The sequence below is a fragment of the Burkholderia sp. Ac-20344 genome (assembly GCF_017104975.1).
Lineage (GTDB): Bacteria > Pseudomonadota > Gammaproteobacteria > Burkholderiales > Burkholderiaceae > Burkholderia.
In genome coordinates this window covers 1-49,985 of the sequence record NZ_JAAGPP010000059.1, presented here as the reverse complement: position 1 = coordinate 49,985, position 49,985 = coordinate 1, and the positions used below count along the sequence as shown (strand labels likewise).

46 protein-coding genes and 1 pseudogene are annotated in these 49,985 nt (G+C 66.0%); 22 read left to right on the top strand and 25 right to left on the bottom strand.

Annotation, left to right across the window (positions count from 1 at the left end):
- The 11 genes from G3N64_RS19375 to G3N64_RS19325 all read right to left on the bottom strand — a co-directional run.
- On the bottom strand, nt 1-1,089 hold a 1,089-nt coding region (locus tag G3N64_RS19375; protein ID WP_205785379.1), incomplete at its 3' end, for an MFS transporter.
- A 194-nt stretch (nt 1,090-1,283) separates the two neighbouring features.
- Nucleotides 1,284-2,108 carry a phosphodiesterase gene (locus tag G3N64_RS19370; protein WP_205785378.1) on the bottom strand — a complete coding sequence of 275 codons (825 nt, stop codon included), beginning with the start codon at nt 2,106-2,108 and terminating at the stop codon, nt 1,284-1,286.
- A gap of 87 nt (nt 2,109-2,195) precedes the next feature.
- The gene (locus G3N64_RS19365) at nt 2,196-3,227 is read right to left on the bottom strand and encodes an ABC transporter ATP-binding protein (protein WP_205785377.1); all 1,032 of its coding nucleotides are present in this window, start codon (nt 3,225-3,227) and stop codon (nt 2,196-2,198) included.
- Between the two features lie 13 nt (nt 3,228-3,240).
- Nucleotides 3,241-4,137, bottom strand: coding sequence for an ABC transporter permease subunit (locus G3N64_RS19360; RefSeq protein WP_205785376.1), 897 nt, complete (start codon nt 4,135-4,137; stop codon nt 3,241-3,243).
- Nucleotides 4,138-4,147: 10 nt separating this feature from the next.
- Entirely contained in the window at nt 4,148-4,972 is an 825-nt protein-coding gene (locus G3N64_RS19355; protein ID WP_205785375.1) for an ABC transporter permease, read from the bottom strand.
- A gap of 17 nt (nt 4,973-4,989) precedes the next feature.
- Nucleotides 4,990-6,018, bottom strand: a complete 1,029-nt coding sequence (locus G3N64_RS19350) for an ABC transporter substrate-binding protein (protein ID WP_205785374.1) — start codon at nt 6,016-6,018, stop codon at nt 4,990-4,992.
- Between the two features lie 68 nt (nt 6,019-6,086).
- Nucleotides 6,087-7,112: a substrate-binding domain-containing protein gene (locus G3N64_RS19345; RefSeq protein ID WP_205785373.1), complete on the bottom strand. Its 1,026-nt coding sequence runs from the start codon at nt 7,110-7,112 to the stop codon at nt 6,087-6,089.
- 668 nt (nt 7,113-7,780) lie between these two features.
- Nucleotides 7,781-8,314 (bottom strand): hypothetical protein, encoded by a 534-nt coding sequence (locus G3N64_RS39800; RefSeq protein ID WP_241021101.1) that lies wholly within the window; start codon nt 8,312-8,314, stop codon nt 7,781-7,783.
- 132 nt (nt 8,315-8,446) lie between these two features.
- Entirely contained in the window at nt 8,447-8,848 is a 402-nt protein-coding gene (locus G3N64_RS19335; RefSeq protein WP_205785372.1) for a hypothetical protein, read from the bottom strand.
- Between the two features lie 173 nt (nt 8,849-9,021).
- On the bottom strand, nt 9,022-10,260 hold the full coding sequence (locus G3N64_RS19330) for a dicarboxylate/amino acid:cation symporter (RefSeq protein ID WP_205785371.1): 1,239 nt from the start codon (nt 10,258-10,260) through the stop codon (nt 9,022-9,024).
- The gene (locus G3N64_RS19325; protein ID WP_205785370.1) at nt 10,244-10,906 is read right to left on the bottom strand and encodes a GntR family transcriptional regulator; all 663 of its coding nucleotides are present in this window, start codon (nt 10,904-10,906) and stop codon (nt 10,244-10,246) included. The genes G3N64_RS19330 and G3N64_RS19325 overlap by 17 nt, the downstream gene beginning before the upstream one ends.
- A 150-nt stretch (nt 10,907-11,056) precedes the next feature.
- On the opposite strand from G3N64_RS19325, the gene G3N64_RS19320 reads away from it, so the two are divergent.
- Entirely contained in the window at nt 11,057-11,530 is a 474-nt protein-coding gene (locus tag G3N64_RS19320; RefSeq protein WP_205785381.1) for a GNAT family N-acetyltransferase, read from the top strand.
- Nucleotides 11,514-11,732 (top strand): annotated as a pseudogene (locus tag G3N64_RS19315) (transposase); the annotation flags it as partial. The gene G3N64_RS19320 and the pseudogene G3N64_RS19315, both read left to right, overlap by 17 nt.
- A gap of 105 nt (nt 11,733-11,837) precedes the next feature.
- Here G3N64_RS19315 and G3N64_RS19310 read toward each other — a convergent pair.
- Nucleotides 11,838-13,007 carry a porin gene (locus G3N64_RS19310; protein ID WP_205785369.1) on the bottom strand — a complete coding sequence of 390 codons (1,170 nt, stop codon included), beginning with the start codon at nt 13,005-13,007 and terminating at the stop codon, nt 11,838-11,840.
- 686 nt (nt 13,008-13,693) lie between these two features.
- Nucleotides 13,694-13,999 (bottom strand): DUF4148 domain-containing protein, encoded by a 306-nt coding sequence (locus G3N64_RS19305; protein ID WP_205785368.1) that lies wholly within the window; start codon nt 13,997-13,999, stop codon nt 13,694-13,696.
- A 280-nt stretch (nt 14,000-14,279) separates the two neighbouring features.
- On the opposite strand from G3N64_RS19305, the gene G3N64_RS19300 reads away from it, so the two are divergent.
- From G3N64_RS19300 to G3N64_RS19285, 4 genes are all read left to right on the top strand, one after another.
- A complete protein-coding gene (locus G3N64_RS19300; RefSeq protein WP_205785367.1) occupies nt 14,280-14,489 on the top strand; it encodes a hypothetical protein in 210 nt (69 codons plus the stop codon).
- Nucleotides 14,490-14,830: 341 nt separating this feature from the next.
- Nucleotides 14,831-15,508 carry a response regulator transcription factor gene (locus G3N64_RS19295; RefSeq protein WP_241021099.1) on the top strand — a complete coding sequence of 226 codons (678 nt, stop codon included), beginning with the start codon at nt 14,831-14,833 and terminating at the stop codon, nt 15,506-15,508.
- Between the two features lie 79 nt (nt 15,509-15,587).
- On the top strand, nt 15,588-16,919 hold the full coding sequence (locus G3N64_RS19290) for a HAMP domain-containing sensor histidine kinase (protein WP_205785365.1): 1,332 nt from the start codon (nt 15,588-15,590) through the stop codon (nt 16,917-16,919).
- A gap of 58 nt (nt 16,920-16,977) precedes the next feature.
- Nucleotides 16,978-17,652 carry a response regulator transcription factor gene (locus G3N64_RS19285; protein WP_205785364.1) on the top strand — a complete coding sequence of 225 codons (675 nt, stop codon included), beginning with the start codon at nt 16,978-16,980 and terminating at the stop codon, nt 17,650-17,652.
- Nucleotides 17,653-17,727: 75 nt separating this feature from the next.
- Here the strand turns inward: G3N64_RS19285 and G3N64_RS19280 are convergent, their stop codons facing one another.
- Nucleotides 17,728-17,868, bottom strand: coding sequence for a hypothetical protein (locus G3N64_RS19280; protein WP_205785382.1), 141 nt, complete (start codon nt 17,866-17,868; stop codon nt 17,728-17,730).
- A 108-nt stretch (nt 17,869-17,976) separates the two neighbouring features.
- Nucleotides 17,977-18,249, bottom strand: coding sequence for a DUF4148 domain-containing protein (locus tag G3N64_RS19275; RefSeq protein WP_205785363.1), 273 nt, complete (start codon nt 18,247-18,249; stop codon nt 17,977-17,979).
- A gap of 325 nt (nt 18,250-18,574) precedes the next feature.
- Between G3N64_RS19275 and G3N64_RS19270 the strand changes: the two genes are divergently transcribed.
- Nucleotides 18,575-19,750 (top strand): porin, encoded by a 1,176-nt coding sequence (locus G3N64_RS19270; RefSeq protein ID WP_205785362.1) that lies wholly within the window; start codon nt 18,575-18,577, stop codon nt 19,748-19,750.
- 87 nt (nt 19,751-19,837) lie between these two features.
- On the opposite strand, the gene G3N64_RS19265 is transcribed toward G3N64_RS19270, so the two are convergent.
- The 5 genes from G3N64_RS19265 to G3N64_RS19245 form a co-directional block, all read right to left on the bottom strand.
- Entirely contained in the window at nt 19,838-21,304 is a 1,467-nt protein-coding gene (locus tag G3N64_RS19265; protein WP_205785361.1) for an efflux transporter outer membrane subunit, read from the bottom strand.
- Entirely contained in the window at nt 21,297-22,502 is a 1,206-nt protein-coding gene (locus G3N64_RS19260; protein WP_205785360.1) for an efflux RND transporter periplasmic adaptor subunit, read from the bottom strand. Before G3N64_RS19260 ends, G3N64_RS19265 begins: the two co-directional genes overlap by 8 nt.
- Nucleotides 22,492-25,746, bottom strand: coding sequence for an efflux RND transporter permease subunit (locus tag G3N64_RS19255; protein WP_205785359.1), 3,255 nt, complete (start codon nt 25,744-25,746; stop codon nt 22,492-22,494). Before G3N64_RS19255 ends, G3N64_RS19260 begins: the two co-directional genes overlap by 11 nt.
- Before the next feature lie 158 nt (nt 25,747-25,904).
- Nucleotides 25,905-26,579 (bottom strand): response regulator transcription factor, encoded by a 675-nt coding sequence (locus G3N64_RS19250; protein WP_205785358.1) that lies wholly within the window; start codon nt 26,577-26,579, stop codon nt 25,905-25,907.
- A gap of 22 nt (nt 26,580-26,601) precedes the next feature.
- Entirely contained in the window at nt 26,602-27,525 is a 924-nt protein-coding gene (locus tag G3N64_RS19245; RefSeq protein WP_205785357.1) for a LysR family transcriptional regulator, read from the bottom strand.
- Between the two features lie 308 nt (nt 27,526-27,833).
- On the opposite strand from G3N64_RS19245, the gene G3N64_RS19240 reads away from it, so the two are divergent.
- Nucleotides 27,834-28,208 carry a hypothetical protein gene (locus G3N64_RS19240; RefSeq protein WP_205785356.1) on the top strand — a complete coding sequence of 125 codons (375 nt, stop codon included), beginning with the start codon at nt 27,834-27,836 and terminating at the stop codon, nt 28,206-28,208.
- Here G3N64_RS19240 and G3N64_RS19235 read toward each other — a convergent pair.
- Nucleotides 28,202-28,531 (bottom strand): hypothetical protein, encoded by a 330-nt coding sequence (locus G3N64_RS19235; RefSeq protein WP_205785355.1) that lies wholly within the window; start codon nt 28,529-28,531, stop codon nt 28,202-28,204. The two genes, G3N64_RS19240 and G3N64_RS19235, sit on opposite strands and share 7 nt — an antisense overlap.
- Nucleotides 28,532-28,702: 171 nt before the next feature.
- Here G3N64_RS19235 and G3N64_RS19230 point away from each other — a divergent pair, with 171 nt between their 5' ends.
- From G3N64_RS19230 to lpdA, 5 genes are all read left to right on the top strand, one after another.
- Nucleotides 28,703-29,329: a flavin reductase family protein gene (locus G3N64_RS19230; RefSeq protein ID WP_205785354.1), complete on the top strand. Its 627-nt coding sequence runs from the start codon at nt 28,703-28,705 to the stop codon at nt 29,327-29,329.
- 380 nt (nt 29,330-29,709) lie between these two features.
- Entirely contained in the window at nt 29,710-30,942 is a 1,233-nt protein-coding gene (locus G3N64_RS19225) for a 3-methyl-2-oxobutanoate dehydrogenase (2-methylpropanoyl-transferring) subunit alpha (RefSeq protein WP_205785353.1), read from the top strand.
- A 2-nt stretch (nt 30,943-30,944) separates the two neighbouring features.
- A complete protein-coding gene (locus G3N64_RS19220) occupies nt 30,945-31,985 on the top strand; it encodes an alpha-ketoacid dehydrogenase subunit beta (RefSeq protein ID WP_089483685.1) in 1,041 nt (346 codons plus the stop codon).
- A 1-nt stretch (nt 31,986) separates the two neighbouring features.
- Nucleotides 31,987-33,315, top strand: a complete 1,329-nt coding sequence (locus G3N64_RS19215) for a dihydrolipoamide acetyltransferase family protein (RefSeq protein WP_205785352.1) — start codon at nt 31,987-31,989, stop codon at nt 33,313-33,315.
- Between the two features lie 5 nt (nt 33,316-33,320).
- Entirely contained in the window at nt 33,321-34,712 is a 1,392-nt protein-coding gene (gene lpdA / locus G3N64_RS19210) for a dihydrolipoyl dehydrogenase (RefSeq protein ID WP_205785351.1), read from the top strand.
- A 96-nt stretch (nt 34,713-34,808) separates the two neighbouring features.
- Here the strand turns inward: lpdA and G3N64_RS19205 are convergent, their stop codons facing one another.
- Complete coding sequence (locus G3N64_RS19205; RefSeq protein ID WP_241021094.1) at nt 34,809-35,660, bottom strand: alpha/beta hydrolase; 852 nt, start codon at nt 35,658-35,660, stop codon at nt 34,809-34,811.
- Between the two features lie 61 nt (nt 35,661-35,721).
- Here G3N64_RS19205 and G3N64_RS19200 point away from each other — a divergent pair, with 61 nt between their 5' ends.
- The 5 genes from G3N64_RS19200 to G3N64_RS19180 all read left to right on the top strand — a co-directional run bounded on the left by G3N64_RS19200 (nt 35,722) and on the right by G3N64_RS19180 (nt 41,294).
- Nucleotides 35,722-36,747: an AraC family transcriptional regulator gene (locus G3N64_RS19200; protein ID WP_205785350.1), complete on the top strand. Its 1,026-nt coding sequence runs from the start codon at nt 35,722-35,724 to the stop codon at nt 36,745-36,747.
- A 128-nt stretch (nt 36,748-36,875) separates the two neighbouring features.
- The gene (locus tag G3N64_RS19195; protein ID WP_205785349.1) at nt 36,876-37,505 is read left to right on the top strand and encodes an NAD(P)H-binding protein; all 630 of its coding nucleotides are present in this window, start codon (nt 36,876-36,878) and stop codon (nt 37,503-37,505) included.
- 145 nt (nt 37,506-37,650) lie between these two features.
- Nucleotides 37,651-38,328 (top strand): SOS response-associated peptidase family protein, encoded by a 678-nt coding sequence (locus G3N64_RS19190; protein ID WP_205785348.1) that lies wholly within the window; start codon nt 37,651-37,653, stop codon nt 38,326-38,328.
- Nucleotides 38,329-38,631: 303 nt separating this feature from the next.
- Nucleotides 38,632-40,062, top strand: a complete 1,431-nt coding sequence (locus G3N64_RS19185) for a cytosine permease (RefSeq protein ID WP_205785347.1) — start codon at nt 38,632-38,634, stop codon at nt 40,060-40,062.
- 161 nt (nt 40,063-40,223) lie between these two features.
- The gene (locus G3N64_RS19180) at nt 40,224-41,294 is read left to right on the top strand and encodes a porin (RefSeq protein ID WP_205785346.1); all 1,071 of its coding nucleotides are present in this window, start codon (nt 40,224-40,226) and stop codon (nt 41,292-41,294) included.
- Nucleotides 41,295-41,352: 58 nt separating this feature from the next.
- Here G3N64_RS19180 and G3N64_RS19175 read toward each other — a convergent pair whose 3' ends face one another.
- Nucleotides 41,353-42,309 (bottom strand): LysR family transcriptional regulator, encoded by a 957-nt coding sequence (locus G3N64_RS19175; protein WP_205785345.1) that lies wholly within the window; start codon nt 42,307-42,309, stop codon nt 41,353-41,355.
- A gap of 190 nt (nt 42,310-42,499) precedes the next feature.
- On the opposite strand from G3N64_RS19175, the gene G3N64_RS19170 reads away from it, so the two are divergent.
- From G3N64_RS19170 to G3N64_RS19155, 4 genes are all read left to right on the top strand, one after another.
- Nucleotides 42,500-43,810, top strand: coding sequence for an MFS transporter (locus G3N64_RS19170; protein ID WP_205785344.1), 1,311 nt, complete (start codon nt 42,500-42,502; stop codon nt 43,808-43,810).
- A 31-nt stretch (nt 43,811-43,841) separates the two neighbouring features.
- A complete protein-coding gene (locus tag G3N64_RS19165; RefSeq protein ID WP_205785343.1) occupies nt 43,842-45,113 on the top strand; it encodes a Zn-dependent hydrolase in 1,272 nt (423 codons plus the stop codon).
- A 49-nt stretch (nt 45,114-45,162) separates the two neighbouring features.
- Complete coding sequence (locus tag G3N64_RS19160) at nt 45,163-46,185, top strand: histone deacetylase family protein (protein WP_205785342.1); 1,023 nt, start codon at nt 45,163-45,165, stop codon at nt 46,183-46,185.
- 165 nt (nt 46,186-46,350) lie between these two features.
- Nucleotides 46,351-46,656, top strand: coding sequence for a hypothetical protein (locus G3N64_RS19155; RefSeq protein WP_205785341.1), 306 nt, complete (start codon nt 46,351-46,353; stop codon nt 46,654-46,656).
- A 24-nt stretch (nt 46,657-46,680) separates the two neighbouring features.
- On the opposite strand, the gene G3N64_RS19150 is transcribed toward G3N64_RS19155, so the two are convergent.
- Complete coding sequence (locus G3N64_RS19150) at nt 46,681-47,643, bottom strand: spore coat U domain-containing protein (RefSeq protein WP_205785340.1); 963 nt, start codon at nt 47,641-47,643, stop codon at nt 46,681-46,683.
- Nucleotides 47,640-49,922 (bottom strand): fimbria/pilus outer membrane usher protein, encoded by a 2,283-nt coding sequence (locus G3N64_RS19145; RefSeq protein ID WP_205785380.1) that lies wholly within the window; start codon nt 49,920-49,922, stop codon nt 47,640-47,642. The genes G3N64_RS19150 and G3N64_RS19145 overlap by 4 nt, the downstream gene beginning before the upstream one ends.
- Nucleotides 49,923-49,985: the final 63 nt, after the last annotated feature.

Here is a 49,985-nt window from a genome sequence, read left to right as displayed (position 1 = left end):
CGATGAGCCGAGTGCGCCGCCGATGAAATAGCACACCATGTACACCGTGTTGACGCGGCTGCGCGCCTCGGGCTTCAGCGCATAGATGCGCGACTGGTTCGAGATCTGCGCGGCCTGCACACCGACGTCCAGCACGATCACGCCGATCACGAGCCCGACGAGGCTCGAGCCCGACAGCACGAAGATCACGAACGACAGCGCGAGCAGCGCGATCGCGAGCGAGATGATCGCGCGCGGGCCGCGCGTGTCGGCGAAGCGGCCCGCGTACGGTGCCGCGAGTGCGCCCGCCGCGCCGACGATCCCGAACAGGCCGGCGGCCTGCGGGCCGAGATGGAACGGCGCGCCGGCGAGCAGCAGCGTGAGCACGGGCCAGAACGCGCTGAATGCCGCGAACAGCGCGGCGCCCGTCAGCGACGCTTCGCGTAGCCCGCGCAATTCGACCGCCAGATGCCACATCGAGCCGAGCAGCTTGCCGTACGACAGCGTCGACGTCGGCGAGCTGCGCGGCAGCCGCAGCACGATCACGGCGGCGAGTGCGACGAGCGCCGCGACCGACGCGGCGAATACCGCGCGCCAGCCGAAATACTCGGCGACGAAGCCGGCGGCCGTACGCGCGAGCAGGATACCGAGCAGCAGGCCGCTCATCACGGTGCCGACTGCATGCCCGCGTTCGGCCGGCGGCGCGATCTCGGCGGCGAACGGCACGGCCTGTTGCGCGATCGTCGCGAGCACGCCGATCGCGAGGCTCGCGACGGCGAGCACGGCCAGCGACGGCGCGGCGGCCGCGACGATCAGCGCGATCGACAGGCCGGCGATCTGCATCAGGATCAGCCCGCGGCGGTCGAAGCGGTCGCCGAGCGGCGCGAGCAGGAACATGCCGGCCGCATAGCCGAGCTGCGTCGCGGTCGGCACCGCGCCGATCCACGAAGCGCCGTCGGGAAAGGCCGAGCGGAAGCTGTCGAGCAGCGGCTGGTTGTAGTAGATGTTCGCGACGGACACGCCCGCGATCGTCGCGAGCAGCAACAGCAGGCTGCGCGAATAGTGGGGCGAGGCGGCGTCGGTCGGACGGTCGGTGGAGGCGGTGGACATGGCTGCGCGGACGGAGTGGGGCGGCGCGGCGCGCGGCGCACGCGTCGGGTGCGCAGGCGGCCAAGGCGCCGGTCGAGGTTGCCGATCATACCGGAGCGACGTGAATCCTGCCGGACGGGGGGGCAGATCGGCAAAACCGGCAAAACTGGCTCAACCGGCCGGCTGCCGCCCGCCATCGTGCGTTCCGGATCCCGTCAGTCGACCAGCTCACCCGTCGGTTCATAGAACGGATAAGGCCCCGCGCCTTCCTCGACATACACGTGATGCGACGTCATCCCCGTATCGGGCGCATAGCGATGGATCGCGAACGCCGGCGGTTCGAGCCGGAATGCGGAGGGCGCGTCGGTGCGCAGGTCGAATGCGACCTGATGCGCGGGCGACGGCACCGCGGCTGCGAGCGTGCCGCCGAAGCGCGTGAACATCGTGCGGTGCACGTGGCCGCACAGCACGCGCTCGACGTTCGGGTGGCCGCGCAGCAGCGCGTCGAGTTTCGCGGAAGCGGCGGGCGCGAGGCGCAGCTTGTCCATGTGGCCGATTCCCGACGCGAACGGCGGGTGATGCAGCGCGACGATCACGGGCCGGTCGCGCGCGGCGTCGAGTTGCGCGGCGAGCCACGCGAGCCGTGCGTCGCATAGGTCGCCGTAGCTGGCGCCCGGCACCTGCGAATCGAGTGCGAGCACGCGCACCGTGCCGACGTCGAGCGCGTACTGCACGAATTCGCCGTCCTGCAGCTCGGCGCGATCGGCGAACGCGCGGCGCAGCCCGGCGCGGTCGTCGTGATTGCCGATCATCAGGTAGTACGGAATCTCGAGCGGCGCGAGCAGCCCGCGCAGGTTGCCGTACTCTTCATCGTGGCCGAAGTCGGTCAGGTCGCCGGTGACGAGCACCGCATCGGGGCGCGGCACGAGCGCGTTCAACCTGGCGACGCAGCGTGCGAGCGCGGCCGCGGTGTCGACGCGCCGGTACGCGAGCTGGCCCGGACGCTTGATGTGGAGATCGCTGATTTGAGCAAGCAGCATCGTCGTTCCTCGGAATCGTCTGGTTGTTGTGGCGGCGGTGTCGTGCGCCGCGGTGAGGTGCTGAATAAATGATGCCCGAATGACGGATTACGCGCCGAGCGCGATCAGGCCTTTCGGCGCGATCTCGACGCCGACCGCCGTCCCGCGTGCGAGCGCGATGCGGCCCGGTACGTCGATCACGAGCGCGTCGGGGGCCGCGTGCTCGATCGTGAGCCGCGTGCGCTCGCCGAGGAATGCGCACGCACTGACCGCGCCGCGCAGCGGCGCATGGTCGGGATCGGCGAGTTGCGCATCCTCGGGACGGAAGAACCACTCGTCGGCGGCGTGCGGCGTGGCGATCGCGCCGCCCGTGGTCACCAGCGTGCCGTCGCGCCATTGCCCGGCGAGCCGGTTCAGCGTGCCGATGAACTGCGCGACCGTGCGGTTCGCCGGATGGTAGTAGATGTCGCGCGGCGTGCCGATCTGCTCGATGCGGCCCGCGCCCATCACGACGATCCGGTCGCCGAGCTCCATCGCTTCGGCCTGGTCGTGCGTCACGTAGACCGTCGTCACGCCGAGTTCGCGCAGCAGCGCATTCATTTCGCGCCGCAGCGTGTCGCGCAGCTTCGCGTCGAGCGCGGTCAGCGGCTCGTCGAGCAGCAGCACGCGCGGCCGCACCGCCAGCGCACGGGCCAGCGCGACGCGCTGGCGCTGGCCGCCCGACAGCTGATCGATCGGCTTGTCCGCATGCGCGTCGAGCCGCATCATCGCGAGCAGCTCGTCGACGCGCTCGCGCAGCGCGCGCGGCTCGGTCTTGCGGATCTTCAGCCCGTAGCCGACGTTGCCGCGCACCGTCAGGTTCGGAAACAGCGCGTAGTTCTGGAACACCATGCCGACCTGCCGGCGCTCGATCGGCAGCGCGGTCACGTCGTCATTGCCGAACGCGATCGTGCCGCCGGCGTCCGGCGTGTCGAGGCCAGCGATCAGGCGCAGGGTCGTGGTCTTGCCGCAGCCCGACGGCCCGAGCAGCACGAGCGTTTCGCCCGCGCCGATCGACAGGTCGAGCGGTTCGAGCACGCGTGTGCCGCGGAACGTCTTTGCGCAGCGGGTCAGGGTGATGGGAGTGGAATCGAGTTTCATGTCTGCGAGAAATTCAGCGCAGGCGCTTCTTGAGCGCGCGCGTGCCGGACGGATCGACGCCGAGCCACTGCATCGCGACAAGCAGCGGCAGCGTCATCAGCAGGAACAGGATCGTGTACGCGCTGCCGACTTCGAGGCGCAGCGACGCATAGGTATCGGCGAGCCCGACCGGCAGCGTCTTGGTGTCGGGCGTATGCAGCATCCACGTGAGGTTGAATTCGCCGATCGACAGCGTGAGCACCGCGAGCGCGCCTGCCACGATGCCGGGGCGCAGGTTCGGCAGCACGATCGTGACGAAACGCGTGACGAACGACGCGCCGAGGCTCGCCGCGCCTTCCTCGAGCGTGCGCAGGTCGGCGCCGGCCGCGACGGCCGCAACCGCGCGCACCATGAACGGCAGCGTGAACACGACGTGGCCGGCGACGATGAACCACAGGCTCATCCGGAACGCGGTGAAGCCGCCGTACACGACCAGCAGCGCGAGCGCCGAAGCCAGCCCCGGCAGCGCGACCGGCAGCACGAGCGCTTCCTCGATCGCACGCGCGACGCGGCTCTTGCTGCGCGCGAGCGCATAGCCGGCCGGTACGCCGGTGACGAGCACGATCGCGAGCGTCGCGAATGCCACGTAGAGCGACAGCGCGACCGAGCCGTGATACTGCTGCCACACCTGTTCGAGCCAGCGCAGCGTGAGGCCGCTCGACAGGCCGCGGAAGTAGTTGACGGTCAGCCCCGCGAGCACGGACATCACGACGGGTACGATCAGGAACGCGCACAGCAGCAGCGTGACGCCCCATTGAAGCGCGGCGATCGCGCGCGCACCCGTGACGCGCGGCGCGCGGCGGGCGACGACGTTCGCCTGCGCGGGAGCGGGTGCCGGCGACGGCGCGGAAGAGCCGGAAAGCGATTGCATGCAGGAATCCTCAGGCCGCGGCGGCGGCGGTGTGGCCGGTGAAGCGGCGCGCGAGCGCAAGCACGGCCCAGGTGACGATGCCGAGCACGATCGACAGGCCGGCCGCCGTCGCGATGTTCGCGTTCAGCGTGAACTCGGTATAGATCGTCATCGGCAGCACGTTCAGGTCGGTGGCGAGCGTGAACGCGGTGCCGAACGCGCCCATCGCGGTCGCGAAGCAGATCGCGCCGGCCGCGATCAGGCCCGGCGCGAGCGCGGGCAGCACGATGTCGGCGAAGATGCGCCACGGCGATGCGCCGAGCGAACGCGCGGCTTCCTCGAGCGACGCGTCGAGCTTCGACGCGGCCGCGATCACGGTAACGATCACGCGCGGAATCGAGAAGTACAGGTAGCCGATGAACAGCCCGGCGACCGAATAGGCGAATACCCACTTGTCGCCGGTGAGCTTCGCGGACAGCATCCCGATCAGCCCCTGTCGCCCGGCGAGCATGATCACCATGAAGCCGACGACGACGCCCGGGAACGCGAGCGGGAACGTGAGCAGCGCGAGCAGCACGCGCTTGCCTGCGAATTCGCGGCGCGCGAGCAGGAGGCCCGAGATCGTCGACAGCGCGAGCGTCGCGAGCGTGACGCCCGCGGACAGCGCGACGGTCTCGCCGAGGCTCTTCATATAGCGTGCATTGCCGAGCAGGGCCGCGTAGTGCGAGAAGAACGCGCCGTCGGCGGACACCTGCACGAGCGCCGCCATCGGCAGCAGCCAGAAGGCGGCGAACATCGCGAGCGCCGGCGCGACGAGCGCGACGCGCCAGCGCAGCGGGAAAGTCAGGTCGAGCATCGATGATGTCCGGCCGCTTACTGCATGACCTGCAGGTATTGCTGGCCGAACGCCTGCTGACCGGCCGCCATCTTGCCGAAGTCGACCGATTTCGCGCGCGCGTATTCGCTCGCCGGCAGGAACTTCGACGCGATGTCGGCGCCGAGTGCCAGCGCGCGCACCGGACGCAGGTACGCGTTGGCCCACAGCTTCTGGCCTTCGTCGGACAGCACGAAGTCGAGCACCTTCTTGCCGTTCGCGTCGTGCGGTGCGCCCTTCACGAGACTCATCACGTACGGCACCGCGATCGTGCCTTCCTTCGGAATCACGAACTCGACGTTCGCGTTGTCCTTGTACTTCGCGCGATACGCATCGAAGTCGTAATCGAGCAGGATCGGAATCTCGCCGGACAGCACGCGCGCATACGCGGTCTGCTTCGGCACGATCGGCGCGTTCGACTTCAGCTTCCTGAACCAGTCGAGCGCCGGCTTGAAGTTGTCGAGGCTGCCGCCGAGCGCCTGGTTCACGGCGACCGCGCCCGCATAGCCGACGAACGCGCTCGACGGATCGAGATAGCCGACCATGCCCTTGTATTCGGGCTTCAGCAGATCGGCCCACGAGCGCGGCACCGGCTTGCCGTCGAGCGCATCCTTGTTCACGAAGAAGCCGAGCGTGCCCGAGTGGATCGCGAACCAGTAGCCTTGCGGGTCCTTCAGGTTCGCGGGAATGTCGTTCCAGTGCGCGGGCTTGTACGGCGCGATCACGCCCTTGTCCTTCGCCTGGAACGCCGACGACACGCCGAGATAGACGACGTCGGCAACCGGGCTCTTCTGTTCGGCGATCAACTGCGCGATCGCCTGGCCCGAGTTCTTGTTGTCGAACGGCACGCGGATGCCGGTCTTCTGCTTGATCGCCGCGATCTGCGCGGCCCAGTCGGCCCATTCGGGCGGGCAGTTGTAGCAGATCGCCGTTTCGTCGGCGTGGGCGGCGGGCGCGCCGGCGATGAGCGCGGCGCAGGCGAGCGGCGCGGCAAGCGCACGCAGCAGCGAGGTCAGGCGAAAGGACACGGTAGGTCTCCGGGCGAGGGTGAGGCGCTGGTGTGGTGTGGTGGTGTGCGGGGTCGTGCTGCGCGCGTTCAGGCCTTGCGCAATTGCAGGTCGGTGGCCGGCGGGGCGACCGTCGCGCCGTCGCGCACCGCGTGCGGCAGGATCAGCGACGTGCGTTCGATCGCTGCGCCGCCGATGCATTCGACGAGACGCTGCCATGCGTGGCGGCCGATGTCGCGGTTCGGCGTCGCGACGCTCGCGAGCGGCGGCGCGAGCAGCTCGCCGATCGCGATCCCGTCGAAGCCGAGCACCGACAGGTCGTCCGGGATCGAGAAGCCCGCGCGGCGCAGGCCGCGCATCACGACCATCGCGAGCAGGTCGTTGCTGCAGAAGAGGGCGGTCGGGCGCGTCGCGTGCGCGGTGAGATGCGCGAGCACCGCGTCGGGCAGCTCGGGCGCGTTGAAGTCGACTTCGACCGGCGGCAGCGTGGCGACGCCGCTTTCCTCGAGTGCCTGCGCATAGCCGAGATGGCGCTGGCGCGCACGATCCGATGCAGCGAGCGAGCCGGCCAGCATCAGCACGCGGCGGTGACCGCGCGCGGTCAGCAGGCGCACGCCGTCGTAGGCGGCGCTGCGGTTGTCGACCGATACCGACGGCCGGCGCTGCGTGTCGTTGTGCATCAGTACGTAGTGCGGGCCGTCGTGGTCGAGCATGTCGAGCAGCGGGTGCGTGTCCGCGTCGGCGACGGTGAGGATCAGCCCTTCGACGCGCTGCTCGCGCAGCGTCTCGATCGCGTGACGCTCGCGCGCCGCGTCGTATTCGGTCGTCATCAGGATCAGCTTGAAGCCGGCCGCGGTCGCGAGCTCGTCGATGCCTTGCAGGCAGTCGGCGAACACGGGGTTCTGCAACGTCGGCACGACGACGCCGACGAGCCGCGTGCGTTCGCCGCGCAATTGCCGGCCGAGCGGGCTCGGGCGGAACTGCAGCGTGTCGATCGCGATGCGGATGGTTTGCAGCGTGGCCGGGCTGACGGTATGCGGTGCGTTGATCGCGCGCGAGACGGTGGCGATCGAGAAGCCCGCGAGGGCAGCGACGTCCTTGATGGTCGAGGTCATGAAATAACGCGATGTAAACGTTTTCGGCGGGGAAATTATCGAAAACGTTTGTGACTTCGCGATGACGCAGACGACGCTTGTTTCGCAAAAAGCACGACACAAACGTCTGACGGATAGGGGGGCGGACGACGCGGACTCGATTGTATCGGGGATGTTGCGGCGCGGGACGAAATCGTTGGCGGCGGCGTGCCGGCGCCGATTACGAGGGATGATTCCGAGGCAGCGATGGGGGCGTGTCGCGATGCGGCGCCGCAGAATAAGGGAGCGCATGTGCAAGCAATGGTAGAATCGCGTCCGCCCTCTTGCCGGGGTGATGAAATTGGTAAACATAGCGGACTTAAACGATTGAGTGCCCGCCCGGAAACGGTCGGTGCAGAACCCTTCAAATTCGGCGAAACCCCTGATGCGCGCATCGAGGCAACGCCGAGCCAAGCCTCGCGGGACCCGCGAGGAAGGTGTAGAGACTAGACGGGGGGCGCCTAAGGCGCACGGGCAGCAGGCACGCCCGCGCGCGATGGTGAAGGCATAGTCCAGCGCACGAACGGCATCGCGCCCGCGACGCCGGCTTTGAAAGAAGCAGTGTGACGAAAATCCGCCGCCTTAACTGGCTTGCCGGTTCGAGTCCGGTCCCCGGCACCAAAAAGCATTCCGACGAGAATCGGTAAAGTTCATAAACCCGCGACAGCGTTAGGCTTCGCGGGTTTTTCTTTTCCGACTTCGCACGGTGCTGGGTGGCGACAGCCGGGGCGACATTGGGGGCAATCCCCCATCGTTCCCTGCCGACGACACGAAGTGGTCGCCATGCCGCCGAACGTCTCGCCCGATTCCCGCAAATCCGCCGTGATTTTGCGGTAACCGTAGACGCCGCCGCGCGTCAGCCATTGATGCTCGATCTGACCCGGCAGCCGGTCGTCCTCGTGCTTGCACGCACAGCCCGACTGACGCTGGCAAACGGAATAGCCGCTGCGATGAACGCCGAGCACTCGGCTCGGCTCAATGAATAAAAAACGCTGGCCGGTGAACTGGCCAGCAAAATGGTCCTGGCGATCCGAGGTTGATGTGTGCCAGAACCGCTGGTACTGAACGGTGTACGTGTGCAGACAGACGGGCGTGTCAAACGATCGGTATGACGATCCCGACGCACCGTCGAACTTATGCCGCTCGGTGCGTCGGAGTGGGGGATTCGACACGCTGACGAGCATGAGATCCGTATCCTTGCGCGTGCTTCGAGGCGGGTTTGGCATTGCAGTAGCGATTCAGTGCGGCTTGCACCACCCGTCCCGAAAATCGGGGCTTTTACGGCTCGAGCTCGCACAACAATCTGTGATCGCAGTTTAGGCTGAGCTAGCGGATTCGGCCAGAAGTGCACTCACGCTCGGAAACTCGAAGGCATCGTCGGGCTTCGGTACTTCCCATGCTGCGATCATCGCGTCAGTCGGAAGATAGTCAGGATCGGCCGACGCGACCCCGGCCCACACGCCGCGAGACACCTGTTTGCCGTGGAGATAGAAGTGCAGCTCCTGGCCGGCGCGGTCGCAAGTACACCTGATTCTCTCCACCGATTGGTCCAATCCTCTGATCCGTGCGAGTTGGTTGCGATCCAGCTCGAACATGGCACGCATCACCCCGTCGCAATCGCCAATGCCGATCATGTTGCTGTCATCGGTTAACGTCCACGTCGGATGCGGCGTGCCTAAGCGCAGCATAAAAAAATCTGCGGATTCTGAACCAACCATAATGTTTCTCCTGCAAAAATACGTCGCTCTACTAACTGAGGCTTAATAAAAACTCACGCTCATCCAATCCAGGTCTCCTCGCCGTACCCGGATGCTCGCGTGGACGTACCCCAATGCCTCGCAATGGGCGGGCGCAACATTGAAACACCCTGCGCCCGTAGCTTCCGAAGCACCTACACGCTTGCCTGACGAGTCACGGTTTCTGCGGCGATACTGTCCGAACCGGAAAGTCTCACCGCAACAGCAGCTGCCGCCGTGCTCCCGTAGACATTGAGGGCGGTTCTCCCCATGTCGAAAAAGGCGTCAACGCCCAAAAGCAGCAGCACTGCATCGGCCGGCAACCCGATCGACGTCAGCACGATGGTGATGGCGACGATCGCCCCGGAGGGCACGTTGGCTGCTCCGTCGATGGTGATGATCGTCAAAATCAAAATCGTAATTGCCAGCGGCCAAGACCAGGCAAGGTGATATGCGTCGGCCAGATAGCCGACCGCAAGGGCCGTGTAGAGGACCGCGCCGTCGCGATTGAAAATATATGCCAGAGGCAAAATCGTGGACGCCACGCCATAGGGAACGCCCAATTCAACCAACTTCTTCAGGTGCAACGGGTAGGTAATTTCAGACGAACGCGTCGTGAAACCAAGGATCAGTGGTTCCTTCACCTTCCTGAGCACTGCGAGAGGCGACTGACCGGCGAGGCGAATGACGGTGGTGAGTACAACTGCCAGAACCGCCATGCCGAGATATGCCACGCCCAGAAGCTTGATCAGCGAGTGCACGCCGCTAAAGCCCTTGGCTGACAGCAGTTGCGCGATTGCGGCGAAGATCGCGAGCGGAGACCATGCGATCACCCACTGGGTCATCTTGAACAGTCCCGACAGCAGCGCCTCGAAAACGGCGATCGCAGGCTCGGCACGCTCCGGGGCGGCCGCCAATGCTGCGCCGAAAATGACGCCGAAAACGAGCACCGGCAGAGAATTCCCCGCAGAGAGTGCAGCGACGATGTTTGCGGGGATCAAATCAACGAGAAATTTCGTCCAGTCGATGCTGGACGCGAGCGCTGTGGGCAGCGATCCAGAGTGAATCATGCTCGCATCGTGACCCGGTCGAAATACGAAGTTGAGCAGCAGGCCGAGCGACGCAGCCAGGCCAGTCATCAAAACGAAGAAGGCGATACTGGACAGTGCGACCTTCCCAAGCCGCTCGCGAAGTCGGCCCGCACGAAAGACGCCAACCGTGACCGACAGGAAGATCAACGGCATGACGACCATCTTGATCGCGTGGCCGAACATCGTGCTTAGAAAGCCTAGCTTCGCGGCAAAGCCCGGGGCAAACATGCCGCAAGCGACGCCCAGGACAAGTCCGCCAAGCATTTGCATCGGGAGGGAAGGCCCCTTATTTTTCGTGTTCATGCCGTGCCTTTAGTAGTTTTATCCGTGCCGGCGTACCGTCAACGATGTGATTCCACATATGCTGACGTGCGAGCTCGCCGTTGTTCGCTTCGATTGCGTGAAAGATGTGCAGGTGTTCGATGGTGCCGCGCCGAACGGTTTCAGCGTCGCCACGCGGGAGTTCATTCAGGGCTAAGGTTTGGGCCCGCAACAGACCATACGCCGATGAGATTCGCACGTTTCTTGCGGCTTCAAACAACGCTTGATGAAATACCCAGCCGACACGTTGCTCGAGCATGATGTCCGAGATGTCTCGGTCAATCAGTTCCTGCATTTTCTCTGCCGCGTCGCGCAGGCCTGCCGTTACGCCCGACCTGGCTGCAAGAAACGCTGCCGTACTCTCGAGGGCCAGCCGCATTTCGAAAATCTCGCGGAGATCGCTCGTAGTCGGAGATGCGACATAGGTCCCACTCTTTTCGATCACGATGACCAGCCCTTCGGACTCAAGTAAATGCAATGCGCTGCGCACGGGCATTTGGCCGAAGCCAAGTTCGTCCGACAAGCCTCGGTGGGATACTTTCTGCCCGGGCGCAAGGCGGCCGTCAAAGATCCTCGATCGGATCGCGTCGTAGGCAAGCTCTGCATCTGTCGAGACTTTCGACGTCATCTGTGATCGCAGTTAGCGTATGATTTAAAGAGAAGTAACTGATAGGAAATTACCCTTACTGGTAACGCCCGGCAACTGTTAATTTTGCGAGTCGGTATGCCGAGAGTGAACCGGAAGAAAATCTTCGTCACGAAGAGAGCTGATAATTATATGATTTCACACGACGTGCGCTTTACCATCTGTGCCGTCCGCGCGGAAGAAACCTATCCCCTCAGGGCCGCAATCTTGATGGCAGGAGACGAGGAGGGGAGCGCTCTGCACGGCGACCTCGCCCCAACGACCATGCACTTTGCCGTTCGCGATAATGAAAGTATTGTTGCCGTGGCGTCAGTGTGTAAAGAAGGGCAATCCGGCGTTTCGAACGCTGAAGCCTGGCGCATTCGCGGCATGGCCGTCCATCCATCGGTACGTGGTTTAGGATTCGGACGCCTTCTGGCCAATCTCTCCATTCGCTATGTCCGCGAACAGCGTGGAACGCTGCTCTGGTGCACGGCGCGCGAATCGGCATACCAGTTCTACGAAATGCTCGGCTTTAATCGCGACGCGATACCGATTTCAATGCATGGTCGCGACGACATGAAATTCTATCTGATGCAGCGCCAGATCGAGTGGCGTGAAGATTGATCTCCCTCGCCTTGGCAAGCCGACCGATAACGCGAAGAACGAATCCTTCAACGGACGCTTACGGGAGGAATGCCTCAACGCGCATGGGTTCTTGTCGCTGGAGAATGCCAGACGCAAAATCGAGGTCTGGCGCGAGTGCTATAACGAGTCACGTCCTCACCCCGCATTGCAGTGGATGACACCGGCGGAATTCTCCCGCCGGTGCACCGATTGGACCGATTCGGCCCGCCCCGAAGAGCCGGAATTTTCCAATCACGACCAAGACCGGGACGGAAAGTGGCCCAGCCTCCGGTGCGGGAGTGGGGGGTTAGAAGCGATGCAACATGCCCATGCGATAAACCATCTGATTGGGCCCTGACGACGGGCCGGCCGAGGCGTCCACAATCTGTGCTTCGTCGAAGCTGGTTCCGGTATGCGCGCTGACGACATGCTGCCAGGCGCCTTGCAGATATAGCGACGTGCGCTTGCTCAAGTCATAGTCGAGCATCAGCCCGATCTGGTGCCACTTCGGCATATATTGGGTATCGGACGCGTACAAGTGCGCCATCGTAAAAGTGTATGCCGCTCCCAACCAGAGCGTGTGGGTGAAGTAGTACTGCGCGTTGAGCTCGAAGTTGTCGAATTTCCACGCATTCCACGTCGCGCCATTTTGCAGGGTCGTGTTGTCCATCCAGGCATTGCCGATGGGGTTATAGACATCGACATGTGACCACGCCGCGCCGACCAGGACGTGGGTAAACTGGTACGACGCCGCGACACCGATGTCCTGTTGCGACGACCCGTTGAAGAGGTCGCCACTGTTCACCGCGCCGCCTGACGCGAGCCCGGGGCCATTGAGCTTTAGATAGGACGCAGCCGCAGTCAGGTTGCCATTCTGGTAGTTCAGCGTCGCTCCCCAGACACGATTGTTCGAGAATCCGCCGGGCTGATTGCTGAAACCGAACATCGCTTCGGCGGTGAGCCCCCGATATGTCGGGGTCACATACTTGACGGCATTGTTGACACGGAAGTCCCAGTCCGTATTGTCATTGTCGAATGGGTGGGTATTGATGTCGCCCGCCCAATTGCCGGCTGCCGTGATACCCCCGAAACCGAGAGAATCGACACTGGTATCGTATTGGCGGCCGAGCGTGAGCGTGCCGTACTTTGGCGACGACAGACCCACGAACGCCTGACGGCCAAACATGCTGGAATCCTGGCCTAGCTTGCCGCTGTTCACGTTGAAGCCATTTTCGAGTTGAAAGATGGCCTTGTCTCCACCGCCGAGATCTTCGCTGCCTTTTAAACCCCATCGGCTGCCAAAGGTATCTCCGCTCGACATTTGCCACGCGGTGTGCCCGTTGGTATTGCTCGTGAAGTTGAGTCCTTCGTCAATTAGCCCGTATAGCGTCACGCTCTGTTGTGCGTGTGCCGAAACGGAGATCAGGAGCGCCGGTGCCCATGCGAACCAGGGCAGCTTCATCGTTTGACGTTTCATTTAGTTCCTCTGATGGTGTGTAGTCAGAACTGGATGGATTGACTTCGGCGTTGTCCAGAAAATGAAATCGTAGCGGACGAGGCAGTGTAGGCAGAGGGAAATAAGGTTGCCGCAGCGAGCATGGGAATACAGTCTTTCAGTATTCGAAAGTGTTATGCGTCGACGGGCAACGCGAGGAAAGGCGGGGTGCTTGTGAGCTTCGTGTCCATCAAACACTTTCAATGTGTTGTTTTATGTTTTCCTCCGGTTGACGCGGGAATTTTATTCCCGTGCACCGAAGGTTCGGACAAGAACGTGTGGCGCAACGGCAGCGCTTGCTATCGACGATTGTGTCTGGTTACCTGAAAGGCGGGCCGGGATCTCACCGGCAGAGCCGGAACGGACGCCGTGCGTTGATGTGCTTGGGCAGCGACATCGGGCATTGGGAGGGGCCTGTAGACGCGTTGTATCCAACATCGCGATGCGCGCGTACGTGGCGCTCGAGCACTGCAAGATCGAGGCGATGCCTGAAGCCGCAATGAAATGTCTGGCGTTGATCGCAGAGACGGCCAGGGGTGTGGATTCGTGTTTAAGTCAAGAATCGGTTCAGCGTCAAGCGAGAGTATGCGAATGCGGTCTGACCTTAAAAAGGTGCGCGTAGCCATGAGGCTCGCGCACAAAGTCGGAGATCGGTTGCCGGTACGGGCTCAGTTGCCGTTCGAAGCGACGGTCTTGGCCGCGCCTGCGCAATCCTGCTGATACTTCTGCATCAGGCGCGCCTGCGCCGAATCGATATCGTCGGGATAGCTGCTCTCGTCTCCGGACGACGGGTTGTAGCCGACGGACTCCAGCTCGTTCAGTTCGTTGACGAGCTGTCGGTGGGAAACCTGGCCGTTCGTGTGCACGAACGGATAGTCATGGCATTGCGCCGACGTGAGCTTCGTCTCGGCATGTGCGGAGACGCTCAATACGAGTAGGGCGGCGCAGGCGAGGTAACGGACGGGATGATTCATCTTCGACTCCTGGATAGCGTTGGGAGGGGCCGTGCCGCAGGATGCCTGCGTCGGCCACAAGACGCAGGTTAGGGACCGCGCACTATCGAAACGGCAGCACGATGATGAAACATGTTTTAGGGAGCCCGGGCCGGAGCACGCACCCGATGCCGAATGCATTGAAAGTTAAAGAATCCTTCATACCCGTGTTGTCGGATGGTTAGGGGCAGTGGCGTATCGTCGAATGACGGATCAATCGATATCGCGCACCGCACCGCACGGCGCGCGCTGGAGTAACGCAATGAACTCAGCAGTCCGGATGGTGTCGCTCGTTGCGCTGGTGTGCTTGTCGCTGCCAGCGTTCGCTAAGGTGCAAGGAACGGGGCTGGCGATAGCCGATGTGACGCTCGCCCACGCGAAAGCCGAGCGCAGGGATCGTGCGGCCGATGCCGCACGTGACGTCGCATCGCATCGCGTGGACAGACCGGGTACGCAAACGCACCAGGGCTGATTGAACGGAGCGTCGTCGTTCTCGGTATGGGGGCGATCGCAGCGGCCAGCGTGTTCCCAAGGCGGCAGTGCTGCGGGCGCGTTGCCGGCGCCCGCCGTCATAGCGCGCCGGTCAGACCGATCACGGCCGGGCCTCGCAGTCGCCGTATGTGAAACTTTCTTCATGAAGTCGACGCGCAAGATTTACGCGCGCGCATGTAGTCTTCATTCGAGCGAGTTCGACTGTCGGATGTCGAGGCGCATGGATCCCTGCGATGAAGACGAGAATCGTATATGGCATTATCAGCTATCCAAAGTAACACGCCGGCCTTGGCGAACACGCTGGCCGAGGACGGTGCGGCCATGGCGAACGTACTCACGATCGAAGACGACGAAATCACCGCGAACGAAATAGTGCGTTATTTGCAAGGTCGTGGCTACACGGTCGAATGGGTGGCGAACGGGCGCGACGGCATGGTCCGCGCGCTCGGCAACGAGTTCGACGTGATCACGCTCGACCGGATGCTGCCGGTCGTCGACGGTCTCACGATCCTGACCACGATGCGCAGCGTCGGCGTACGCACGCCCGTGCTGATGCTGAGTGCGCTCGGCGATGTCGACGAGCGGGTTCGCGGCCTGCGCGCGGGCGGCGATGACTACCTGACCAAACCGTTCGATCCCGAGGAAATGGCTGCGCGCCTCGAGGTGCTGCTGCGCCGGAGCCAGGGCGTGCCGGCCGCGGCCGACACGACGTTGGTCGTCGGTTCCCTCAAACTCGACCTGATCTCGCGCAAGGTGTTTCGCGACGGCGAAGAAATCGTGTTGTTGCCGACCGAATACCGTGTTCTCGAATACATGATGCGCAATGCCGGACAGACCATCACGCGCACGATGTTGTTCGAGGCCGTCTGGGGCTATCACTTCGATCCAGGCACGAACCTGATCGAAGTGCACATGGGCCGGTTGCGCAAGAAAATCGATCCGCCCGATGCGAATCAGATGATCCAGACAGTACGGGGTGCAGGGTATCGTCTTGGCTGAGTCGGCTATCGTGGCGTCCTTGGCGGATCACGTCCAGCCGGCACCGCAGCGACGCTGGTACTCCAGTACGTTTCGGCTCGTGTCGGTTTATGCCCTCACGTTCTCCGTGTCGGTCATGCTGCTGCTCGGTTTCATCGCATCGGTGATCACACACGGCATGGAGCGGGAAACCGACACGGTGATCCATTGGCAGATGCTCTACTTCGATTCGATACAGGACGGCCAGCTTCCCGCGGCGATTCGGCACCGGATCGAGCATGAACGGATGCATGCCAACTATTACGGACTCTTTACCGAAGACGGCCGGCATATTGCGGGCGACGTGCTGGCGCTACCCGCCGACATGCGATCGGACCGCAGCGGTGCGACGCTCGATCACACGATGCCGATCGCGGGCGACCAGGTGCCGCCGGTCGTCCGCGCGATGGCCGAGCGACGTGCAAACGGTGACGTGCTGGTGCTCGGACGCGACCTCACGCATATCCTGCGGATCCGCGCGGGGATCATCCAGGCGCTGGTTGGCGGCGGGCTGCTCTGTCTTGGCGCGGGTGTCGTGGGCGGCTTGATCCTCAGCGTGCGGCAAATGCGGCGCCTGAAGGAAGTCCGGCGCGTCACGCAGCGTATTGCGCAGGGTGACCTCGGACAGCGGCTGCCGGTCGGCGGACACGACGAGATTGATCTGCTATCCCATCTCGTCAACCATATGCTCGAGGAGATCGAGCGCCTGATGAACGAGGTAAAGGGGGTCTGCGATGGCATCGCGCATGACCTGCGGACACCACTCGCGCACGTGCACACGCTGCTCGCGCAGGCAGCGCAGCGCGCGGAAGGGCTCGACGATGTCGCGCTGGCGAGTCTCGTCGCGCGTGCGCGCAACGAGACCGACGTGTTGCTCAGTCGGTTTCGGGCGATGCTGCGTATCGCCGAAATCGGCTCGCTGCAGCGGCGCGGCGGATTTGCGGAACTCGCGCTGGAGGACCTGGTTTCGGATGTCGGGCAGTTGTTCGAACCACTTGCGGACAGCCGCGCGATCCACTTCGTGCAGTCCGTCAATCCGGCCGGGCGGATACACGGCGACCGCGCGCTATTGTTCGAGGCGCTCAGCAACCTGCTCGACAATGCGCTCAAGTACACGACGTCGGGCGGTACCGTACGCCTGGAACTTCATGACACGCTGTCCGGTCCGCGTATCGACGTGATCGACAACGGCCCGGGCATCGAAGCAAACGAACGCGAGGCTGTGCTGCAGCATCGCTACCGCAGCCACCGCACCGGGCACCTCGCCGGTGCGGGACTCGGGCTGAGCATCGTGTCGACGGTCGTCAACGTGCACGACTTCACGCTGCGCATCGGTAGTGCCGAGCCCGGGACGCGCGTGACGATCGAATGCTGGCGGAGATCGCTGGGATGACGATCGTCCGCAGGCACATGGCCGTGTATGTCGACTCCCGCCGTGGGGCAGGCTGACGATGCGCGTCCTCCTCGTGGCCTCGCCGCATCCTGAGGCGTCGTGGCTGTACAAGGCGTTACAGGAGAGTGGGTACAGCCTGCAGCGTACCGACGATCTGCGCGATGGCCTGTTCCTCGCGTCGCAGGAAGCGTTCGACGCGATCTTTGTCACCGCGTTCGAACTTGGCGGCGATAGCGAACTGATCGCGATGTTGCCGCGCTTCGTTGCGGACGGTAACGGCGCGGCGCTGGTGGCGCTGATTGGCCAGTCGTCGGCAAGCGAACGCATTCGCGTGCTGCGCGCGGGCGCCGATGTGTGTTTCGGCGCGCCGTATTCGTTCATCGAACTGCACGAGAGGCTGCAGGCATTGCAGCGATTGTCCGGGCCGCGCGAGGTCGAAGCGGTGGAGTCCACCTTCGACACGCTCGCGCGCGAGCTCAAGGACGGCAAGCTGCGGCTGGCGGTCACGCGCCGCGAATACTTGTTGCTCGAGTGCCTGATGCGTCATCCGAACGCGCCGGTGCCGCGCGATCAGTTGATCCGTTATGTATGGCAGGACAAGGAGGACGTCGATCCGTCGAGCGTCAGTCTCGTGGTATCGAGGCTGCGCCGCAAGCTTGCGCGGCATCTGCCCGGCGTGCGGATCGAGACAGTGAGCCGTTACGGTTATCAGGTGACATTGCCGGACGCATGACCGTGCAGGTGCGGCTCGCACCGGGCCGCGGAGACGAAGGGCAGCCTGCCGGCGGCAGCGCTGCCCTTCGTGCGTTTACGAGCCGAAGAACGGCACGCAGAAATCGGTCGGGCCGACGCAATCGCCGGGGCCGTTGGGTCGCGCAGCGGCGCAGCCGGACAGCATGACGCCGGCGGCGAGCGCGACGAGCGCAAGACGGGCGGAACGGGCGAGCAAGGGGCAAAGCTTCATGAATGGCGGGCGATTCGGTGAAAGGGAGGCGTCGCCGCGGACGGCGCGGGCGGCGTGAGCCGGGCACCGCGCCTGGCCGCAGGGCGGCGCGCATCAATGCGAATAGAGCGTCGAGTTCAGGTACTTGAGCTGCCCGTCCTGTTCGGCATGTACGAGCTCGGCATAGACCTCGGCACGCGTCTTCTCGTGCATCGCCTGGCCGTACGGCGCCACCCACTGGCCAGCAGCCTGCGTGCCGGGCACGCCGTCCTTGGTGGCGGCCGGGGACATCTGCATCGGCTGGCCGCTAGCCTGCGCAAGCGCGGGAACGGACAGTGTGCCGATGGCGGCGAGCATGGCGGCGGCGACGATGTTGGCGGTTTTCATTTTCGGAATCCTCATGATGTTTGACGGGAGTCATCCCCGGCGCGGCGTGTCGATGCCGTGCATCGGGTTGAGGACAAGCATAGAGGACGGGGGCTAGCGGATCGGCATACGCAACGTGAAAAGAAATTCATGCGCGGGCGGAGCTTCTGCGTCGACATGAAGCTGGTGCATCGAGAACATGAAGCGGGTTTCATTTTTCAGGCCGTTTTGATAACGGCGCTGTCATGCCCGCTGCCTAAATTGTGCGCCATCGCATCGCGGACGGACCGGCCATCCCACAACGGCCGGCGATGCGAGAAGACCGATCCACTCTAGCGAAACCATCATGAAGAAATATCTGGCAATCCCGGCGGCGATCGCTTGCCTGCTTGCGGGCGCGGCCCACGCGCAAAGCAGCGTCACGCTGTACGGCACGATCGACGCGGGCCTGGACTACATCAGCAACCAGAAATCGTCGGCCGGTGCGGGCCCGGTCTATGGCGTCCAGAGCGGCAACGTCAGCACGTCGCGCTGGGGGCTGCGCGGCAACGAGGATCTCGGCGGCGGCCTGGCTGCCGTGTTCACGCTCGAGAACGGCTTCAACGTCGCGAACGGGAAGCTCGGCAACGGCGGCGACGAGTTCGGCCGCCAGGCGTGGGTTGGCCTGTCGAGTCGGCAATGGGGCACGGTAACGCTCGGCCGCCAGTACGATTTCCTGGTCGACTTCGTCGCGCCGCTGTCGGCGACGGGCTCGGGATTCGGCGGCAACATCGCCGATCACCCGTACGACAACGACAACCTGGCGAACGATACGCGGATGAACAACGCGGTGAAATTCCGCAGCGCGGACTACGGCGGCTTCTCGTTCGGCGGCACCTACGGTTTTAGCAACCAGGGCGGCGGGGCCGGCAACAACAACGCGTACAGCGTCGGCGCGCAATATGTGAATGGCCCGGTCGATCTCGCCGTTGCGTACCTGCAGTCGAACCAGCCTGGCGGCGTGAACAAGCCGCAGAACACCGGTGGTTCGCTGAGCAGTTCGGATGGCGATGCGATGCTGGTCGGCGGCCGCTGGCGCACGTTCGGCGCTGGTGCGCACTATGCGTTCGACCATGCGACGGTTGGTTTCGTCTATACGAGAACGATTCTGAACGATCCGCGCGAACTGTCGCAAGGCGGCGCGTACGGGAACGTAAACGGCCAGTTGCTGACGTTCAGCAACTACGAGTTGAATGCCCGCTATTTCCTGACGCCAGCCTTCTCGCTGGGTGGCTCGTATACGTTCACGCAGGGTCGTTTCGACGATGCGGGCCGCAACATCGCGCCGAAGTGGAACCAGTTCATGCTGCAGGCCGACTATGCGCTGTCGCGTCGCACCGATCTCTATCTCGAAGGCGTGTACCAGCACGTGACGGGTGCGGACGGTGTCGCAGTGCTCGGCAATGCCGGGATCTTCAATCTGGCCGCGTCGGGCAACGATCGCCAGGCCGTGGTCGCGGCCGGCATTCGTCACAAGTTCTGAGTGCGCCGGACCCACGTAAAAAAGCGGCACCCGTCATCGCGACGGGTGCCTTGAAATGCGACACACCTCCCGCGCGTCGCAAGGGATTCAGGTCGTGGAACGGGCCGGCGTCGCGGTGGGCGCTTGCATACCGGGGGTGGCTTCCTCTGTCGACCACCCACCGCCCAACGCGGCGATCAACTCCACCGCCGCCAGCTGCCGGCGCGTGTCCAGCTCCAGCATCGCGACCTTCGTATTGAGCTCGGTAGTCTGCGCGGTCACCACGTCGAGATAGCTGACGACGCCGTCCCGATAGCGCGACATCGACAACTGCAGCGTGCGCTCGGCCGCATCGAGCGCCTCCTGCTCGCGAGCGGCTTCGTCGCCGAGGTGATGCGTGAGCGCGAGGTTGTCCTCGACCTGCTGGCACGCGGCGAGCACGACCGCGCGATATTGCGCGCCGTTCTCGGCCAGTTTTGCGTGCGCCTGGTCGGTGAGCGCCTGGCGGCGGCGGCCGTCGAACAGCGTAAACGCGAGGCTGGGCCCGATCGACCAGATCTCGTTCGGCGCACTGAGCCAGTGGCCGAGGCCCGAGCTCTGGTATCCGCCGATCAGCCCGAGCGTGATGTCGGGGAAGAACGCCGCGCGCGCCACGCCGATCTTCGCGTTGGCGGACGCCATGCGGCGCTCGGCGGCCGCGACGTCGGGGCGCCGCTGCAGCAGCGTGGCGGGAAGGCCGGTGGGGATCGTCGGCAGATAGGCGACGTTCAGGTCAGGCGTCAGCGAGAACGACGACGCCGGCACGCCCGTGAGCGTCGCGATCGAGTGCTCGTAGAGCGCGCGCCGCGCCCGCACGTCCTCGGCCGACGCGCGGGCCGAATCGAGCTGTGTCTGCGCGCGCGAGACGTCGAGATCGGAGGCGATGCCGCCCGCGTGCCGGCTCATCGTCAGCTGCAGCGCGCGCTGGTAGGTGTCGATCGTGTCGGCCAGCAGTTGTTGCTGCTGGTCGAGCCCGCGCAGGTTGAAGTACGCGTTCGCAAGGCTGGCCTGCAGGCTCAGTTGCACCGACGCGAGATCGTCGGCGCTGGCCTGCGCGTCGGCACGCCCGGCCGCGACTTCGTTGCGGACTTTCCCCCACAGATCGAGGTCGTAGTCGAAGCCGGCGTCGAGCGTGTCGTTGCCATAGACGTTCGGCTGGTTCGAGCCGCGCAGCGGCCGCGTGGCCGATTGCCGGTTGCTCGAGACCTGCGCGCCGAGTCCGATGGTCGGGAACAGCCCCGAGCGCGCCTGATCGAACAGCGCAGCCGCTTCGTCATGGCGGGCCACGGCGGCGGCCACGTCGGGGTTGGCCGCGGCCACCTGCGCTTCGAGCCGGTCGAGCACCGGATCGTGGAATGCCTTCCACCAGCCGTCGCGCGCGATGCGGTCGGCCGGCTTCGCGGCCTGCCAGCCGCCCGCTTCCTTGAAGCTGGCCGGCAGCGCAGTCTGCGGCGCGTGATAGGTGGGCGCGAACGAGCACGCGGAGAGGAACGCGGCGCCGGCGAGCAGCGCGCAGAGCCGAAGCCGGTTAGCCATTCGTACGCTCCGTGTCGCGCATGGCCGATGCGACGGTGCGGGCCGGCGCCGCGAGCCTGACCGGGTCGCCCGCGGCCAGCGAGTCGGGCGGGTTGTCGATCACGCGATCGTCCGGCGCGAGGCCGGTCGCGATCTGCACGTGCGTGCCGAGGTCGGTCGCGACCGTCACGGGCTTGAACACCGCGCGATTGTCCTTGCCGACTACGGCGACCTGCAGGCCGGCCTGCCGGAAGATCAGCGAGCTGGCCGGAATCGTCAGCACGTGGCTGCTGCCGGCCGGCAGCGCGAAGTGCACTTCGGTGTATTCGCCCGGAATCAGCTTGCCGTCGCGGTTGTCGACCATCAGCTGCACGAGCAGCGTGCCGGTCGAATCGGCGATCGAGTCGTCGGTGTCGGCGAGCGCCGCGTGGAAGGTCTCGCCCGGATGCTCGGGCACGGTCAGCGTGGCCGTCATGCCGGGGCGGATCGCGCCCGCCTCGTTCTGCGGCACGCTCACGTACACGCGCATCTGGTGCACGTCGGACACGGCGAACAGCTCCGGGCCCGTGCCGCCGCCGGCCGAGATCAACTGGCCGATATCGGTCTTGCGTGCGGTGACGACGCCGTCGAACGGCGCGACGATGCGCTTGAACGTCTCCAGTGCGTCGAGGCGCCGCACGTTGGCCTCGTTGGCCGCGACGATCGCCTGCTTGGCGGCGAGGTCGCTGGTCTTCTCGTCGGTTTCCTGCTGCGACACCGAATCCTGCGCGAGCATCTTGGTCCAGCGCGCGGCCGTGGAAGCGGCCAGCTTCTCGTTGGCGAGCGAGCTCTGCAGGTCGGCTCGCGCCTGCTGCAGTTGCTGGTCGAGCTCGGGCGTGTCGATCAACCCGAGCAGCTGGCCCGATTTCACGTGTGTGCCGATATCGGTGTACCACGCATGCAGGTAGCCCGACACCTGAGCGTGGATCGGCGCACTCTCGAACGCGGACAGGTGGCCGGGCAGTGTCAGCGTGGCGCCGTCGGCGCCGGTCGACGGCGTGTACGCGACCACGGTCGGCACGGCCTGCTCGGCCGACCACGTGGTCATTTCCTGTTTCGCGTGCGCGCGGCCGACGATGCCGGTCGTCACGATGCCGACCGCGATCAGCGCGGCGATCGTGGCGACGAGCTTGAGGTTGGGCAGCCGTTTCGGCGATTTGATATCGATCTCAGTGGACATGGGAAGCTCCGGACGCGGAAGGGGAGGAAGCGCGGGAAGCGTCGTGCTTCAGCGCGTCGCGCCGATGCACGAGGCTGAACACGACGGGAACGAAGAACAACGTCGCGATCGTCGCGCACGCGAGGCCGCCGATCACGGCGCGACCGAGCGGCGCGTTCTGTTCGCCGCCATCGCCGAGGCCGAGCGCCATCGGCGCCATGCCGATGATCATCGCGAGCGCCGTCATCAGCACCGGGCGGAAGCGCGTGAAGCCGGCTTCGAGCGCGGACGCGAGCGCGTTGCCGGTTTCGGCCAGGCGTTCGCGCGCGAAACTGACGACGAGGATCGAGTTCGCGGTGGCCACACCCATGCACAGGATCGCGCCGGTCAGTGCCGGCACCGACAGCGGCGTGTGCGTGGTGAACAGCATCCAGACGATGCCGGCCAGTGCCGCCGGCAGCGCCGAGATGATCACGAACGCGTCGGCCCACGAATGGAAGTTCACGACGATCAGCAGATAGATCAGCACGATCGCGCCGACGAGGCCGAGCAGCAGGCCGGCGAACGCGCCGTTCATGGTCTGCACCTGGCCGCGCAGCGTGACGGTGGAGCCCTTGGGCAGATCCTTCGCAGTGGCCTTGACGATGTTGCCGATGTCGGCCGCGACTGCCCCGAGGTCGCGCCCCTGGGTGGTCGCGTAGATATCGAACAGCGGCTCGATGTTGTAGTGCGACACCACCGCGTTGCCGACGCCGCGCGTGATCGTCGCAAGACCTCCGAGCAGCTGCGACTGGCCGCTGGCGCCGGTGACCGGCAGGTTCTGCAGTGCAGACAGCGTGGTCATCTTGTACTGCGGCGTTTGCGCGACGATCGGATAGGACACGCCGTTGCGCGGGTTGAGCCAGTAGGTCGGGTCGACCTGGCTCGTGCCGGCCAGCGTCGCGACCACCGAGTTCGTCACGTCCTGCTCGGTGATGCCGAGCAGGTCGGCGCGAGTGCGATCGACCGCGATCGTGAACTGCGGGTAGGTGGTGGCTTGCTGGATCCGCGGGTCGGCGACGCCGGCGATCAGGCGCAGCTTGCGGTACAGCTCATGCGCATAAGCCAGATTCGCGTGCTGGTCGGGGCCGGCCACCTGCAGGTCGACCGGGGCCGGTGCGCCGAAGTTGAGGATCTGGCTGACGATGTCGGCGGGCAGGAACGAGAAGGTGGTGCCGGGATAGGCGCGCGGCAGCAGTTCGCGCAGCTTGCGTACGTAATCGGCGGTCGGCGCGTGATCGCGCGACAGCGAAATCAGGATGTCGCCGTCCTGCGGTCCGAGGGTGCCGCTGCTGTTGTAGGTCAGGTTGATCCCGCTGTTGGGCAAGCCGATGTTGTCGATGACTTCGCGCAATTGCGCGGGCGGTATCGAGCTACGGATCGTGTTCTCGATCCGGTCGAATTCGGCGGCGGTTTCCTCGACGCGCGTGCCGACCGGCGCGCGCACGTGTAGCGAGATCTCGCCCGAGTCGATGGCCGGGAAGAAGTTGCGGCCCAGCCACGGTACCAGCACGAACGACGCGGCCACGACGCACAGGAATGCCGCGACGAATGGCTTGCGGCGCGTGAGCGCGAGGCCCAGCAGGATCCGGTATGCGGCGCGCACGGCTTCGAAGCGGCGTTCGAACGCGCGCTGGAAGCGCACCAGCGGATTGCGCGACGGCGGAACGTCGTGCGCGCCGGTATGACCCGAGTGCGGATCCATGATCGCCGCCAGCTCGCCCGAAGCGTGGCCGGCTGACGCGTGCGGCTTGAGCAGGTATTGCGCGAGCATCGGCACGAACGTGCGCGACAGCACGAACGACGACATCATCGAGAAGATCACGGCCTTGGCCATCGGCACGAACAGAAAGCGCGAGATGCCGTCGAGCATCAGCATGGGCACGAATACGATGCAGATGCACATCAGCGACACCAGTGCCGGCATCACGATCTGTTTTGCGCCGTCGACGATCGCCGTACGCGTGTCCTTGCCCTGTTCGAGGTGCCAGTTCACGTTCTCGATCGTCACCGTCGCATCGTCCACGAGAATCCCGACCGCGAGCGCGAGACCGCCGAGCGTCATCACGTTGAGCGTTTCGCCGGTGGCCGCGAGCAGCGCGATCGCGCAGAGCACGGCCAGCGGAATCGACGCCGCGATGATCAGCGTCGAGCGCCACGAGCCGAGGAACAGCAGGATCATCAGCGAGGTCAGCGCAGCGGCGATGACGCCCTCGCGCGCCACGCCGCTGACGGCGCCCTTCACGAAGGTCGACTGGTCGCCCATCGTGACGAGCTTCAGCCCCGGCGGCAGCGTTTGCTCGATCAGCGGCAGCTTGGCCTTCACGCCCGCGATAATGTCGAGCGTCGACGACGAGCCGTTCTTCAGGATGCTCATCAGCACGGCCCGGTGGCCGTCCACGCGCACGATGTTGCTCTGCGGCGGGAAGCCGTCGCGCACGTGCGCCACGTCGCGAATCGTGATGGTCGTACCGTCGACCGACTTGATCGGCAGGTCGTTCAGCGCGTCGAGCGCGAGCGGGCTGTTGTTGAGCTTGATGTTGTATTCGAAACGGCCGATCTTCTGCGTGCCGGCCGGAATGATCTGGTTCTGCTGCGCGAGCGCGTGCGCGACATCCTGCGCCGACAGCCCCTTCGACTGGAGCGCCTGCGGGTCGATGTCGATCTGCACTTCGCGCGTCTTGCCGCCGTATGGCGTCGGAATCGCGACGCCGGGTACCGACAGCAACTGCGGTCGAATGAAGTTGACCGCGTAGTCCCCCAGCTTCTGTTCGTCGAGCGTGTTGCTGGTCAGTGCGATCTGCAGCACGGGCACGGTCGACGCGTTGTAGTTGAGGATTTGCGGCGGCGTGGTGCCGGGCGGCATCTGCTTGAGCACGGTCTGCGAGATCGACGTGACCTGCGCGGTAGCCGTGCGGATGTCGACGGTCGGCTGGAAGAAGATCTTCACGATGCCGTAGCCGCGGAACGATTGCGACTCGATATGCTGGACGTCGTTTACGGTCGTGCCGAGCGTACGCTCGTAGTATGTGATCACGCGTCCGGACATGTCGTCCGGCTGCAGGCCGGCGTAGTTCCAGACGACGCTGATCACCGGAATGCGGATGTCCGGAAAGATGTCGATGGGCGTTCTGACGGCCGCGAGCGGACCTGCAATGAGGATCAGCAGCGCCAGCACGACGAACGTATAGGGCCGGGTGAGCGCGAGCCGGACAATTTTCAGCATGGGATGCTGCTCCGTTCAAAAGCGGTCGTGAAGAAGAATCGGCCGGGCGCGGCTTCGGGAAAACACCGACGCGCAGCCGATGACCGCATTCTGCGGAGTGGCCCCTAACAGCCAATCGCAAAAATAATGAAACAAGTTTTAGGTGGCGGCGGCCGGATTCAGTCGAGCATGTAGCCGGAGCCGCGGATCGTGCGGATCAGCGGCTCGGCGCCGGGCCGGTTCACTTTCTTGCGCAGGCGGCCGATGTGCACGTCGATCAGATTGGTGCCGGGATCGTAGCGGCAGCCCCATACGGCTTCGAAGATCATCGTGCGCGTGAGTACGCGCCCGGCGTGGCGCATCATGAATTCGAGCACGCGCCATTCGGTCGGCAGCAACGCGAGCTCGCGTCCGCCGAGCGCGACGCGTCGCCGCACCAGGTCGAGTTCGAGCTCGCCCGCGCGCAGCACCGTCTCGACCCGCGGGCCGCGCGGCCTTCGGCGGATCAGTACGTCGATGCGCGCGCACATCTCGTCGAGCGAGAACGGCTTGACGAGATAGTCGTCGCCCCCCGCGCGCAGCCCCTGGATGCGCTGGTCGACATCGGACATCGCGCTCATCACGAGTACCGGCGTCTCCAGGCCGATGCCGCGCATCGTCGCGAGGATCGTGAGGCCGTCGAGGTCCGGCAACATGCGATCGAGCGTGACGACGTCGTAGTCCGAGCTCATCGCCTTGGCCATACCGTCGCGGCCGGTGCGTGCGGCGTCGATCTGGTGGCCTGCGGCACGCAGCGTGTGTGCAATGTGATCCGCGATCAGCGGATCGTCTTCGATCATCAGGATGTGTGCCATGGAGGGAGTGCCCTCGGTGGAATCAGGCGGCAGCAAGCCGCATGGCGGTTCGGTTCGGCGCGCGATAGTGGTCGACCACGTAGTCGATGAAACTGCGCACTTTCGTCGACAGATAGTTGCGACTCGGATAAAGGATCGACACGCAGCGCGGGCCGCCATTGACTGCGTAGCGTTCGAGAATCGGCAGCAATGTGCCGCGCGCGAGATCGTCGGCGACGAGCGGATGCGGCAACTGCGCGATGCCCATGTGATTGAGCGCCGCGAGCCGCACCATCGCGCTGCTGGTTGACGTCAACGCGTTGCCGGTAAAGACGCGACAGGAACCGTCGACATCCGAAAACTCCCAGTTGCGCGCGGCGCCATTCGACACGGTCAGCAGGCTGTGGGTATTGAGTTCGACGGGCTCGGTCGGCAAGCCGTGGCGCTCGAGGTACTCGGGCGACGCGACGACCATCTCGTGCACGCTCGTCAGCATCCGCGACACGAAGGTGGAGTTGACGAGGCGATGATCGTCACAGAAGCACACGTCGTAGCCGCCCTCGACCATGTCCACCTGCAAATCGAACGTCGTCACGTCGAAACGCACGCGCGGATGCTCGAGGCGATACGTGGACAGCAGCGTGCCGAGGCCGGCCGCGACAGAGGTCTCCGACGCGGCGATGCGCAGCGTGCCGCGCGGGTCGCGGTTGGCCTGTGCGAGGTTCGATTCGATCTCGTCGAGTTTCTCGATGATCGTTCGGCAACCGTCGAGATATTCGCGGCCGGACTCGGTGAGCGACAGGCTGCGGGTCGTCCGGTTCAGCAGGCGCATGTTCAGGTGCGCTTCGAGCATGCCGACGCTGCGCGTGACTGCGGCGGCCGACATTCCGAGCTGACGTGCGGCGAGACTGAAGCTCGACAACTCGACCACGCGTGTAAAGACACGCATCGCTTGCAGTTGGTTCATGATCGACTGGAAAGGAATTGGCCGGAAATACAGGCCGGCGACGTCCGTCTTCATCGGGCTACGTCGGCGCATCGCGCTGCGCCTGCTGGGCCGGGCAGCGAGTCAATTATGGGATGCGAGCGGGTGTCGAACGCTAAAAAAACAGGGCTGGACGGATGAAATTTCATTTAGAAAGAGGCGGACGCGGAAAAACGACAGCACGGTGCGCTTTCTAAAAAAAGATTCATGCGCGGATCGCAAATCTTCAGGTGGCTCATTTACACGGAGGTCGATAATAGGATCACGCAACTGCCACAAGGACGACAGAAATGGCGCAACCGTTGAGCATCAAGATGATCGAAGAGCGCGGCAAGCTCGTTGTGCTGATGTCGATTGAACGGGGCGCGGCGGTGCTTGATCCGGAAGATGTGGACGCCGTCGTCCAGTACCTGAGTCTGTTGCGCGCGTCGATGCGGCCTGCCGTGCCGGACATTCCGCCGCACGCGCAGCAATTCGTGACGGAAATGGATCCGTGCTGGTATGTGGAGCGCCATCCGCTGCAGGGGGGCGCTGTGCTGCTGCTGCGTCATACCGGGCTCGGTTGGGCGAGCTTCGCGCTACCGCCGAGCAGCCTCGAACGTTTGCATGGTTCCCTGACGCAATTGCTCGAGGACGAGCGGCAGGTGATCAGCATGCCTCACTGAAGCCGCCGCGTGAACGCGCCTGTATTCAGATGATTAGCGATAGATCGCTGAAAAAAGCGATGCAATACCACATCGATGTGGCCGATGGACTCCCGATCGGCATAGGCGACGCCCCGTGATCGAGGGCAGTCAATGCAAGCGGCACACTTGCGTTGATAGTCAATATGTAGTGGCCAACTCATCCCGGACACTGCGTTGAGTTTTTCTTCGGCGGCTGACGGCGCCAGTCGGTCATTGAACGGATGCAGCCGTATCCGGTTGACGGGCAATGCCGGAAATTTCCCCGGTGCCGAACGGTTCGTCGTCCGGCGAGCCAGCGCCATCGCCGGCGGGCGCCTGGCAATTCACGCGTCTTCACTTGCCTCCTCGCTGCGACGAAAGCGCCGTGATGTGATACTTGGCACGCAAGGCGTACAGAACGCCGCTACCGTCATCGGCGCATGTGATTCCGCCGATGGATCCAACGCAGTTTGCCTTTCGCAAGACCTTTCGTCATGACCGACTCGAACCATCACTATTACGAACCGTCGCAAGGCCACGGCCTTGCGCATGATCCCTTGAACGCGATCGTGGGTCCGCGCCCGATCGGCTGGATTTCATCCCGCGGCAACGACGGCACGGTCAACCTCGCACCGTACAGCTTCTTCAACGCATTCAACTACCATCCGCCGATCATCGGGTTTTCGAGTACCACGGCCAAGGACAGCCTGCGCAACGTCCAGGAGACCGGCGAGTTCGTCTGGAATCTCGCGACTCGCGATCTCGCCGACAGGATGAACCTGACCTGCGCCGCGGTCCCGTATGGCGTCAACGAGTTCGAACTCGGTGGCCTGACCGCAATCCCGTCGCGGCTGGTCGACGTGCCGCGCGTCGCCGAAAGCGGCGTGAACTTCGAATGCAAGGTGACCGACGTGATTCGGCTGCGTGACCATAAAGGCGTCGAGACGGCGGCCTCGCTGGTATTGGGTGAGGTCGTTGCCGTTCATATCCGGCATGATTTGCTGAAGGACGGGATCTTCGACACCTTTGGCGCGGGCATCATTCTTCGTGCGGGCGGCCCGTCCGCCTATGTGCATGTTCAGCCCGACAGCCGGTTCGACATCGCCCGCCCGGGCGCATGAGGCAGCGCGCGTTGCAACGGCTCCGGAAGCGGGCGCTGCCCGCGTGATCGTCCGCCGTGCCCTCACAGACGAAGGCCCCGTAGAAATCCAGGATTTCGCGGGGTCTTTTGCCTTGTATCGTCCGACTTGATCCTTTCGACCCGCTCCATCCATTCGTCGTTCGACCCCGATCCGGGCCAGCCGGCACCGCGGCCTCACTGCGCTGCAACATGGCAAATCTGCTCACCGCGGTCGAGCGGCTTGGTCATCGACGTCCGGCGCTGCAACGCCTAAATTTTCAAGGTTGACGTGCCTATCCGCACGCCAGCTTGCGCGCAGGCCGGCAACCGGCCTGCGCGATCCCAACAGCGTGAGACACAATCGAGCGTGGAGACGACACGATGAGCCTGTCAGAGCCATTGCGTCTGCATGTGCCGGAGCCCACCGGGCGCCCGGGCTGCAAGACGGACTTTTCCTATCTGCATCTTTCGCCGGCCGGCGCGGTTCGCCGCCCGCCGATCGACGTAGCCGCGGCGGACACCGCCAATCTCGCCCGCAGCCTCGTGCGCGTGCTCGACGACAGCGGCAAGGCCGTCGGCCCGTGGGCGCCGGATCTCGACGATGCGCGGCTGATCGCCGGCCTGCGCGCGATGCTCAAGACCCGCATTTTCGACGCGCGCATGATGATCGCGCAGCGCCAGAAGAAAATCTCCTTCTACATGTTGAGCCTCGGCGAAGAGGCGATCGGCACCGCGCACGCAATGGCGCTGCGCGACGGCGACATGTGCTTCCCGACCTACCGGCAGCAGAGCATCCTGATCGCGCGCGACGTGCCGCTCGAGCGGATGATCTGCCAGCTGATGTCGAACGAGGGCGACCCGCTGAAAGGCCGCCAGCTTCCGGTGATGTACTCGGACCGTGAAGCTGGCTTCTTCTCCATTTCCGGCAACCTCGCGACGCAGTTCATCCAGGCGGTCGGCTGGGCGATGGCGTCGGCGATCAAGGGCGACACGAAGATCTCGTCCGCGTGGATCGGCGACGGTGCGACGGCCGAGGCCGACTTCCACACCGCGCTCACGTTCGCGCACGTGTACCGCGCGCCGGTCGTGCTGAACGTCGTCAACAACCAGTGGGCGATCTCGACGTTCCAGGCGATCGCGGGCGGCGAAGGCACGACGTTCGCGGGGCGCGGCGTCGGCTGCGGGATCGCGTCGCTGCGCGTCGACGGCAACGATTTCCTCGCGATCTACGCGGCGTCGAGCTGGGCGGCCGAACGCGCGCGCCGCAATCTCGGCCCGACGCTGATCGAGTGGGTGACCTACCGTGCGGGCGCGCATTCGACGTCGGACGATCCGACCAAGTACCGGCCGAGCGACGACTGGTCCCATTTCCCGCTCGGCGATCCGATCGAGCGCTTCAAGCGCCACCTGATCGTCAAGGGCATCTGGTCGGACAGCGCGCATGAAGCACTGACGGCCGAGCTCGAGGCCGAGGTGATCGCCGCGCAGAAGGAAGCGGAGCAATACGGCACGCTGGCCGACGACCGGATTCCGTCGCCGGCTTCGATGTTCGACGACGTGTACAAGGAGCTGCCCGCGCACCTGCGCCGTCAGCGCCAGGAACTGGGAGCGTGATCATGGCGCAACAAGAGACAGGCACGGCAACGCAGCCGATGACGATGATCCAGGCGCTGCGCTCGGCGATGGACGTGATGCTCGGGCGCGACAGCGACGTGGTCGTGTTCGGGCAGGACGTCGGCTATTTCGGCGGCGTGTTCCGTTGTACCGAAGGATTGCAGAACAAATACGGCAAGTCGCGCGTGTTCGATGCGCCGATCTCCGAAAGCGGGATCGTCGGTGCGGCGGTCGGGATGGGCGCGTACGGGCTGCGCCCCGTGTGCGAGATCCAGTTCGCCGACTATTTCTATCCGGCGTCCGACCAGATCGTGTCGGAAGGCGCGCGGCTGCGCTATCGCTCGGCCGGCCAGTTCATCGCACCGATGACGATCCGCATGCCCTGCGGCGGCGGCATCTACGGCGGCCAGACGCACAGCCAGAGCCCGGAGGCGATGTTCACGCAGGTGTGCGGGCTGCGCACGGTGATGCCGTCCAATCCGTACGACGCGAAGGGGCTGCTGATCGCATCGATCGAGAACGATGATCCGGTGATCTTCCTCGAGCCGAAACGGCTGTACAACGGGCCGTTCGACGGCCATCACGACCGGCCGGTCACGTCGTGGCTCAAGCATCCGGCAAGCGCGGTGCCCGAGGGCTACTACACGGTGCCGCTCGATACGGCCGCCGTGGTGCGGCCCGGCAACGACGTGACGGTGCTGACCTACGGCACGACGGTGCACGTGTCGCTCGCCGCGGCCGAGGAGACGGGTATCGACGCGGAGGTGATCGACCTGCGCACGCTGTGGCCGCTCGACCTCGACACGATCGTCGCGTCGGTGCGCAAGACCGGGCGCTGCGTCGTGGTGCACGAGGCGACGCGCACCTGCGGTTTCGGTGCGGAACTGGTGTCGCTGGTCCAGGAACATTGCTTCTACCACCTCGAAGCGCCGGTCGAGCGCACGACGGGCTGGGACACGCCGTATCCGCATGCGCAGGAGTGGGCGTACTTTCCGGGCCCGGCCCGGGTCGGTGAAGCGTTGCGACGCGTGATGGAGGCGTGAGATGGGGATTCATGTCATCAAGATGCCGGATATCGGCGAAGGGATTGCCGAGGTCGAGCTGGTCGCCTGGCACGTGGAAGTCGGGCAGACGATCAGGGAAGACCAGCCGCTCGCCGATGTGATGACCGACAAGGCGGCGGTCGAGATTCCGTCGCCGGTGACGGGCAAGGTGATCGAACTCGGCGGCCGGATCGGCGAGATGATGGCGGTCGGCAGCGAGCTGATTCGTCTCGAGGTCGAAGGCGACGGCAACCTGAAGGCCGGCGCACCGGTGCGAGAATCCAAGGTAGAAACCGCACCGGTCGTGGCAGCGCCGTCGAAGGCGGTGGCCGAGGCGCCCGCTGCATCGCCTGCAAAGCCGGCGGCGAAGCACGCGCCCGCGGAGCCGCGTCGCGCGAAGCGTGCCGAGCAGACGGAGCACGTCGAGACACCGCGTGCGGCGCGCGCGCCGGGGGAGCGGCCGCTCGCGTCGCCGGCCGTGCGTCAGCGCGCGTGGGACATGGGCATCGAGCTGCGTTATGTGCGCGGCACCGGTGAAGCAGGGCGGATCCTGCATGCGGATCTCGACGCGTATGCGGGCTCCGGCAGCGGTACCGCACGTGCGTCCCAAGTGCACGGCTACGACGAACGCAACGACGAAACCGACGTGCCGGTGATCGGCTTGCGGCGCGCGATCGCGCGCAAGATGCAGGAAGCGAAGCGCCGCATTCCGCACTTCAGCTACGTCGAGGAGATCGACGTCACCGAGCTCGAATCGCTGCGTACGGATCTGAACCGCCGCTACGGCGACACGCGCGGCAAGCTCACGCCGCTGCCGCTGCTGATCCGCGCGATGGTGATCGCGTTGCGCGACTTTCCGCAGATCAACGCGCGCTTCGACGACGAAGCGGGTGTCGTCACGCGTTACGGCGCGGTGCACATGGGCGTCGCGACGCAGACGGACGGCGGCCTCACGGTGCCGGTGCTGCGTCATGCCGAAGCGCGCGACGTATGGTCGATCTCCGCCGAGATCGCGCGGCTCGCCGATGCGGTGCGCGCGAACCGCGCGCAGCGCGACGCGTTGAGCGGCTCGACGATCACGATCTCGAGCCTCGGCGCGCTCGGCGGCATCGTGTCGACGCCGGTCATCAATCATCCCGAGGTCGGCATCGTCGGCGTGAACCGGATCGTCGAACGGCCGATGATTCGCGACGGCGCGGTCGTCGCGCGCAAGATGATGAACCTGTCGTCGTCGTTCGATCATCGCGTCGTCGACGGCGCGGACGCGGCCGAATTCATCCAGGCCGTGCGCGCGGTGCTCGAACGCCCGGCCCTGCTGTTCGTGGAGTGAGCGCGATGAAGAACGAACACACCACGCTACTCGTGATCGGCGGCGGCCCGGGCGGCTACATCGCCGCGATTCGCGCCGGCCAGCTCGGCATTCCGACCGTGCTGGTCGAGCGCGACCGGCTCGGCGGCACGTGCCTGAACATCGGCTGCATTCCGTCGAAGGCGCTGATCCACGTGGCCGACGCATTCGAGCAGGCGCGCGGTCATGCCGGCGAAGGCGCGCTCGGAATTCGCGTGCGTACGCCCGAGATCGACATCGCGAAAAGCGTTGCATGGAAGGACGGCATCGTCGACCGGCTGACGCGCGGCGTCGGCGCGCTGCTGAAGAAGAACGGCGTGCGCGTGCTGCATGGCGATGCGCAGGTGGTCGACGGCAAGACCGTCGACGTCGTCGCCGGCGGCCACGCGACGCGAATCAGCTGCGATCACCTGTTGCTCGCGACCGGTTCCGAACCGGTCGCGCTGCCGTCGATGCCGTTCGGCGGGCATGTCGTGTCGTCCACCGAGGCGCTGTCGCCTGCGACGCTGCCAAAGCGGCTGGTCGTCGTCGGGGCCGGGTATATCGGGCTCGAACTCGGGATCGTCTATCGCAAGCTCGGCGTCGACGTGAGCGTCGTCGAAGCGGCGGAGCGCGTGTTGCCCGCATACGATGCGGAACTCGCGCGGCCGGTCGCCGATTCGCTCGCGCGGCTGGGCGTGCGGCTGCTGCTCGGCCACAAGGTGCTCGGGCTCGCGGAACACGGCGCGGTGCGCGTGCAGGCCGCCGACGGCGCGGAGCAGACGCTGTCGGCCGATCGCGTGCTGGTCGCGGTGGGCCGCCGGCCGCGGGTCGACGGCTTCGGGCTCGAGTCGTTGCCGCTCGATCGCAACGGCCGCGCACTGTGGATCGACGACGAATGCCGGACGTCGATGCGCAACGTCTGGGCGATCGGCGACGTTGCCGGCGAGCCGATGCTCGCGCATCGCGCGATGGCGCAGGGCGAGATGGTGGCCGAGCTGATCGCCGGCAAGCGCCGCACGTTCATGCCCGCGTCGATCCCGGCCGTGTGCTTCACCGATCCGGAGATCGTCACGGCCGGCTGGTCGCCCGACGACGCGCGTGCGGCCGATGTCGACTGCGTGAGCGCGTCGTTCCCGTTCGCGGCGAACGGGCGCGCGATGACGCTGCAGGCAACCGACGGCTTCGTACGCGTCGTCGCGCGGCGCGACAACCACCTGATCGTCGGCTGGCAGGCGGTCGGGCGCGGCGTGTCGGAACTGGCCGCGGCGTTCTCGCAGTCGCTGGAGATGGGCGCGCGGCTGGAGGACATCGGCGGCACGATTCATGCGCACCCGACGCTCGGCGAAGCGCTGCAGGAAGCCGCGCTGCGCGCGCTCGGGCACGCGCTGCACATCTGACGGGCGCTCGTGACACGGAGCCGCCGATGTGCAACGCGCGCATCGGCGGTTTTTCGTTTGCAGCGCCGGCTTCTGCGCCGGCGCGTGCGCCGTTCGTCAGGACGGCGCGCGGAGGTCGACGGGTTGCGCCGTCACTTCGCGATAAAACGCATCGATCGAATCGACCATCTGCGACAGCCCCGGCTGTTCGAGCGGATAGTGGCCCGCGTTGTCCAGCATGACGACCTTCACAGGCACCTTCTGCACGCGCTGCAGGAACGGTTCGCTCAGGTGCCGCGGCGTCCAGCGGTCCGCGGCCGGTTGCGTGAGCAGGATCGGGCACACGGCGAAATCTTCCGGCTCGACGGCCGGCCGGTACGACATGTAGGAATCGAGGAACGCCATCGTCATCGCGTTGCCGGCGGAGGTGCGATCGGACAGCCACACCTTCAGCGCATCCGGGTCGTTGACGAGCGCGGACATCTTGCTGGCGAGCGTCATCGGCACCCGCATCGATTTCAGCGGCGTCATCGCGGCGAGATGCATCATCGGGCCGCCGACGCGGCTCATGAACACGTTGCGCGCGGTTTCGTCGCGCACCTGCCGAAGGCGCTGGTCGAGGAAGGTCATGCCGACGATGCCCTTGACCTTGCCGTTCAGCGCGGCCACGTGATACGTGAGCATGCCGCCTGCGCTCAGCCCGTAGAGCACGATCGGCCGGTCGTCCTTCGCGCGCTCCGCGTCGATCAGGTCGCTGCCTGCGCGCACCCAGTCGTCGTAGCGAACCAGCGTGCCCCTGGCGACCTCGGTCATCCCGTATTCGGGCATGTCGACCGCGATCGTTTCGTAGCCGCGGCGCGCCAGCTGCTCGCCGAGGATCATCGACATCTGCCGGCCGTTGGTGCCCACGCCATGGAACAGGATCACCTTCACGCGCGCTTGCGGGTTGCGGTACGTGTCGAGATGCATGCGATGGCCGTGCCAGGACCACCATTCTTCCCGCGGCTGCCGGCCGTCCTGCCGGCGTCTGATGAATGTCTGGAACTTTGCCCGGAGCCCGGCTTCCGTCCTGCTGATGATCGACTTCGGGCGCGGCCGCAAGATCGCGCCGCAGGCGTTGCTCAAGGGTTCGCAGCTCACGCTGAAGCAGCTCGCCGACCCGGATTTCACGGTGCTGGCCGCGCAAGAGCTGGCGGTGGCGTCGAATCTGCTCGACCTGACCGCCGGCGAGGCCGGCGTCGGCCTCGAGGTTGGCCTGTCGTACCAGCTTTCGGCGTATGGGCTGCTCGGGTACGGGCTGCTGAGCAGCGCGACCGGCATGGACGCGGTCGCGCTCGCCGGCCGCTACCTGGCGCTGACCTATACGTTCGTCGGGATGACGTTCCGCCGCGCCGGGCAGCAGGACGTGATTCAGTTCGACGCGTCGCCGGAGCTGGCGGCGAACGTGCAGCGCTTCTTCGTCGAACGGGCGATGGGTGCGACGTGCCGCGTACTGCGCGACGTGATCGGCAGCGCGTTCGAACTCGCGACGTTCGATATCGCGTATGGCGCCGGCCCCGGCGCTGACGCGCGGCAACCGGTGCTCGGCGCGAAGATCCGGCACGGCCAGCCTGCCAATACGCTCACGTTCGAGCATGCGCATCTCGAGCGGCCGTTGCCGCAGGCGAACGCCGCGACCGCGGCGATGTGCGAGCGCATGTGTGCCGAGCTGGTCACGCGCAGGCGCACGCGCGTCGATCTCGTGTCGTTCCTGAACGAATACCTGGCCACGCGCTCGTTCGACCGGCCGCCGCAGTTGAAGGACATCGCGACGCTGCTCAACACCAGCGAGCGCACGTTGAAGCGCCGGCTGCAGGAAGAGGGCGCGTGCTTCCGGGATATTTCGAGCGCGGTGCGCAAGACCCGCGCACAGGCGCTGATCGCGGAAGGGCGGCTGTCGATCAAGGAAATCGCGGAGGAACTGGGATTCAGCGACATGTCGTCGTTCTCGCAGGCGTACAAGCGCTGGACGGGTGTCGCGCCGAGCGTGTCGCGCCAGGAGGCGGCCGGTTCGTAGCGCGCGCCCTGTAACTTTTAGAGATGTTGGAGGGTTGCCGGCGCCGGGGCGGCCGACGATCATGTGGGAAGCCGGAAACCGGGCCGTTCCCGGCCCGCCAACGCAAGCTCCACACGGAAGAACCGGACATGAAATTGCTGCTCGTCGGCGCAACCGGACTCGTCGGGCGTCACGTCCTCGAAGTCGCGCTCGCCGATGCGCGGGTCGATCAGGTGATCGTCCTCGCGCGCCGCCCGTTGTCGCCGCACCCGAAGATGCGCGCGGTCGAGGTCGATTTCGATCGTCTGCCCGACGCGGCCGACTGGTGGCATGCCGATGCCGTGATCTGCACGCTCGGCACCACGATGCGGGCCGCCGGCTCGCAGGCGGCGTTCCGGCGCGTCGACCACGACTATCCGCTCGCGGTCGCGCAGCTCGCGCACCGCTACGGCACGCCGGCCTACGTGCTGAATTCCGCACTCGGCGCGGATCCGGCATCGCGCATCTTCTACAACCGCGTGAAGGGCGAGGTCGAGCAGGCGCTCGCCGGCGTCGGTTTTGCGTCGCTGACTTATGTGCGCCCCGGCTTGATCGGCGGCAGCCGCGACGAATTCAGGTTCGGCGAGCGGCTGCTGGTATTCGCGTTGAACGCGGCCCGCCCCGTGTTGCCGGCGAAGTGGCGCGTGAATCCCGCGCCGCGGATTGCCCGCGCGCTGCTCGACGCGGCGATCGATGCGCGGCCGGGCGTGCAGGTCGTCGCGTCGAGCCAGCTCGTCTGACGCGGATCGGGCGGCAAGCGTGACGGCGTGCGGCGTGCGGCGCGTCACCGGTTGGTAAAACTGTTTCGTCATACCAGGCGATAGCCCGACCGCGACACCTGCGCTGACCTACGATGGAAGTATTGCTTCCACCGTCCATCGCGCCGTGTGCACCCACTACCGCGCCCCTGGCGAAGACCCGGGCATCAGCGAACTGAAGATCGGCATCGGCGATCTGTATCGTCGCGACCCGTGGGCACCCGACGTGTATCCCGATTATGCGGCGCCCGTCGCATGCGCCGACGGCGATGGTCTCGCGGTCGTGGCGGCCGTGTTCGGCTTCTGGCCTAAATTCATGCAGCCCGAGCGGCTCGACGAGCACGGCCGGAAGAAAAAGAAGCTCGACACCGTGAATGCGCGCACGGAAACGGTCGGCACGTCGCGTCTCTACGCGAATGCCTGGCGCAACGGCCAGCGCTGCTTGATCCCGGTGCGCTGGATCTGCGAGCCGTGCTACGAGACCGGCCGCAACGTGTGGCACCGGATCGGCATCGACGGCTGGCAGCCGTATTGCGTCGCCGGTATCTGGCGCCGCTACGAAGACAGCGACGGGCGCGTATGCATCGGCATGACGATGCTCACGGTGAACGCCGACGCTCATCCGCTGTTCGCGCGAATGCATCGGCCCGGCGATGAGAAGCGCGGCGTCGTGATCCTGCGCAGCGACGATTACGACGAATGGCTGCATACGCGCGACATCGAAGCCGCGCGGCGCATGCTGAACCCGTTTCCCGCCGACGACATGACGGCCGAGCCTGACCAGGTGCCGCCGGCCGGTACCTGACCTTTCATTTTTCCGACGCCTGGCTTGCGGCGAAATTGCCCGACCGTGCGCCGATTATTCGAACGAATTCGAAAATCGATCGATACCGGGTAATCCCCGATATCTCACAAGTTGTATATACAAGATCATCCGCTGGCAATGTCGGCACATGTCGTGCCGCTTGCGCGCCAGCGTGCTGACCGTGCGTGCGTGGCGCATGCCGGCGATCCACGGCGCCCCGCACCCGCAGAGCCGAAAGGGCGGCTCGCAGTTTCCTGTCTCGTTCAAACCATTTGCGATCCTGAGTATTTTGGAGATTTCCCCGTGTCAACGAATCCCAGTGGAAAAGCCGGCGGCCTGATCGAAGTCCGTTCGATCGACTTCATTCCCGACGCCGAGCGCCACGGCGGCTTGCTGAGCCAGTTCACCCTGTGGCTGTCGGCCAACATGCAGATCACGGCCATCGTTACCGGCGCGCTCGCCGTCGTGCTCGGCGGCGACGTGTTCTGGTCGCTGGTCGCGCTGCTGCTCGGCCAGTTCGTCGGCGGCGCGGTGATGGCGCTGCATGGTGCGCAGGGGCCGCAGCTCGGGCTGCCGCAGATGATCTCGAGCCGCGTTCAGTTCGGCGTCTATGGCGCGATGATCCCGATCGTGCTCGTGTGCCTGATGTACATCGGCTTTTCCGCGAGCGGCTCGGTGCTGGCCGGGCAGGCCGTCGCGCAGCTGCTGCACATCGACGACGCGGCCGGCATCCTGCTGTTCGCGGCCGTGATCGTCGTGCTGACCGTGTTCGGCTATCGTGCGATTCATGCCGTCGGCCGGATCGCGAGCGTGGTCGGCATCGCCGCGTTCGTCTACATGTTTGCGCAGCTGTTCGCGAACCACGACATCGGCGCGCTGCTCGCCAACCGTCATTTCTCGCTCGCGAGCTTCCTGCTGTCGATGTCGCTGTCCGCGTCGTGGCAGATCGCATTCGGCCCGTACGTCGCCGACTATTCGCGCTACCTGCCGCGCTCGACGTCGTCGCTTGCGACGTTCGTCGCGGTCGGCCTCGGCTCGGTGATCGGCGCGCAGGCGGCGATGGTGTTCGGCGTATTCGCGGCCGCGCTGGCCGGCAGCCAGTTCGCGCACCACGAAGTGTCGTATATCGTCGGCCTCGGCTCGACGGGCGCCGTGGCTGCGCTGCTTTACTTCAGCATCGCGTTCGGCAAGGTGACGGTGACGGCGCTCAACGCGTACGGCAGCTTCATGTCGATGGCGACGATCGTCAGCGGCTTCCGCGGCAAGGGCGCGGTGTCGTCGAAAAGCCGCCTCGTGTACATCTTCGGGATGATCTGCGTGTCGACGCTGATCGCGCTCGCGGGCCGTCATTCGTTCCTGAAGGAATTCACCGCGTTCATCCTGTTCCTGCTCGCGTTCTTCACGCCATGGAGCGCGATCAACCTGGTCGACTATTACTGCTTCACGCGCTCGCGCTACGACGTGCCGGCGCTGTCCGATCCGGACGGCCGCTATGGCCGCTGGAACGTGATGGCAATCACGATCTACGTCGTCGGCATCCTGGTGCAGCTGCCGTTCATGTCGACGCACATCTACACCGGGCCGCTCGTCGATGCACTCGGCGGTACCGACATCTCGTGGATCCTCGGGCTGATCGTGCCGGCGGTGCTGTATTACATCGGCGCGCGCGCGTCGCGGCGCAGCATTCCCGAACGCCTGATCCTGCCGCTCGAACGCGGCGAAGTGCACCACTGACCGCGCAGCTCGCGCATCGGGCCGGCTCGTTGCCGGCCTGAGCGTCGAGCCGGGCGCGTCTGCGCCGGGCCGACCCGACCCGACCGATTCCCATTCCCGCGATACCGGTGCGGCGTGATTACCGCGCCCGGCGTCGTTTCATTTCCTGTCTATTGAATAGTATGACTAAATATATTGAAGCGCACGGCAGCGATTGCCGAGCGCGGCCGGTGCACGCCGGTCTTCGCGCGACGGTCGCAGTCGCGTGCCTCGCCGCATCGGGAACCGCGCTCGCGCAGGACGGCGTCACGCTGTACGGCGTGATCGACGAATTCGCGCAGTACGTGAATACGGGTAACGGCCATACGGCGGCGATCAATTCGGGCGGCCAGTGGGGCAGCCGGTTCGGATTGAAGGGCGGCGAGGATATCGGCGGCGGGCAGAGGATCGAGTTCGCGCTGGAAAACGGCTTCAATCCGAACGACGGTTCGCTGGCGAGCGCCGGCAGCCTGTTCAACCGGCAGGCATGGGTCGGCCTTTCGGGACAATGGGGCAAGGTGCGCGCGGGCCGGCAGAATTCGCCGCTGTTCAACGACCAGGGCGGGCAGGATGCGTTCGGCGGCGTCACGCAGGCGTCCGGCATGGACAACCTGACGGTGTTCGCGTTCCGCACGAGCAACACGCTGTCGTACCAGAGCCCGGAGGTCGCCGGTTTCCAGGGCGGGCTGTACCTGGGGTTCGGCGATGCGGGCGGCGTGCGCTCGGCCGGCTCCAGCCAGCAGTTCGACCTGACCTACGAACATGGGCCGTTCGGCGCGTTCGTCGCGGGGCAGTGGTTGAAGAACGCGACGGCGACCACGACCGATCGCACGATCATGGCCGGCGCATCGTACGAGATCGGCAAGGCCACCGTGTACGGCGGCTTTTCGGCAGTGAAGTGGGCCGACCTCGGCATCGATTCGCGCGTGTACGGGCTGTCGGTCAAATACCAGTTCAACCCGGCGAACACCGTCGCGCTCGGCTACGCGTACCTGCACGACCAGTCGTCGCAGGGCAACAATGCGGACCAGCTCGGGCTGATGTACGAGTACGACCTGTCGAAGCGCACGAGCTTCTACGGCGCGCTGTCTTACCTGCGCAACCGCAACCAGGCCGGCTACACGCTCGCCGGCGCGGCCAACCCCGGCCTGCCGCTCGCGTATCCGGGCGCGAATGCGCGCGGCGTGCAGCTCGGCATCGTGCATCGCTTCTGACGTTGCCGACGCGCCGGGCCGCGTGCGCCCGGCGCTTTCCTCCGGCGCATGCGCGCCGTCATTTCCCGAGCCGCTCCGCGAGCGAATAGCGCTGCATGCAGCGCTCCATCGCATCGAGAAACGCCTGCTCGGCCGCGTTCATCTTGCGATCGCGATGCCACAGCAGGAACACGTCGACATCGACGAGCCCGTCGTCGGGCGGCAGCCGCCACAGCCGCTGCTGCGCGATGTCGTCGCGCACGATGTGCTCGGGCAGGCAACCGATCCCGTAACCGGCGAAGATCAGCCGCCGCACTTCCTCGAGGCTCGGCGACGACGCGACGATGCGCCCCGTGAAGCCCTTCTGGTCGCGAAACACGGTGAGCGGCGACAGGCTGTCGCCGATCTGGTCGCTCGTGAACGACACGAAATTCTCGGCGAGCAGATCGTCCATCCGCAGTTGCGTCTGCCCGAACAGCCGGTGATGGCGGCCGCAATAGATCGCATAGCGCTGGCGCAGGAAGCAGCGCATCTCGAGCTTGTCGTGCGGCGTGCGGCACAGGCCGAGCCCGGCCGTGGCCGTCTTCTGCAGCAGTGAAGAAAGAATGTCCGACGAGCGCATCACTTCGATCTGCAGGTCGATGCGCGGATAGGCGCGATGGAATTCCGCGAGGAATTCGTCGTAGACGGGCGACTCGATGCGGCTCACGGTCAGGAGCCGGATCGAACCGGTCAGGTCGGCCGTGCTGTCGTCGATTTCGGTTTCGAGGCGCGAGATGCCGCCGTAGATGTCGCTCGCGATCCGGTACACGGCTTCGCCGGCCGGTGTCGGCGCGAAGTGCGTGCCGCGCCGCTCGATCAGCTTGCGCTCGAGCGTGTCCTCGAGCCGCCGCAATGCCTGGCTCACGGCCGGCTGCGTCACGTGCAGGCGCGCGGCCGCGCGGCTCACGCTGCGCTCCTGGACGATCACCAGGTAGGTGCGCAGCAGGTTCCAGTCGAGACGGTCGTTCAGGAACGGGGCGAGGTCGGGGCGCATCGGATCTCCGGGCGAGGCGTCAAGGCGGACATTAGTTGAATTTATACGGAGAATAATAACTTGAAATTTGACTAATGATTTGCGGCCGCCGATAAAGGAGGGGTGCCGCAGCGTGCGGCGCAAGGCCGCGACAGACGGCCGTCCCACGATATTGCGCGCCGCTCCGCAGTGGCGCACGTCAGGAGCCCGCATGACCCAGTCCCTTCCTTCGGCCCGCCAGCCGGGACGCGCCGCGACGGCCGCATTCATCGGCACGATGATCGAGTGGTACGACTTCTACATCTACGCGACCGCCGCCGCGCTCGTGTTCGGCGAACTCTATTTCCCGTCGCATGACCGCTTCGTCAGCACGATGGCGTCGTTCGCGACGTTCGCGGTCGGCTTCTTCGCGCGGCCGCTCGGCGGCGTGATCTTCGGCCATCTCGGCGATCGCATCGGCCGCAAGAAGGCGCTGATGACGACGCTGATGATGATGGGCGTCGCGACCGTCTGCGTCGGGCTGCTGCCCGACTACGCGACGGTCGGCATGCTCGCGCCGGTGCTGCTCGTCGCACTGCGCGTGGTACAGGGAATCGCGGTCGGCGGCGAATGGGGCGGCGCGGTGCTGATGGCGGGCGAGCATGCGCCGCAGGGGCGCCGCACGTTCTTCGCGTCGTTCGCGCAGCTCGGCAGCCCGGCCGGGCTGATCCTGTCGCTGATCGCGTTTCGCGCGGTCACGTCGATGGACAAGGCCGACTTCCTCGCATGGGGCTGGCGCCTGCCGTTTCTCGCGAGTTCGGTGCTGCTCGTGGTCGGCATCCTGATTCGGCTCGGCGTGAACGAGTCGCCGGAATTCGCACGCGTGAAGGAAACCAACCGCACGGTGAAGCTGCCGGTCGCGGAAGTGTTCCGCTCCGCATCGGGGCTCGTGGCGCTCTGCATCGGCGCGAACACGATCGGCATCGCGGGCGTCTATTTCACGAACACGTTCATGATCGCGTACACGACGCAGTACGTCGGCGTTTCGCGATCGCTGATCCTCGACAGCCTGTTCGCGGTCGCGATCATCCAGTTCATCGCGCAGCCGATCGCCGCGTGGATCGCCGAACGCATCGGCGGCGCGCGCTTCCTGAAGCTCGCGGCGCTGCTCGCGATGCTGTCGCCGTATCCGATGTTCATGCTCGTGCAGGGCGGCACGTCCGCGTCGCTGATTGCAGGCATCGCGCTCGCGGTGGTCTGCATGGCCGGCTTCTATTCGGTGATCGCGGGTTTCGTAAGCGACGTATTCCCCGCGCACGTGCGCTATTCGGCGATCTCGCTCGCCTACCAGATCTGCGGCGCGATCGCGGGCGGGCTGACGCCGCTCGTCGGCACGTGGCTCGCGCATCGCTTCGCGGGCCAGTGGTGGCCGCTCGCGGTGTTCTATACGTGTCTGGCCGGCATCTCGCTGCTTTGCATCGTCGCGCTCGACGCGCGCCGCGCGGCACGGCCGGCTGCCGCCGAAGCGCTCGGCTCGCAGTGAACCTCAACGAACGAATTCATCCGGAGTGCACATGAAAGACCTGCTGGAAATCGACGGCGCCCGTTTGTGGCAGAGCCTGGCGGACATGGCGCGCGTCGGCGCGACGCCGCGCGGCGGCGTGCGGCGCCTGGCGCTCACCGACGACGATCGGTGCGGGCGCGACCTGTTCGCGCAGTGGTGCCGCGACGCGGGGATGACGGTGAGCGTCGACGCCGTCGGCAACCTGTTCGCGCGGCGCGACGGCATCGATGCGCAGGCCGCGCCGGTGCTGATCGGCAGCCATCTCGACACGCAGCCCGAAGGCGGCCGCTTCGACGGCGTCTATGGCGTGCTCGCCGCGCTCGAACTCGTGCGCACGCTGAACGACGCAGGCATCGCGACCGACAAGCCGCTGGAGATCGTGTCCTGGACCAACGAGGAGGGCGCGCGCTTCGCGCCGGCGATGCTCGGATCGGCCGTGTTCACGGGCGCGTTGCCGCTCAATGATGCGCTTGCGAAGCAGGACGCCGATGGCGTCACGCTCGGCGCGGCACTCGACGCATGCGGCTATCGCGGCACGCGCGCGATGGGCGGCGCGGTCGATGCGTACTTCGAAGCGCATATCGAACAGGGCCCCGTGCTCGAGGCGAACGGTACGACGATCGGCATCGTCACGGGCGGGCAGGCGATCCGCTGGCTCGACGTGACGGTGACGGGCGTGGCCGCGCATGCGGGCACGACGCCGATGCCGTATCGCAAGGACGCCTGTTTCGCGAGCGCGCAGATGGCGCTCGAACTCGAACGGATCGTCGCCGGGTATGCGCCGCGCGGGCTCGCGACGATCGGCCAGGTCGGCATTCGCAACGCGTCGCGCAACACCATTGCCGGCGACGTGACGTTCACGGTCGACCTCCGCCATCACGACGATGCGCAAGTCGATGCGATGGAGCGCGAATTGCGCGATGCATGTGCACGTGTCGCCGCCGCGCGTGGCGTGCAGGTCGCGATCGACACCTGCTGGCGCAGCCCGGCGACGCCGTTCGATCACGACTGTGTCGAGCGGGTCGCGCAGGCGGCCGCCGCGTTCGGCTATACGAACGAGCGGATCGTCAGCGGCGCCGGGCACGACGCGATCCTGCTCGCGCGCCGCGTCCCGACCGCGATGGTGTTCATCCCGTGCGTCGACGGCCTGTCGCACAACGAAGCCGAGGATGCACTGCCCGACGACGTGACGCGCGGCACGAACGTGCTGCTTCACGCGGTGCTCGCGCGCGCCGGCGTCGCGGCGGGCGTGGCCGTGGCGGCCACCGCGCTGGATGCGTGACGCGGCGAACCGCCACATCGACCAATCGAAAAACCGACGAGGGCGAACGATGAAAACCTATTTCCATCCCGAGCAGTTGCTGCACCATCCGCGCAGCTACCTGTCGCGCGGCCGGATGCGTGAACCGCAGGAAGTGCCCGAGCGCGCGGCGCGGCTCGTCGCGGCCGTCCGGTCGCTCGACTTCGACGTGTGCGAGCCGGCCGACCGCGGCACCGCGCCGATCGCAGCCGTGCACGACATGAGCTACCTGCGCTTTCTGGAAGAAGCGCATCGCGACTGGAAGCAGATGCCCGACGACTGGGGCGACGAAGTGATGTCGAATGTGTTCGTGCGCGACCCGAACCCGCTGCGCGGCGTGCTCGCGAAAGCCGCGCGCTATCTCGCGGACGGCAGTTGCCCGGTCGGTGCGAACACGTGGCGTGCCGCGTACTGGTCCGCGCAGGGCGCGCTTGCGGCCGCGGCCGACGTCAACGACGGCGCACGCGAGGCGTACGCGTTGTGCCGGCCGCCCGGCCATCACGCACGGCGCGACGCGGCCGGCGGCTTCTGCTACCTGAACAATGCGGCGATCGCCGCGCAGTCGCTGCTCGGCCGCCATCGCCGGGTCGCGATCCTCGACACCGACATGCATCACGGGCAGGGCGTGCAGGAGATCTTCTACGGCCGCGACGACGTGCTGTACGTGTCGATCCACGGCGACCCGACCAACTTCTACCCGGTGGTCGCGGGCTACGAGGAAGAGACGGGCACGGGGGCCGGCGACGGTTTCAACCTCAACCTGCCGATGCCGCACGGCGCGCCGGAGTCGGTGTTTTTCGCGCGGCTCGACGATGCGCTGCGCGCACTCGCGCGGTTCCAGCCCGATGCGCTCGTGCTCGCGCTCGGCTTCGATATCTACAAGGACGATCCGCAATCGCAGGTGGCCGTCACGACCGACGGTTTCGGGCGGCTCGGCGGCGCGATCGGCGCACTCGGGTTGCCGACGGTGATCGTGCAGGAAGGCGGCTATCACCTCGAAAGCCTCGACGCGAACGCACGTGCATTTTTCGGCGGGTTTGCCGCCGCGCGCTGACGCGTCCGGACGGCTGATGTACGACGTTCGCCGCGCGGCATCGGCATCCGTATCCGCATCGCGCGGGTCGGGGTCCGATTGCGCGTCAGCGCATTCAGGTTTTTCACTTGCGCGCCGCCGATTCGAGCGTACGCTGGACGGATTCGGGAAGGAGAGGGTTGAACGATGAAGGCAGCCGGACGGATCGGAAAGGGCGCGTTCGCACTCGCGATGCTGGGCGCGGGGCCGCTCGCCTGCGTGGCCGAGCCGTCGATCCCGCTCAGGGTCAGCCTCACGATTCCGGAAATCTGCACGATCGACGCGGCCGCCGGCCCGGGGGCGCGCACTGGCACGGGAGGCGACGCCCCGAGCGTCAGTTGTGTGCACGGTACACCGTTCCTGCTCAGCCGCGCACAGGGCGAGCGCGCGACCCTGCCGCCGCCACGCAGCCCGGGAATCGGTACGCCCGCAGCGTGGACCGTCACGTTTTGAGCAGCGTATCGGCTGCGTCTCCTGCTAGAAACTGATCGTCGCGGTGATCGTGTCGCTGTAGCTGCCGGGCGCGGGCGTGGTCTGCGCCGGCACCGCGCCGTACACGGTCACGACCTGCGACGTGCCCGTGCCGACGCCCGTGACCGTCGCGCTGCCGCCCGTGCCGTCGCCCCACGTGACCGAGTGCGTGGCGTCCGTGTAAAGCCCGTAGCCGATCGTTCCCCCACCGCTGCTGCGCTGCATCTGGCGCGCCATCACGTTGCTGCTGTTGCCGCCGCTCAGCGCGATCTTCCACGCGTCGCCGTTGGTGCACTGCGCGGTGATCGTACCCGTTGCCGCGAGCGTGCCCGACAGCAGGCTTGCGGTGCCGAAGTTCACGTTGGTCGCGTTGATGTTGCAGTTGTTGACGACGTTCGCCGTCGCGCTGAACGGGAAGGTGCCGCTCGACGTCGTCAGCGACGCGCAGGCCGGCGCGCCGAGCAGGTAGAACCCGGTATTGAGCGACGTCGTGTTGCCGCCGAACTGCTGCGAGTAGGTCGTGGTGCTGTCGCCGGTCGTCGGCACGGTCGGCTGGTTCCCGGTGATCTGCCCGTACACGGTGACCGTCGCGGACGCGCTCGTGCCGAGCGCGGGTTTGGCGAGCGTGACGGACGCCGGTGTCGTGCCGGAATACACCGAGCCCCACGCGACCGAATGCCCGCCGTCGAGATAGAGGTCGTACTGCATCGCGTCGCTGCCGTTGACGAGGCTGCGCGGGCTCGTGCCGCCGAGGTTCAGGCAGACGACCACGTTCGGCGTCAGCGAGACGGCCGCCCACGTGCAGGTGATGCTGACGGTGCCGGTCGCGGTGACCGGTGCGTTCGAGATCGGGCTGACCGAGCCGAAGCTCACGTCCGATGCGGTAGCCGTGCAGCTTTCGGCCAGTGCGTGACGGGGCGAGCCGCACCACGCGACGAAGGCAACGAGGATCAGCAGCGCGAACCTCATCGCGTCCCCCGGCACGTGAGCGGCCCGATGGTCGGCAGCGTGCCGTTGCCGGGCGCGCTGAACGCGAACGCTGCTTCGCAATGCTGCGCGCCGTAGTCGATCACGAGAAGGTTGTCGTCCTTCAAGCCGTCGATGAACGTGAGCCCGTCGTAGCCGACGATCGTGTCTGCGCCGCTTTCCGCATGATGCACGCGCGCGCCGGCCGGCAGCGGGCGGCCGGCGGTGTCGTGCAGGATCACCGACGCCGCGCGATAGCGCGCCACGCCGAAATGGGCGACGACGCCTGATTGCACCTGCGGCACGACCGTCATCGACGTGCGGGCGATCCGCGCATCGGCGGGCAGCTTCATCGCGTCGATCGCGATCTGGTTGTTCTGGTACGCGTTCAGGTCCGGCACGAGCAGATGCCCTGCGCGATCGGTCGTGCCGATCACGCGGTTTTCGTGCAGCACCGGAATGCCCGCGACGCCGTCGGTCGATACCAGCGCGAAGCCATCGTTGATGCGGCGCGACAGCTGCAGGCTGCTGTCCATGAATACGAGCGCGCCGCTCACGTCGAGCGATGCGCCGGTCTGTCGGTCGATGCGCTGCGCGGCCGCGATGACTTCGCCCGCATGGCCGAGATAACGCAGTTGCGCCTGCCGGTAGGGCACCGCGCCCGTGCCGCCGGTCTGCACGCCCCAGCCCCAGCCGCCGCCATAGTCCGGCGGGCGGCTCGCGTCGACGGTGTAGTTCGACTGGCCGCGCTGGCGCCCGACGGTCGTATTGATCGACGTATTGCGGCCGAGCCCGATGTTCAGCGATACGAACGCGCCGTTTGCGCCCTGCTGCGCGAAGTCGCGGTACGCGCTCACGCTCAGCGACGCGAGATCGCCGAAGCTCAGCGTGTACGACACCGTGCCGATCCGCGTGCTCGGGCCTTGCGGCAGCCGGAAGCCGATATAGCTGAGCGACAGCGTCTGGCGGTGCATGAACGGCAGCGCGAGCGTCGCCTGGTCGGTCGCTGCCGGCACCGTCGCGCCCTCGCGCGAAGCGAGGTCGCCGTAGCGGCCGAATGCGCGGATCGTCTGCGCGTTGATCGAGAAGCGCGGCTCGATCAGTTGATAGCCCATGCTTACCTGCGTGCCTGGATAGCGGCCGGCGCTGCCCGCGACCGCGCCGCTCACGACGCCCGCGTAGCCGAGACGCAGCAGCGCGCCGACGCCCGCGTTGAGCACGCCGCCGGTCGCTTCCGCATGTCCCTCGACGGTCAGCGCATCGGTGACGCCGCGCCGCATCGAGCCGCTGACGGCCGGCCGCGCGTCGTAGTCGAACGACTGCAGCCCGTAGTTGCGGCGCAGGAAGCCGGCTTCGAACGAATAGCTCGACAACCCGGCGGACAGCATGCGCGTATCGACGTAGAGCGGCACGGACGTCGCGACGGTGCGCCCGAGCGCGTCGCGCGTGATGACGGTCGCCTGGCCGGCGCCCGTGATGCCCGGCACGTCGTGGATGATGAACGGGCCGCTCGGCACGTTGCCGGTGTACTGGCGCACGTTGTTGATGTACAGGTCGACCGCCGACGGCACGGCCGCGGAACCCGCGAGCGACGGGATCGGGAACGTCACGAGATCGGGCCGCAGCGCGAAGTTGCTGCGCCACTGGAAGCCGCCGAGGCGAACCGAGCGCGTCCACGCGAGCGATCCCGAGATCGTGTCGCCGATCTGCGTCGTGCTCGGACGTGCCGGGTCCGAGCGGCTCCATGACGTATCGAAGCGCGTGTAGCGCCGGTGACCGTCGTAGAAGGTCGCGACGCCCGTCGTGTCGAATACGCCGCCCGGATCGAAGTAGCGCACGTCGGTGTAGAGCGAGTACTGCCGGTCGCCGAGCGTCTGCGCGTACGCCTCGTAGTTGATCGCGATGCCGCGCGACGCGCTGGCCGCCTGCGTGGGCGGCAATGCGCGGCTGTCCACCGCGTACGGACGGCGCAGCGTGTCGGGCATCTGCAGGTCGACGCTCTGGTGTGCCGCGTCGTAGCGGTAGCGCAGGCCGGGAATCGTGTCGAGGTCGACCGCCGCCGCGTCGGCGATACCGAGCCGGTCGGTCGCGACGCCGATCGTGCGCAGGTCGGCGCCGCTCGCCGACAGGTGGCCGTCGCGTTCGCGGAAATGCGCGAGCAACGTCGTGTTTTCGCCGTTGACGCTGACTTCGAGGATCACGTCGTGCGTGCGGTCGGTCATCACGAGTGCCGTTGGTTCGTCCGCGCGTGCGCAGCCGAGCGCGAGCAGGCCGCCGGCCACGACGGCCGCGAGTACGGCGCGCGGCGAACGGCGCGGCGTCCCGCGTCCGTTCGCCGGAAGCGA

Bases quoted from the DNA above. Each gene is read 5' to 3' on its own strand.
- G3N64_RS19275 (WP_205785363.1), bottom strand. From the start codon at position 18,249: ATGAAAACCGCCAACATCGTCGCCGCCGCCATGCTCGCCGCCATCGGC.
- G3N64_RS19215 (WP_205785352.1), top strand. From the start codon at position 31,987: ATGGGGATTCATGTCATCAAGATGCCGGATATCGGCGAAGGGATTGCC.
- G3N64_RS19360 (WP_205785376.1), bottom strand. From the start codon at position 4,137: ATGCAATCGCTTTCCGGCTCTTCCGCGCCGTCGCCGGCACCCGCTCCC.
- G3N64_RS19370 (WP_205785378.1), bottom strand. From the start codon at position 2,108: ATGCTGCTTGCTCAAATCAGCGATCTCCACATCAAGCGTCCGGGCCAG.
- G3N64_RS19310 (WP_205785369.1), bottom strand. From the start codon at position 13,007: ATGAAACGTCAAACGATGAAGCTGCCCTGGTTCGCATGGGCACCGGCG.
- G3N64_RS19305 (WP_205785368.1), bottom strand. From the start codon at position 13,999: ATGAATCATCCCGTCCGTTACCTCGCCTGCGCCGCCCTACTCGTATTG.
- G3N64_RS19160 (WP_205785342.1), top strand. From the start codon at position 45,163: ATGAAAACCTATTTCCATCCCGAGCAGTTGCTGCACCATCCGCGCAGC.
- G3N64_RS19260 (WP_205785360.1), bottom strand. From the start codon at position 22,502: ATGTCCACTGAGATCGATATCAAATCGCCGAAACGGCTGCCCAACCTC.
- G3N64_RS19235 (WP_205785355.1), bottom strand. From the start codon at position 28,531: ATGGCGCTGGCTCGCCGGACGACGAACCGTTCGGCACCGGGGAAATTT.
- G3N64_RS19295 (WP_241021099.1), top strand. From the start codon at position 14,831: ATGGCGAACGTACTCACGATCGAAGACGACGAAATCACCGCGAACGAA.
- G3N64_RS19255 (WP_205785359.1), bottom strand. From the start codon at position 25,746: ATGCTGAAAATTGTCCGGCTCGCGCTCACCCGGCCCTATACGTTCGTC.
- G3N64_RS19285 (WP_205785364.1), top strand. From the start codon at position 16,978: ATGCGCGTCCTCCTCGTGGCCTCGCCGCATCCTGAGGCGTCGTGGCTG.
- G3N64_RS19355 (WP_205785375.1), bottom strand. From the start codon at position 4,972: ATGCTCGACCTGACTTTCCCGCTGCGCTGGCGCGTCGCGCTCGTCGCG.
- G3N64_RS19195 (WP_205785349.1), top strand. From the start codon at position 36,876: ATGAAATTGCTGCTCGTCGGCGCAACCGGACTCGTCGGGCGTCACGTC.
- G3N64_RS19270 (WP_205785362.1), top strand. From the start codon at position 18,575: ATGAAGAAATATCTGGCAATCCCGGCGGCGATCGCTTGCCTGCTTGCG.
- G3N64_RS19230 (WP_205785354.1), top strand. From the start codon at position 28,703: ATGACCGACTCGAACCATCACTATTACGAACCGTCGCAAGGCCACGGC.
- G3N64_RS19165 (WP_205785343.1), top strand. From the start codon at position 43,842: ATGAAAGACCTGCTGGAAATCGACGGCGCCCGTTTGTGGCAGAGCCTG.
- G3N64_RS19225 (WP_205785353.1), top strand. From the start codon at position 29,710: ATGAGCCTGTCAGAGCCATTGCGTCTGCATGTGCCGGAGCCCACCGGG.
- G3N64_RS19150 (WP_205785340.1), bottom strand. From the start codon at position 47,643: ATGAGGTTCGCGCTGCTGATCCTCGTTGCCTTCGTCGCGTGGTGCGGC.
- G3N64_RS19330 (WP_205785371.1), bottom strand. From the start codon at position 10,260: ATGAACACGAAAAATAAGGGGCCTTCCCTCCCGATGCAAATGCTTGGC.
- G3N64_RS19180 (WP_205785346.1), top strand. From the start codon at position 40,224: ATGACTAAATATATTGAAGCGCACGGCAGCGATTGCCGAGCGCGGCCG.
- G3N64_RS19245 (WP_205785357.1), bottom strand. From the start codon at position 27,525: ATGAACCAACTGCAAGCGATGCGTGTCTTTACACGCGTGGTCGAGTTG.
- G3N64_RS19155 (WP_205785341.1), top strand. From the start codon at position 46,351: ATGAAGGCAGCCGGACGGATCGGAAAGGGCGCGTTCGCACTCGCGATG.
- G3N64_RS19240 (WP_205785356.1), top strand. From the start codon at position 27,834: ATGGCGCAACCGTTGAGCATCAAGATGATCGAAGAGCGCGGCAAGCTC.
- G3N64_RS19170 (WP_205785344.1), top strand. From the start codon at position 42,500: ATGACCCAGTCCCTTCCTTCGGCCCGCCAGCCGGGACGCGCCGCGACG.
- G3N64_RS19175 (WP_205785345.1), bottom strand. From the start codon at position 42,309: ATGCGCCCCGACCTCGCCCCGTTCCTGAACGACCGTCTCGACTGGAAC.
- G3N64_RS19200 (WP_205785350.1), top strand. From the start codon at position 35,722: ATGAATGTCTGGAACTTTGCCCGGAGCCCGGCTTCCGTCCTGCTGATG.
- G3N64_RS19325 (WP_205785370.1), bottom strand. From the start codon at position 10,906: ATGACGTCGAAAGTCTCGACAGATGCAGAGCTTGCCTACGACGCGATC.
- G3N64_RS19300 (WP_205785367.1), top strand. From the start codon at position 14,280: ATGAACTCAGCAGTCCGGATGGTGTCGCTCGTTGCGCTGGTGTGCTTG.
- G3N64_RS19365 (WP_205785377.1), bottom strand. From the start codon at position 3,227: ATGAAACTCGATTCCACTCCCATCACCCTGACCCGCTGCGCAAAGACG.
- G3N64_RS39800 (WP_241021101.1), bottom strand. From the start codon at position 8,314: ATGCTCGTCAGCGTGTCGAATCCCCCACTCCGACGCACCGAGCGGCAT.
- G3N64_RS19335 (WP_205785372.1), bottom strand. From the start codon at position 8,848: ATGGTTGGTTCAGAATCCGCAGATTTTTTTATGCTGCGCTTAGGCACG.
- G3N64_RS19220 (WP_089483685.1), top strand. From the start codon at position 30,945: ATGGCGCAACAAGAGACAGGCACGGCAACGCAGCCGATGACGATGATC.
- G3N64_RS19320 (WP_205785381.1), top strand. From the start codon at position 11,057: ATGATTTCACACGACGTGCGCTTTACCATCTGTGCCGTCCGCGCGGAA.
- G3N64_RS19250 (WP_205785358.1), bottom strand. From the start codon at position 26,579: ATGGCACACATCCTGATGATCGAAGACGATCCGCTGATCGCGGATCAC.
- lpdA (WP_205785351.1), top strand. From the start codon at position 33,321: ATGAAGAACGAACACACCACGCTACTCGTGATCGGCGGCGGCCCGGGC.
- G3N64_RS19265 (WP_205785361.1), bottom strand. From the start codon at position 21,304: ATGGCTAACCGGCTTCGGCTCTGCGCGCTGCTCGCCGGCGCCGCGTTC.
- G3N64_RS19345 (WP_205785373.1), bottom strand. From the start codon at position 7,112: ATGACCTCGACCATCAAGGACGTCGCTGCCCTCGCGGGCTTCTCGATC.
- G3N64_RS19205 (WP_241021094.1), bottom strand. From the start codon at position 35,660: ATGCATCTCGACACGTACCGCAACCCGCAAGCGCGCGTGAAGGTGATC.